Raw genomic sequence first — 50906 nt, 5'->3', positions numbered from 1 at the left:
AACCATTTGAAGATCGGATGGAAGCGATGCTCCGGGTTCTCCTGCAGGTGGCGGAAGATCGTGATGTAACGGGCATAGCCGATCTTTTCCGAGAGATAGGTGGCGTAGTAGATGAACTTGGGCCGGAAGTAGGTGTACTTCTTCTGCTGGGTCAGAAAGCCGAGGTTCACGGCAATGCCTGCTTCGCGCAAGGCGTCGTTGATGAAACCGGCGTGGCGGGCTTCATCACGGGCCATCAGTTGGAAAAGCTGCGTGATATCCTTGTTAGAGCCGCGACGCTTCATTTCCTTATACAGCACGCAGCCCGAAAACTCGGCGGTGCAGGAGGAGATCAGGAAGTCGATGAACTCTTTCTTCAGCTGCGGCTCCATATTGTCCCAATCGACATGGTCCCAGTCTTCGTTTTTCTTGAAGTGGCCCTTGTTGGGGTCAGAGACCATTTGCGCGATCAGCTTGTCCCAATCCTCGCGGACAGAGGAGACATCAATCGCGTCCATCTCGTCGAAATCGGTGGTGTAGAATCGCGGCGTGAGCAGGGTGTCCTGCATCGCGACATCGGTCGCCTTCTCGCTCGTCATATCCTCGTTCGTGCCATGCACGGAAACCGGAGAGCTGTGGCCGTTCATATGCTTGCGGGGTTCGGTCTGGACGTTCATAGCATCACCTCTTCGCTGAAGGAGAACTCGCAAAGCTCCATGAATTCAAAGTCGCCGGTCATCCGTGTCCACATGCGTTCTAGGCCAGAGGCGCGGGTGATGGTGGCGGTGCGATCCTCGGTGACGATTTCGCCATAAGGGGCCATGATCTCGGCCCCGTGCACGAGCACACTGTCGCCGGGATAGACGACGGCCCCGTTGTTGAAGCGCACATGGGCGTGCAGGCTTTCAAACTTGTGGCTTATTTCGACCGTGCAGGGCGCGGTCTCTTTCTCTCGGGTGAATAGTCCCATCTTTCGGTTCCTCTCTGAAGTTACTGCAGCAGGCTGGCGAAGGCTGCTACATTGTCGGCGCCATAGCCCGACAGTTCGATTTGCTTTTCGGTGGCAGTGTCGATGATGGCGATGCGGCCTGTGTCAAAGCGTACGACCTTCACGGGCGCATCACCTTGATATGCCGCAAGCATCCGCGAACGGTCCTGGACGCGCCAGACCACCTCGATGAAGCCAGAGCGATCATCGCGGGACGAGGCCAGCACGCTGCCGTCTGAGCCGATCACCTGCACTTCGCCCGAGGGGAAATGCTCGAATGTGAAGACGGTTTCGGCAACCACCTGGCCAGAAGGCGGAACGCCCACCAAAGGCCGGTCGGTGATGCGCGCGTAAGCCACCAGTGCGAGGGAAAACAGTGCCAGCGCGAACATCGCGCGGATCAGGACGAGCGGGATCATTTCCTTGTCGCGCTCGGCCAGTTTTTGTTCGGGGGTCAAAGCAGTCATGGCAGTCACTCCGCTGCAACGGCCGCCGCATCTGCGGGCGCGTTGCGTGTAACCTGCGGGATAGATACCCGCGTCTCCGCTGCGTCAGCCAAGATCTTGGCGACGTTGGCTGCGTCAGGGATGCAGCGGAGAGCGGGTTCCGTCCTGGTCATCCGCCATGGGCGGACATGCGGCCAGGTCATGGTGTAGGACAGGCGGTCATCGCCCATCAGCTCAAGGGCAATCGTGCCCGTCCCATCGCGACGCAGATCGAGATTGGCATTGCCGATCTGCGTAAACGGCAGGTTGTAGTAAAGGATCAGCGCCGCGCCGATCCGCATCGACACGCGCTTGGACGTGATGATGTAGACGGTGGCGCGCGCCTGCATGAAGGCGATGCCCAGAAGGATCGCGCAGCACAATGCGCCGAGGATGAGATACGGGGTTGCGGTTGACAGCTCATAGCTGCCTTCCGCGCCCCCAAAGACGATCCGCCATCCTGCCAGCAGGACAAAATAACCGGCCACCCAATACAGCGCGAGCGCGTCTCGGGCGAGCGCCCAGGTCTTCGGGCGCCCTTGCCAAAGGATGTCTTCGCCTTCGGGCGGCCTCTCGGGCAGTCCTTTTACAGGCTCGGTGGCAAAATCGTCGTGCATCACGACCTCCTTACGGGGTTAGAGCTGCGGCGCTTGACGGTGCTCGGAGGCGTAAAGGGTGCCGCCGGCCACGTAGCCGCAGATTTTGTCCTCTTCCAGAAGCGTGACCTGGGTCGGGGACTTGGTTGCAGGAATGCCGGCGAACTGGCCGCCGAACAGGGCACGCACTTTCACGCGGTCCCAGCGAATTTTAGCCATCTGGATCGGCACAAGACGTTTGCCGCCGCCATTCTCGGCGTTCAGCTCGATCTCGAGATACCGGACCATCTGCTCGGGCTCATCGACCCACATGTCGCTGATCGTGCCGACGACACTGTCGTCACCGGCTTGCACGGTCAGACCGCGCGGGTCTTTGCCTGCCGAAACGCTGAACGTGTCGAGGCTGGCCATTGGCACGATCTTGGGGTGACCCTTGCCGTCAAGTTCCGGCAGATCGCGGCGCGGTGCCCAGCTGGCTGGGCCAACGCCGTCTGCCATCGGATCGCCTGTCGGCTCAAACGGAGAGCCCGCAGCCTGACTGGTGCGCTCCAACGCCAACTCGCGGTCTTCCGGCTGCATGTCCGGCACGGTCACTTCACCGCGGCCATGGGGCAGCTTGAAGGTTTTCGGCGAAGGCAGCGGGAACGGACCCTGGTTCGGGGCCGCGCCGCCATCATCTTTTTCAAGCGGATAGCCTTCGCGCATGTTTTCGGTTTGCAGGTAGTAGATCAGCAGCGCGAAAAAGACCCAAAAGCCCCAAATCGCAACACTCGCCAAATCGACACGCCCAAAAAATTCAACTCCAACCATGTTCTTTCTCCTGGTTTAGGTCGGGAAATCAGCAAGCCCGAGTTTGCTGATCTTCCGCGGTTGGTGAGACAGCCCCCGGACACGCACCAGCGGTCCAAGAGCGACGAGGGTGACAAACAGCAATCCGATTTCGACGTGATAGACGACGGAATAGCTGGTTGCGGGGTCGGACAGCGCATCGGGCAAAGACCCGTTGGCGGCGGCTGCCTGCATGAGGTCCCGTATCAAGCCGCCAAGCGCGATCGAGATGCCGGCGGCGGTGGCTTGTGCCGCCCCCCAGGCACCCAGCGCCAGACCCCGGCCTGCCAATCCTTGGGCAGGCATGGTCATCGCAGCGGTCAGGGTTGAGACCGAAAAGAGGCCGCCACCGAACCCGATGGCGGTTGCACCCACAAAGAACAGCACGGCGCTGTCCAGAGGGGCGGCAAAAATAACGGCAGAGAACGCGCCGAGGCCAACAAGTAGCCCGCGCGCACACATGCGGTGCGGGTCCAGCCCGCTGGTGAGCCATTTGGCGGCCAGCGCAAAGGCGACGATTGCGCCTGCCGCCCAAGCGGCGGTCAGCAGCGTTGTGGCTGAGACGCTCAGGCCCAGGATTTCGCCGCCGTAAGGCTCTAGCAGGACGTCCTGCATGTTGAAGGCCATGGTGCCGAGGAAGACGACGACCAGAAGGCGACCGGCTTGGCCACCGGACGCAAAATCGCGCCAGGCGTCTTTGAATTGCGGGCGCGGGGCCTCGCGTTCTTCGCGGGTCATGGGCGACATCTTTTCCTGCTTCCACAGGGCGACGACGTTCAGAAGGATGGTGACAACAGCGGTGCCCTGCACCACCTGCACCAGCTTCAACCCGTTGAAATCACGCAGTAATGTGCCGATTATGATCGCGGACAGCGCCATGCCGATCAGGAACATCACATAAAGCAGCGCGACCACACGGGGCCGCGTTTCCTCGTCCGCGCGGTCGGCGGCGAGGGCAAGGCCTGCGGTCTGCGTCATGTGCATGCCAAGCCCGGTCAGCAGGAAGGCAAGCGCGGCGGCGACCTCTCCGGCCCAGCTTGGCCCTTGGACGTAATCACCGCCAAGGATCAGCAGCGAGAAGGGCATGATGGCGAGGCCACCGAATTGCCAAAGCGTGCCGAACCACAGATACGGCACCCGCTTCCACCCGATGGCGGAACGGTAGGTGTCAGAGCGGAAGCCCAGAAGCGCGCGGAAGGGCGCGATCAGGACGGGCAGGGCGATCATGAAGGCGACGATCATCGCGGGAACGGAAAGCTCCACGATCATCACGCGGTTCAGCGTACCCAGCAGCATGACCGAGGCCATCCCGACCGAGATCTGGAACAGCGACAGGCGCAGCAACTGGTTGAGCGGCAGCCCTTCGCTGGCCGCGTCCGAGAAGGGCAGCAATTCGATTCCGAATTTGGTCAGGGGGTGGCGCTCAGACTTGCTCATGTCGCGAACTCCATGGCGGTGGAGATGTAGAAACCCGAGGTGATCCGCTCGACCTCGCGCAGGGTGCCGGTTGCGCCTGCGGTGGTTGCGGCCCGCGCCAATCGGGCGGGCGCATGGGGGATCATCGTGGGCGAGCGGTCCGAGCGGGGGAACAGTTTTCCCAAACCCCAGAACGTCATCAGGAACGGCGTGCGCGGGGCGACGGTGAAGACGACCGAAGATCCAACACGCGGGCTGAGTTTGGCGAGGATATCGCCAATATCATGCGCCTCGTAGTAAATCAGGCTGTCCATCGCGAGGACGTGATCGAAGGTGCCGCGCGTCTCGCAGAGCATATCGCCAGCCGCGAATTCAACCTGATCGGTGTAATCCCGCGGCAGGCGTTTCTGCGCGATCTCCACCAGCGAGGGCGAGATATCGACGGCGGTGACCTGCGCACCGCGTCTGGCCAGCTCAATCGTCATTTGCCCGGCACCGCATCCGGCATCCAGCACCCGCTGACCGGTCAGATCGGCGGGCAGTTGCGACAACATCACTTCGCGCATGCGATCCCGGCCCGCGCGCACGGTTTCGCGGATCTTCGACACGGGCGCGTCGCTGGTCAGACGCTCCCATGTTTTGGTCGCGGTGCGGTCGAAATAGTCTTCGACGCGGGTCAGTGTGTCGTCATACTGGGCCATTAGTCGAAACCAAGCAGTTCAAAAATTTCACGGTCTTCCATCGGGGCGGGGTTCATGCCTTCGGTGCCGTCATAGAGCAGCTGCGCAAGGCGCATGTATTCGGCGCGGCATTCGACGATGTCCTGTTCGTCGTCCATTTCGAACAGCGTCTTTTTCTTCAGACGCGAGCGGCGGATAGCATCGACATCGGGCATATGCGCCAGACGTTTGAAGCCAACGGTGTCGCAGAAGCGATCCACCTCGTCCGTGTCCTTCGAGCGGTTAGCGACGCAACCGGCCAGACGCACGTTGTAGTTTTTCGATTTGGCCTTCACGGCGGCGATGATCCGGTTCATTGCGTAGATGCTGTCGAAGTCGTTGGCGGTGACGATCATGGCGCGGTCCGCGTGTTGCAGCGGGGCGGCAAAGCCACCGCAGACCACATCGCCCAGCACGTCGAAGATCACGACGTCGGTGTCTTCCAGCATGTGGTGCTGTTTCAGCAGTTTAACCGTTTGGCCAACCACGTAGCCGCCACAGCCGGTGCCGGCGGGGGGGCCGCCAGCCTCGACACATTTCACACCGTTGAAGCCTTCGAACATGAAATCCTCGGGGCGCAGCTCCTCGGCATGGAAATCGACGTCTTTGAGGATGTCGATCACCGTGGGCACCAGCGAACCGGTCAAGGTAAACGTGCTGTCATGCTTCGGGTCGCAGCCGATTTGCAGCACGCGCTTGCCCAGCATGGAAAATGCCGCCGACAAGTTGGATGAGGTCGTCGATTTGCCGATCCCGCCCTTGCCATACACGGCAAAGACCTGCGCGCCCTCGATCTTCATCGATGCGTCTTGATGCACCTGCACCGATCCTTCGCCGTCCTCGCCTTTGAGGATGGGGGGATTGTTGCGATCCAGTGGGGCCATGTCGTTTCTCCTCTCGGCCTATTCGGCCGCTATGCCTTCAAGGCGATCTTCCAGCGCGTCGGCTGCATCCTGCAGCGCGGCCAAAGTCGCATCGTCGGGTGTCCAGTAGTCTCGGTCGGAAGCCTCCAGCAGGCGATTGGCCATGCGGGCGGAGGCCTGCGGGTTCAGGTTTGCAAGGCGGTCGCGCATTTCGTCGTCCAGCACGAAGGTCTCGGACAGGCGCTGGTAGACCCAGGGTTCGACCTGTCCGGTCGTGGCGGACCAGCCCATCGTGTTGGTGACCTGTGCCTCGATCTGGCGGACGCCTTCGTGGCCGTGCTTGAGCATGCCTTCGAACCATTTGGGGTTCAGGCTGCGCGAGCGGGTTTCCAGCGCGATCTGGTCCTGCAACGTGCGGACTTTCGCGCCGCCACGGGTCTGATCGCCGATATAAACGGGGGCATCGACGCCACCTTTGGCGCGCTTCACGGCGCGGGAAATGCCGCCGAGCGTGTCGAAGTAATGGTCAACGGTGGTGACGCCCAGCTCGACGGATTCGAGGTTTTGATAGGCGAGGTCGACGTCCTTGAGGGCCGTTTGCAACAGCGCGCCATTGGCCGATGACTTGCCGTTCACACCATAGGCAAAGCTCTTGCGGTTCTGGTAGGCGTCGGCCAACTCATCCTCATCGCCAAAGGCGGAGCTGTCGACCAATGCGTTGACGTTGGAGCCATAGGCACCCTCAGCATTCGAGAAGACGCGCAGGGCGGCGGTCTCCATATCGCATCCCATCTCCTTGGCATATTGCAGGGCATGGGCGCGGATGTAGTTCTGGCCCTCGGGTTCATCGGCCATCGCACATTTATAGGCGGCTTCGGCCAGCATCCGGGTCTGCAAGGGCAGCAGATCGCGGAAAATGCCCGACAGGGTCATGATGACGTCGATGCGGGGGCGGCCCAGCTCTTCGAGCGGGATCAGATCGGCGCCGCACAGACGCCCGAAATTATCGAAACGCGGTTTGGTTCCCATCAGCGCCAGCGCCTGACCAATGGGACCGCCATCGGACTTGATGTTGTCAGAGCCCCACAGCACCAGCGCAACGGTGCGCGGAAACTCCGGGTGTGTTTCAAGCAAGACATCGGCCAGCTTCCAACCCTCTTGCAGGGCAAAGGCAGTGGGCATGCGGAACGGATCGAACGCGTGGATGTTGCGGCCAGCGGGCAGCACATCAGCAGACCGGATCAGATCACCCCCCGGCACGGGTGCGATATAGTGACCGCCCAAGGCGCGCATCAGGCCGCCCATTTCATCGTCTTGCTGAAGCAGGTGGTCGATGCGGACGCGGGTCTCGTCATCGAGATCGGGCATGACGCGCAGATGCTCGGCGCGTTCAGCATCGCTGATCGGTTTGCCGACCACATGCAGGCCATCGGGGATCAGCGCGTCTTCGGTTTCCAGCAGGGTCAGCCACAGGGCATCGGGGTCGCGTTCCTCCAGATCGACGGCTTCGGCCTGCGCACCAATCAGCGCCGCAAGCTCGTCGCGATCTTCGGCATCCGGTAGCAAAGCGCGCCAGCGGGTCAGGCTGTCTTTCAGCTCTGCCAGACCTTTATAAAGGCCGGACGCGGCCAGCGGCGGCGTGATATGCGTGACCGTCACCGCGTTGGAGCGGCGCTTGGCCAAAGTCGCCTCGGACGGGTTGTTGGAGGCGTAAAGATAGACGTTGGGCATGTCGCCGATCAGACGATCAGGCCAATCGCGCGCGCCCATGCCGGATTGCTTGCCGGGCATGAACTCCAACGCGCCGTGCATGCCGAAATGCAAGACCACATCGGCCTGCAATTGGTTCTTGAGGTAAAGATAGAAGGACGCAAAAGCGTGGGTCGGGGCAAAGCCCTTTTCAAAGAGCAACCGCATCGGGTCGCCCTCATAGCCGAAGGTGGGCTGCACGCCGACAAAGACATTGCCAAACTCGGCCCCCAGCACGAAGACGCCGCGCCCGTCGGACTGGATGCGACCGGGGGCAGGGCCCCAGACCTCTTCGATCTCGGACAGCCACGGCGTATCCCGCACGATATCATCGGCGCTGATATGGGCGGCGACATTGGCTTCCTGGCCGAACTGCTTGGCATTGCCCTCAAGCAGGGCGGCGCGCAGATCTTCGACCGTGTCGGGTGCGGTGACCGAATAGCCTTCGTCTTTCATCCGGTGCAGCGTGTTGTGCAGCGATTCAAAGACGCTCAGATAGGCAGCCGTGCCAATCGCACCAGCATTGGGCGGAAAGCCAAAGAGCACGATGGCCACCTTGCGTTCGGCAATCTCAGAGCGGCGCAGCTGCGCCACATTCGCGGTTTTTGCGGCCAGTGCGTCGATACGCTCGTGGCAGGGCGACATCGCCTTATGCTCCAGCGAGCAATCGCATTTGCGGTTGCAGCCATTGCAGCCTTCGGGACCGTGGCGACCGGCAAAAACGGTGGGGTTCGTCGCACCGTCAATCTCGGGCAGGGCGATCAGCATTGTGGTTTCGACCGGGCCAAGACCACCTTGCGAACAGCTCCACTGACCGAGCGTTTGGAACTCCAGCGGGTGGGCGGCGATATAGGGCAGATCGAGGCCTTTGAGCGTCTCGACCGCAGCGTCGCTGTCATTATAGGCAGGCCCGCCGATCAGCGAGAACCCGGTGAGCGACACCATCGCGTCAATCGTCACGCCATGGGCATCGCGGAAATAGGCGTCAATCGCGGGGCGGCCATCCAGCCCCCCGGCAAAAGCGGGGATCACGCGGAGGCCTTGCGCCTCGAACGCGGCGATCACGGCATCATAATGCGCGGTGTCGGAGGCCAGGATATAGCTGCGCAGCATCAGCAGGCCAACGGTCGCCTTATAGGCTTTGGGCGCGGGTAAGTCATTGATATCAGTGATGATATGGTGACCGGGCAGCGCGGGATGGTAAAGGCCCACATCTGGGTAATCAATCGGCTCTTGCGCGATTTGCGTGTTGAAGGACGCCTCGTGGCTGTAGCGCGACACCAGATAGCGCACCATCTGTTCGACATTGTCGTCCGAGCCACCCAGCCAATATTGTATCGTCAGGAACCAGCCGCGCAGGTCTTGCGCCTTGCCGGGCAGGAACTTGAGGATCTTCGGCAGGCGACGCAGCATCTTGGCTTGCTTTTGCCCGCTATCGGCAGACGGCTTGGCCGAGCCGCGCAGCTTTTTCAGCAGCTTCATCGCGCCACTGGCGGGCTGGGACATATCCAGATCGCCCATCTTCGTCAGCTTGACGATTTCAGGGTCAGAAATGATGCCGACCAGCGCGTCGCAATCATCGCGGCGCGCTTGCAGGTCGGGCAGCACGGCTTTGATATGCTCTTCGATAAACAGCAGGTTGCAGACGATGATATTGGCATGCGCAATCGCGGCGCGCGCCTCGATCAGCGCGTCAGGGTTTTCGGCCCATTCGGCAGCGGCATGGACAGAGACGGACAGACCCGGAAAATCCTCGGACAGGGCAGGGGCCACGCGCGCGGCGGGGCCAGCCGCATGGCTGTCCAAAGTGACAATCGCAACGCGATAGCCGGGGATGTCGGAACTATCGCGCATAGTGAGCTTTCGCCTCGTAAAGGGTATCGACAGAGATCTCGTGCACACCGCGTTCGGCAGCATATTTTTCGGTGTTCCGCTTGGCCTTGCCGCGCACGAAGAACGGGATTTTCTTCAGTTCTTTTTCAGCGGGGGCGAGCCAGATGACGTTGTCATCATTGGCGGCGGCGGGTGTCTGTTCGACCACCGGCTCATCCGCATGGATCGCCTTGGGCGCATGGCCGCCGTGATGGCTGGGGCCAGCGGCGTCGTGGAACTCGAAATCCTCGCGGAACATGGCGAGCAGGTGTTCTTCCAGCCCCATGACCAGCGGGTGAATCCATGTGTCGAACAGAACATTCGCGCCCTCGAACCCGACCTGAGGCGAATAGCGCGCGGGGAAGTCCTGCACATGGACGGGGGCGGAGATCACCGCGCAGGGGATGCCCAAACGCTTGCCGATATGCCGCTCCATCTGAGTGCCAAGGATCATTTCGGGGGCGAGCGCTTCGATGGTCTGCTCGACCTCAAGATAGTCGTCGGTAATCAGCGCCTCGACGCCGATTTCCTTGGCCAAGCCGCGGATATCGCGGGCCATTTCGCGGTTGTAGCAGCCGATGCCAACGACCTCGAAGCCCATTTCTTCGCGGGCGACGCGGGTGGCGGCGCGCACATGGGTGCCGTCGCCAAAGATGAACACGCGCTTGCCAGTGAGGTATGTCGAATCGACCGATTTGGACCACCACGGCAGGCGCAGGCGGCTTTCATCCACCTCGGGCGTGATACCTGTTAGCTTGGCAACCTCGGCGATGAAATCGCGGGTCGCGCCGACGCCGATGGGCACGGTTTTGGTGTAGGGCTGGCCGCATTCGCGTTCCAGATACCGCGCGGCGGCTTCGGCCGTTTCGGGGTAGAGAAGCACGTTGAAATGGGCGGCGCCCAGCCGGGTCAGGCCGGTCGGGGTTGCCCCCATGGGCGCCACCACATTCACCTCAATGCCCAGATCGTAAAGCAGGGCGGTGAGCTCTTGAACATCGTCGCGGTGACGGAAACCAAGCCCGGTGGGGCCGAGGATATTGCAACTGATGCGCTGGGTACGCTCGATCGGCTTGGCCAATGCGCGGACAAGCTGAAAGAACGTCTCGTCACAGCCGAAGTTTTCCTTGCGCTGATAGGACGGCAGCTCCAGCGGGATCACGGGGATCGGCAGGCCCATGGTTTCGGCCAGACCGCCGGGATCGTCCTGAATCAACTCGGCGGTGCAGGATGCGCCGACGATGATCGCCTCGGGCTTGAAGCGCTCATAGGCATCGCGGCAGGATTGCTTGAAGAGATCGGCGGTGTCGCTGCCCAGATCGCGCGCCTGAAAGGTCGTGTAGCTGACGGGCGGGCGGTGATCGCGACGCTCAATCATGGTGAAGAGCAGATCGGCATAGGTGTCGCCCTGCGGCGCGTGCAGCACGTAATGCAGACCTTTCATCCCGGTTGCGACGCGCATCGCACCGATGTGCGGGGGCCCTTCATATGTCCAGACGGTGAGCTTCATTCGGCAGCCTCCAAACGGTTGGGCATGCCTTTCAGCAGCTCTTTGCGGCGCAGCGGGCGTGAGAAAAGGCCTGCCAGATCGCCCGCTTGTTCGTAGAAATGCACGGGCGTGAAAACGAGCTCGATGGCCCATTTCGTGGTTAACCCGTGCGCCTCAAGCGGATTGGCAAGGCCAAGACCGCAGACGGTGATATCGGGGCGCGCGTCCAGCGCGCGATCCAGTTGCAGATCAACATCCTGACCTTCGGAAATGACGGGGCCTTTGGCGATCAGGTCCAGATCGGGGCCGACAAGGGTCTGATGCAGGAAGGGCGTGCCGATTTCCACGGCGCTCATCCCGCATTCATTCGTCAGGAACCGCGCGAGCGGGATTTCCAGCTGACTGTCGGGGAAGAAGAAGACCGACTTGCCTTGCAGTTCCGCCGCTTGGGTCGCGATAGCCTTGCGGGCGCGGGCGCGCGGGGCCTCGGTCACGCGGTCGACAACGCTTTCGTCGATGCCGAATTCGGCAGCAATGGCTTTGAGCCACGCGGTTGTGCCGTGCTCCCCGAAGGGGAAGGGGGCTGCGATATGGCGTGCGCCGCGACGCTCGAGGGCGGCGTGCGTGTCACCAAGGAACGGTTGGGTCAGCGCGAAAACGGTGTTCTCGCCAACGCCATGCTCATCGAGCGCGCGTTTGGCAGGCAGGACGCGGACAGGCGTTACGCCGATCTCTTCCAGAAGACCCAGCGCTTGATCTTCGATAACATCGGGTAGGGCGCCGACAACAAGGAGTTGGCGTTCGTCGGATGTCTCCAGAACCGGGACCATGGCTGCCAATGCCGCATCCTCGCCCTGGGTAAACGTCGTCTCGATCCCCGAGCCGGAATAGTTCAGCACCCGGACATCGGGAAAATGCACTTGGCTCAAACGCTCTGCGGCGCGGGACAAGTCCAGTTTGATGACCTCGGACGGGCAGGACCCGACCAAAAACAATTGTTTGATGTCAGGCCGACGTGACAGCAGGCGCGCCACTTCGCGGTCCAGTTCTTCATGTGCATCCGCCAGACCGGCCAAATCCTTTTCTTCAAGAATCGCTGTGCCGAAGCGCGGCTCGGCGAAAATCATGACGCCAGCGGCGCTTTGCAGCAGATGCGCGCAGGTGCGCGAGCCGACGACCAGAAAGAAAGCGTCCTGCATTTTGCGGTGCAGCCAGATGATGCCGGTGAGACCGCAGAAGACTTCGCGCTGGCCGCGTTCTTTCAGAACGGGCACGTCGCGGCAGCCTTTGGATGGGGTCATATCATTCATGCCGGCACCTCTGCCTGAATGCGCGCCATGCGCAGTTTCCACAGGAATTGCCCGGCATTGATCACGTAGGCGGCATAGGCCGCCAGCGCGATGAACATCAGGGTTTGCGGGGGAAAAGCAGCGGCCAGAAGCCCATATATATAAAGGGTATGCAGCGCGATAACGCCAAAGCTGAACACGTCTTCCCAGAAGAAAGCGGGGGCAAAAAGCCACTGTCCGAAGACGACCTTCTCCCAGATCGCGCCGGTCACCATGATGAGATACAGAAACCCGGTTTTCACGACGATAGAGACGGTCGCGGCCATATAGCCTTCGCCTGACCACAGATAGCGGACGACAAGCGCGAGCGAGACGAGAAAGACCAGAAACTGCACGGGGGCAAGAACCCCCTGAACAAGGGTCCAAACCGTGGTGTCGCGGCGGTGGCGTTCAGCCTCTGTGTAGAGCCGCACAGGTGTGCGGCTGCCTGTTGGCGTAACTTGCATGAACCGACTCCCTGACAAGCGGAACAGGGATAGCGTCGTTCTTTTCCGAGAAAGTGTCAACTAAAACTTACACATTAAAGTTGACAGTTGATGAAATCTTGTGCGCAGGCGAGAAGGGCCTTTATGAACGGTAACATAGCCAAGTTTTAAAGGCTTAGCCGAGGTCTCGCAGCAACAGATTGCGCGACCTTTCTTCGCAAACTGTCAATTGCGTTTGACATTATAGTGCGACTCGCAGACACTTCTTTATATGGGTTGCGTACGAGCTCCGTTCTGGCGCCCGCATCTTCCCACCGGATAAAGGATGTTTTTGATGTCTGAGGGGCCGAAAAAGGCCACCCCGCTTCAAGGGTCTGTCGCAAATGACAATGTGGATGCGCTTGCTTCGCAAGTGCTGACTGTTGTTGCGTCCCGGTCGCCGCATAACGCTGCAAAGGTTTACAACCGGCTGGTTCAGCAACTGGTCGAGGGTGTCCGCTCGATGGAGCGGGGCGCACAAGACGCCGCGCTGCAGGAGTTGCGTCGTTACGGATGCACACCCACCGACATCGCCGATATCTATATTCCCGCCGCCGCGCGCGTGCTGGGGGATGAATGGTGCCGCGACGAGGTCAGCTTTGCCGATGTCACGATCGGCACCGCCCGCCTGCAAGGCATGCTCCGCGATCTGGAGCGGGAATGGATGCTGGAGCAGCCAAAGATGCCTGCAAACGGCCCTTCCATCGCGATTGTCTGCGAGGATGATTTCCACACGCTGGGGTCGATGGTGATCGCAGGGCAAATGCGCCGCGTCGGCGCGTCGGTCCGATTGTTGCTGGGTCTGACCATGTCAGAACGCATGGAAATCTTCCGAGAGCACAGTTTCGACATTGTCATGATATCGGCGACGCGCACGGAAAACCTTGAAACCACGCGGAAATTAGTAAAAAATATCCGAACAACATGTGAAAATCGGTTGCCGATTGTCGTTGGCGGCACAGTTATAGAGCACAATATTAACGTGAAGGCCCTGACGGGGGCTGATCATGTTATGAACGATCCGAAGGAAGCGCTGGAACTTTGCGGGCTGAAGACACATCACCAAGGCGGCGGCCTTTCCGAAATACGGAGCTTGACGACACAGAAAGCTCTGATGTCGGATTCGGACCGGTGACGACGCGGGGCACAAAATACTGGAGCAGTGGCGCAATTCCGTTGATCGCGCCCGAACTGCTCGGGGATATCATTGCCACCTCTTCTGACATTGCGATTGTGGTCTCCGATGTAGGTGACGTGCTGTCTGTGCTGATCAATCCGGCACACCGGTCCTTTGGCCGGTTGGAGCATTGGGAAGGCCGCAATGTGCGCGACTTCCTGACCACCGAGAGTGTTCCGAAATTTGACGGTCAGATCGCCAAAGCCCTGACCGAAGACGGCGCGACCAAAGCGGTCGAGCTGAACCACGCGGATTCCACCCATTGGGAATTCCCGGTGCGCTATTCGTTCCACCGGATTGGCCCTGATGGCGCTGTTCTCATGCTGGGTCGCGATTTGCGCCCGGTTGCCGAGATGCAGCAACAACTGGTCAAAGCCCAGATCGCGCTTGAGCGCGATTATGAGGCGCAGCGCGAGTTCGATACCCGCTTCCGCGTTCTGATGAATGCCACGCGCGAGGCGATTTTGTTCGTCTCGATGACCAGCGGCCGGATCACGGATGTGAACAATGCCGCCGCAAAATTGCTTCACACCTCGTCGGAAGATCTGATCGGCTCTGCCTTCGCGCAGGAATTTGAAGGCCGCCGTCGCGGCGAATTTCTGGAAAGCCTGACGAATTCGGCCATGTCGGATTCCAACACGCCGGTCGAGCTGCAGGTGCGCCGCAGCAAGGAACATATCACCGTCACGCCCACTGTTTTCCGCGCTGCGGGCGAACGGTTGTTGTTGTGCCGGATTGAGCCGTCGGATGATGGTCTGGGCGTCACCGATGAGCTGAGCGAGAACCTGTCGGCGCTTTATCAGGAAGGTGTCGATGCGATCATCTTCACGGATCAGGATGGCGTGATCCGCGCTGCGAATGAAAGCTTCCTGAACCTTGCCGATGTCTCGCATCTGAGCGCTGTCAAAGGCAAACCGCTGGCCGATTTCCTCGTGCGCGGCTCTGTCGACATGAAAGTGCTGATCGACAACGCGGCGCGCGCCGGTCAGATGCGGATGTATGCGACCAAGCTGGCCTCAGAATATGGCAGCCAGCTGTCGGTTGAGATTTCGGTGACCTATCTGAGCGATAAGATGCACCCGTCTTTTGTCTTCGTGATCCGCGATGCGAGCCGTGTGGACGCCGTCCGCAAGCCAGGTGCTGCCGTGAATGGCGACAGCGTGCGGTCGGTGATGGAACTGGTGGGCAGTGCGACGCTCAAGGATATCGTGGCTGAAACCACGGATGTTGTTGAGAAAATGTGCATCGAGACCGCGGTCGAACTGACGCGCAACAACCGTGTCGCCGCAGCTGAAATGCTGGGTCTGAGCCGTCAGAGCCTTTACGTGAAGCTTCGCAAATACGGGTTGCTCAGCAAAGACGGTTAAGCGTCGGTCGAAACGAGTCGCGCCTCGAACCAGGGGACAAGGTCGTCAAAGCCAAGCGCGCCGCGTGCTACATCAACGACAAGATCATCTATCAAATCGTCCTCTTTCAGCACCAATTCTGCGCCGCTGTTATCAATGAGAACCATCGTCAAAATCCATGACGTGCGCTTGTTGCCATCCACAAACCCATGATTGCCAATCATACTATGCAGCAAAGCGGAAGCTTTCTGAGCAAGGGTTTCGTGATATCCGGAATAGGGCCGCCCAATAGCGGACTCTACCATACCAAGGTTCGATACGCCTGACCGCCCTCCATACCGCAAGGCTTCCTCGTGGGCATTCAAAGCATCATTCAAGGTGATTTGGTAGTGCTCGTTAACGATCGGCAAGACGTTTCAATGCGGCGCAATGGCGATCAGATGTTCGCTTGATAGACGACAAGGACCGTTCGCTCAATTTGGATACACTCCGCTCGGACCGGACCTCTGTGATGTGACCAGTTTGTGTGTCCTGAACAATCACGCCGCCTTTGACGGTTGTCTCTTTCAGTGCAGTGCTCATCTGAGCCTCCAGATCGGTCGTGCGCCTTACTAACTTAGATATATGGCACGAAATCAAACAATGTGAAGCGTTACATCTAATGTAACAAATATTTCCTAAATCTGCGTGCCCTGCGACATTGTCAGCCTGTCTTTACACTTGCACGACTCATTCTTGTAAAGCAAAGTTGACAGTATGACTGTCACGTCCACCATTCAGCCTCGCCAGCTGCCGGACCCCCGCGCAATGCTGACGTTAATCAAGCCGATCACATGGTTTCCGCCAATGTGGGCGTATCTGTGTGGGGCCGTGTCCTCGGGCGTGTCGCCAGCGGGGCAGTGGCCTGTTGTGATCATCGGTGTGATCCTCGCCGGACCCGTGGTCTGCGGCATGAGCCAAGCGGCGAATGATTGGTGCGACCGCCATGTGGACGCGATCAATGAGCCGGACCGCCCAATCCCGTCGGGCCGTATTCCTGGTCGTTGGGGTCTCTATATCGCGCTGGCGATGACCGTTCTGTCGCTGCTCTTGGGTCTGACATTGGGCCCTTGGGGCTTTGGTGCGACCGTTGTCGGTGTCGCCGCCGCCTGGGCCTATTCTGCCGAGCCGATCCGCATGAAGCGGTCGGGCTGGTGGGGGCCGGGTCTGGTTGGCCTGTGTTACGAGGGTCTGCCGTGGTTCACAGGTGCCGCCGTGCTGGCTGCTGGTGCGCCAGCGATGCCCGTGATTATCGTGGCCGCGCTTTACGCAATCGGCGCGCATGGCATTATGACACTCAATGATTTCAAAGCGTTAGAGGGGGACCGCCAGATGGGCGTGAACTCCCTTCCGGTCACGCTTGGCCCGGAAAAGGCCGCGAAGGTTGCTTGTATCATCATGTTGATCCCGCAAGTGATCGTGATCTGCTGCCTTGCCGTTTGGGACCGCCCGTATCACGGGCTGGCTGTCCTGGCCCTTGTGCTGGCCCAGCTTGCCGCGATGCGCATCATGCTGCGCGATCCGAAGGCGAAAGCGCCTTGGTATAACGGCACGGGCGTCACGCTTTATGTCTCTGGCATGATGGTTACCGCCTTTGCCGTGCGCGGATTGGAGCTGCTATGAAACTCAGCTGGCTCCAGATCGTCCGCCTTGGCCTTGTGCAAATGTCACTGGGCGCGATTGTCGTGCTGATGACCTCGACGTTGAACCGTCTGATGGTCGTCGAACTGGCGCTTCCCGCGATCCTGCCGGGGTTGCTGGTGGCGCTGCATTACGGTGTGCAGATCACGCGCCCTAATTGGGGGTTCCGGTCTGACACGTCCGGCAATCGCACAATGTGGATCATCGGCGGTATGGTCGTGTTGGCGCTGGGGGGTGTTCTGGCGACCTATGGCGTTTTGCTGCTTGAGACGCAGTTTGCCCTTGGTCTAACGGCGTCAATCCTTGCGTATATCCTGATCGGGCTGGGCGTCGGCGCCTCTGGCACCTCGCTTCTGGCGTTCCTTGCCACGGCCACCGCGCCGCATCGCCGGGCGGCGGCCGCAACGATCACTTGGCTGATGATGATCGCCGGGATTGCGATCACCGCAGGCACCGTGGGCGCATTGCTTGATCCTTATACCCCGCAGCTTCTGCTCGAGATCGTCAGCATCGTCGCGGCTCTTGCGGTCGCCCTCACGACCTTGGCCGTCTGGGGGATCGAGCGGCGCATTCAGGCCGAGCCGACCCGCGAAGACACGCTGTTCTGGCATGGCCTCAAAGAGGTCTGGGCCGAACGCAACGCGCGCAACTTCACAATCTTCGTCTTTCTGTCGATGACCGCTTATTTCATGCAAGAGCTGATCCTTGAGCCTTATGCGGGTCTCGTCTTCAACTACACGCCCGGTCAATCCACCTCGATGAGCGGCGCACAAAACGGCGGCACATTCCTCGGAATGGTGCTCGTGGGCATTGCAGCCACGGGGTTTAAGTTCGGCAGCCTGCGCCAATGGGTCATCTTCGGATGCCTGGGTTCGGCTGCTACACTTACCATAATCTCTCTTATTGGGCCTTTGGGCCCGGGTGCCCCCCTGCTTCCCGCAGTGATCGCGTTGGGCTTTTTCAACGGTGTCTTCGCGGTGGCTGCCATCGGGTCGATGATGGATCTGGCCGGCGACGGGCGCGAGGCCCGTGAAGGCACACGGATGGGTCTTTGGGGTGCCGCACAAGCCATCGCCGCAGGCTTTGGCGTTACCGCTGGCGCTGCTGCTGTCGATGTCATGCGCCATGTGGTGCCGACCGACGCCCAGGCCTTCGGCTCTGTCTTTCTGTTCGAGGCGCTGCTTTTCGTCGCCTCAGCGGCGCTGGCCGCACGCATCATGAAATCCCGCCGTTTGGAGACGGCCGCCTTGGTTCCGGGAGAATGACTATGATCTATGACGTTGTCGTCGTTGGTGGAGGCCCCTCGGGCGCAACTGCTGCACAGGATCTCGCGGATGCGGGCCATAAGGTTGCCATGCTCGATCGCGCCGGACGGATCAAGCCGTGCGGCGGTGCCGTCCCACCCCGACTGATCACGGATTTCAATATCCCCGACAGTCAGATCGTGGCAAAGATCAACACCGCGCGGATGATTTCGCCGACCCAACGCCAGGTCGATATCCCGATAGAGAACGGCTATGTCGGCATGGTCGACCGCGAGCATTTTGACGAATATCTGCGCACCCGCGCTGTCGATGCTGGCGCCGACCGCCACACAGGCACTTTCATTCGCATCATGCGTGGCCCCAACGGCACCCATGTCGTTTATCGCGACAAAGCCACGCGTGAAGAGGTGGCGCTCAAGACCAAGCTGATTATCGGGGCGGATGGGGCCCGCTCTGATGTGGCGCGGGCCGAAGTGCCCGGCGGCGACACGATCCCTTATGTGATCGCCTATCACGAGATCATCAAAGCGCCCGAGCCGACCGCCAGCTATAATCCCAAGCGCTGCGACGTGATCTATGACGGCGCGATTTCGCCTGATTTCTACGGCTGGGTCTTTCCTCACGGCACCTCGGCCAGTGTCGGGATGGGCACCGGGTTGGATGGTGTGGACCTTAAGAAGGCCACGGCTGATCTGCGTGCAAACTCTGGTCTGAGCGACTGCGAAACGATCCGCAAGGAAGGCGCGCCGATCCCACTGAAACCGCTGGACAAGTGGGACAACGGCACCGACGTCGTCCTTGCAGGCGATGCCGCCGGCGTCGTCGCCCCTTCCTCGGGCGAAGGCATCTATTATGCGATGGCGGGGGGCCGGGTGGCCGCCACAGCAGCGCAAGCCTGCCTGCGGTCCGGCAAAGCCAAAGACCTGCAGATCGCGCGCAAGCTGTTCATGAAAGAGCACAAGACCGTCTTTAAGGTTCTGGGTGCCATGCAGGACGCCTATTACCGCTCGGACGACAGGCGCGAACGCTTCGTCTCCCTGTGTCATGATGTCGACGTGCAGCGCCTCACGTTTGAAGCGTATATGAACAAGAAACTCGTTAAAGCGCGTCCCATGGCCCACTTGAAAATCGGCATCAAGAACCTCGCCCATCTCACGGGGCTCGTGTCCCCGTTACGCACATGACCGACATGATCCCCACCTGGCTCGACGGTGTTCTGACGCCGGTCGAAAAGCTGGAGGTGCACCGCAAAGGCCTCAAGCACAAAGCGGTGTCGGTCTTTGTGATGAACCGTGGCCGGGTGCTGATCCAGCAACGCGCAATGTGCAAATATCACACGCCGGGTCTGTGGGCGAACACCTGCTGCACGCATCCTCATTGGGGCGAAGACCCCGCCGATTGCGCCATGCGCCGGCTGCGCGAAGAACTGGGGATCACGGGGCTTTACCCCGCGATGCGCGACACGGTCGAATACCGCGCCGATGTGGGCGGCGGGATGATCGAGCATGAGATCGTCGACATTTTCACCGCTGACGCCCCGGATGGCATGCAATTCACCCCCAATCCAGAGGAGGTCATGGCCGTCGATTGGGTCGATCTGCACGCGCTGACGGCTCAGGTGAACCGCCATCCCGACCGCTATACCGCCTGGCTGAAAATTTATCTGAACGAGTATCGCGAGCGGATTTTCATGACCTCGCCGGTGGGCGAGTAGCCCTTCCCCAAGACCACATTCCTTGACCTGATCAGAGATCGGCTGGACAAGCTTGACCTACTGTCGCCATAGTCACCCCAAAGGCGATTTCGATTGGTTTGAAAGGATGATCATGACCCGTATCCCTCTTTGGTTGGCCTTGGCAGGAGCCACCGTCACCCTATCCGCTTGTCAGTCTGTCGCGCCCGAGGAACCCACAATTTTCGAGTATACCTCGCCGGAAATCTCGGGGCTGATGCCTGTGCGCGCATTCCCCAATCCCGATGACGTCTGCCAGCTTCTGGGTGACAGCACAGCGACTGCAGCGCTGGAAGAAGACGGCCGCCGCCTCATCGCCTGTCCCAAACATGAAAAAGGCGCGATGGAGGATCGTCGTAAACAAGGTGCGCGCGTCGTCGCCAACGCCACCCATTGGGTGATCCTCAGCATTTCAGAGCGGCGCGTCAGGTAGCGCACCAAAACTCTTCTGAAGAGTTTTATTCTGCAGGAATACCTTCAGGCCGGTCGAAGACGCCGACCGCTTGCAGCGCTGTTGCAACGATGTCGACGCGCGTCAGCCCGGCATCTTCATACATCGCCGATGGCGACGCGTGGTCAATGAAGCGATCCGGCAACGTCATCGTACGCACAGCCAGCCCGCGGTCCAGACCACCCTGATTGGCCAGATCATGGAGCACCATCGCCCCAAATCCGCCGACCGAGCCTTGCTCGACCGTGATCAGCGCTTTGTGGTGGCGCGCCAGCTGATGAATCAACGGGCGGTCCAACGGTTTGGCAAAACGCGCATCTGCCACTGTGGCCGAGATGCCGCGCGCGGCCAGATCATCGGCGGCGCGCAGGCATTCCTCCAGATGCGCGCCAAAAGACAGGATCGCCACGTCATGGCCTTCGCGTACCAGACGGCCTTTGCCGATCTCGATGGCTTGCGGACGTTCGTCGATCACGGCGCCTGTCCCCTCGCCCCGCGGATAGCGGAACGCGATCGGGCCATCGTCATATTCCGCTGCGGTCACGACCATGCGCGCCAGTTCGGCCTCGTCTGCGGCGGCCATCACCGTCATGTTGGGCAGCGCCACCATATAGCCGATATCGAAGGACCCCGCATGGGTCGCGCCATCGGCGCCAACCAGCCCGGCGCGGTCAATGGCAAAGCGCACGGGCAGCTTTTGCAAGGCCACGTCATGGACCACCTGGTCATAACCGCGTTGCAGGAAAGTCGAATAGATCGCGCAGAATGGGCGCAGACCCGAGGCCGCCATACCGGCTGCAAAAGTCACGCCATGCTGCTCGGCAATACCCACATCGAAAACGCGTTTGGGAAAGCGCATCTGCATCTTGTCCAGCCCGGTGCCGGAGGGCATTGCCGCAGTGACGGCAACGATCTTCGGATCGGCCTCTGCCAGATTGCACAGGGTAGACCCAAAGACCGACGTATAGCTTGGCGCGTTAGACTTCGCTTTGCTCTGCGCGCCCGTGGCAACATCGAATTTCGACACGCCGTGATACTTGTCCGCCGAGCCTTCCGCAGGCGCGTAGCCTTTGCCTTTGACCGTGCAGCAATGGATCAAAACCGGGCCGGTTGCACGCGACCGTGCGGCGCGCAGGACGGGCAAAAGCTGATTCATGTCATGGCCATCAATCGGGCCGATATAGGAAAAGCCCAGCTCTTCAAACAACGTGCCGCCGGTGCCGGGGGTGCCTGTCACAAGCTGACGCGCGCGCCGTGCGCCATCGCGCAGCGGGCCGGGCAGCGCGGATTCGAATCCTTCCGCCAGATCGTTGAGCGCGGCAAAAGGCGTGTTGCCCGCATAAAGCCCCGACAAATAGGACGACATTGCGCCGACAGGCGGGGCAATGCTCATCTCGTTATCGTTGAGGATCACGAACAGGCGTTTGCCCTCGGAACCTGCGTTGTTCATCGCTTCATAGGCCATGCCCGCGCTGATCGAGCCGTCACCGATCACCGCAATCGCATCGCCCGTTGGCTGGCCCAAATCGCGGCCCATGGTGAAGCCCAAAGCAGCAGAAATTGAGGTAGAGCTATGCGCCGCCCCGAACGGATCATACGGGCTTTCCGAGCGTTTGGTGAAACCCGAAAGCCCCCCCTCCTGGCGCAAGGTACGGATACGGTCGCGGCGCGCAGTGAGGATCTTATGCGGATAGCATTGATGGCCGACATCCCAGACGACCTTGTCAAAGGGCGTGTTGAAGACCGCATGCAGCGCGACGCTGAGCTCGACCACGCCCAGCGATGATCCCAGATGCCCGCCGGTTTCCGACACGGCCGAGATCACCTCGGCGCGCAGCTCGTCCGCAACAAGGCCCAGACTTCGATCATCCATCGCCCGCAGATCATCGGGCGTGTGAACGCGGTCAAGGGTCGGGGTGTTGGGTCGCTTGGTCATGGCAGCCTCCCGGGCGTGGGTGTGTGGGCGCTTGAATAAAAAAGCACCGCGAAGGGCGAACCCCCCGCGGCGCAGTTTCCTGTAGCCAACAGGAAGGGAACCGGGGTGTGGAGACCCCGAGGATCAGCCCCTCGCCAAAAGGGGCTGAACCGGTTTTGAGGACGGAGCTTTCCAAGATGGAAAGCGCCGCACTCAAATGTCGTAGCTCGTGCGTTCAGCGGGAAGCTGAATGTCGAACGAGGCAGGCGTCGGATCCAGCGCTTCTTTGGATTCCGGCGGCAGCAAAGCCCCGATCCCAATGAAGATCCAGATGAACGCGATGAGGCCGGCAAACACGGCCATGCCGTAAAATGCGCCTTTCATCATCAGGCCAAGGATGGCCGTCCGCTGGCGGTTGGCCCGTGAGCCTCCCAGAAGATCGTATTCCATATCAGAGTCAGACATTCGTAATCTCCTTAATCGAGCGGTGCGTAGCCGTGCTCCTGCGCCCAGACGAACCAGTTGTCGACAACTGTGCCTGTGATCAGGATACCGATACCGCCTGTCAGCGTGGTCAGAACCGCGAACCACCAGGCCCAGCGGTGGATACCTTCCATCGTGGCGTTAAAGCCCATCGTCCAGCGCCAGAACAAAGCGGCGCGTTCGGATGCCGTACCGCGGTCGACGATCTGTTCGATCTCGCGGTCACCGCCGAAGCGGGTCACGGCCAGGATCGTTGCCCCGTGCATGGCAAACAGCAGGGCTGAGCCATAAAGGAACACGATCGAAAGCGCGTGGAACGGGTTATAGAAAAGGTTGCCGTAGGTGATGGAGAAGAGGTTCGTCCAATCCAGATGCGGGAAGATGCCGTAAGGCACAGCCTCAGACCACGACCCCATCAGGATCGGACGGAAGAGACCCAGCACAAGGAACAACCAGATGGCAGAGGCAAAGGCCCAGGCCACATGCTTGCCCATCCCCAGTTGATCGGCCCGCTGATAGGTGCGGATCCACCAGGAACACACCGAAATCAGCAGGAAGAACGAGGCGATCAGGAACCAGCCCCCCTCTTGCAGCGGCGGGATCGACAGGCCGTATTCCGGACCAGGCGGCTCTAGCGCGAGGTAGAAGAGGTCACGCGCCATGATGGCGAGGTTCCAGTCCGACTGTGCCAGCATGTTGAAGCCGACAATATTGAACCACAAGATCCCCGTGACGATCGACACAAGACCGTAGGGGCCCAGATAGATCGGACCCAGCTGGGCGTTCCCGAAGATACCGACGAATGTCGAGAACCCGGGGCGGCCCACGCGGCCTTCGGCAAGGTTGTTTTCATTGTCCATGCCGTATTCGGGCGGACCCTGAACCTGCACTTGGGTGAAAATGTTCTGATATTCAGCCATTGCTCAACCCTCCTTAAAGGTCAGCCCAGAAGGGCAGTTCGAGATACCAATCCCACCAGATGATCCACTCTTCGAACCAGATGGTGCCAGAGATCACGATACAGATCGCGCTCCAGAAACCTGCGCTCAGCGCCAGGAACAGACCCAGACGGTGGATGCCCAACGGGCCAACCGAATAGCCGATCAGATCGCGGAAATAGGTGTCCTCGTGATCGGGCGTCTTCATCTCGGTGCCTTTGGCCGGGTTCACCGCCGACAACACCAGAGAGCCGTGCAGCGCAAGCGCCAGACAGTTGGTGAAGAAGAAGGTGATCGCGATCATATGCGCGGGATTGTAGTGGAAGTTGCCGTAGGCGTAGCCGACATTGTTGACCCAATCGAGGTGGCTCCAGATGCCATAAGGGAAGGCGTGGCCCCAAGCCCCCATCAGCACCGGACGAATGACAACAAGCGTCGTATACGCAAAGATCGCAACGCCAAAGGCGAAGGGCACGTGATAGCCCATACCCAGCTTCTTGCAGATCTCGACCTCGCGCAGCATCCAACCGATGAACGCACCATGGGCGCAAATCGTGATCAGCTGCCAAAGCCCACCCTCAAGCAAGGGCGCGGCGGCAAGGCCATATTCTAGGGGCGGCGGATCAATAGAGATCAGCCAGGGGTTCCATGTCGGGCCGACCGCTGCACCATAAAAGATGAGGATCGTTCCCAAGGCGGCGAAAAAGAATGTCATGACGCCGAAGAAGCCCACGTAAAACGGGCCTACCCAGAAGTCGAACAGATCGCCACCGATCAGCGTCCCTCCGCGGACGCGATATTTTCTCTCGAAGCTGAGCAGTGCCATCTTCAGTCTCCATGTCTGACGCTTGCGCGAAAAGCGCCAGCCGTCTGCTTAATGTTCGGTTTGTTGCGGGCGGAAAGAGAACCGCCCGCAACGAGAGCTTCTCTGGTTATTCCGCAGCTTCGACGCGGCCATACTTCTCCGCGGCGATCTCGAACCAGTTGTAGCTAGGGTTGCTGAGCAGAACGAGGTGAATCATTGCTGCCAGCAAGAAGAGGAAAACGCCTTGCGCGACGAAAACGCGACGCGGGTCGAAGACCAGCCAGATCTTATAGAACTTGCTCATGTTTCAACCCTTCCTCAGAACCAAGGACGCCAAAGCAGCACAAGGATATGAGCCACGACTGCGATGCCCGTGAAGACAGTCAGCCCGCTCATATACACCGAGTGCAGCTCTTGCGCTTGCTCGTCAGTGAGGCCTGTAAAAGACAGACCAGTGTTATCAGCCATAGTATTCCTCCGGAACGGTATGCTGAGCCGCGTCCCCCGCGGCCGGGTTCCCGCAGAACAGTTGCCCTGCGGTCGTCCGCTCATCCGGGGGGGATGAGCGAATATCGTGTGCCACCCTCATCAGGCGGCAAAGATCATGGGCGTGATGATCCGAGCCTGAGACCAGGCGCGGGCAATCGGCCCTTTTTCGGGAAGCTGCATCTGGCGGCCAAACGCCAACGCCCAGGTCAGGAATGACAGGGGCAATGCGGCCAAGAAAATGATGACGAAATAGGCATAGAACTCCCGTTTCGGCGGCGCGTGTTTGACGCGGGTCACCGGGGCGTCTGTTGTGAAATCAGTCATGCCAATTCTCCTCTCTGAGAATCCGTGCCTTCGTCAAAACCGGCTGGCTTCAACTTGCGCACAGTGTCGATCTGCACCCGCTCCGCGCCGTCTTTAAGCGCCTCCTCCTCGGCTTTGTCGCGAAGCGTTTTCGCGGCCGAAATGCGGGTCAGAATGGGGTGTGTCGCCACGATCCGGTCCAGAAGACGCTGTGCGTCCTCGTCCCATGGGAAATCGCGGCGCAAATTGGTCGGGGTCGCTTCAGCGGCATCCATCTCGGACGCGAGCGGAAGGATATGGAACAGCGCATCAAAGAGACCGTTGCACACTTCCTGCACCAGATAGGTCGCGCCCGCATAGCCCATCATCGGCGTGCCGGTGGCCCTGCGGATCGCAGCACCAGGGAAGCTGGCGGGAATGAAGGCGGGGCTTGGTCCATGACCGGCTTTCAGCTCGGCCAGATACATCTTTTCGTTGATCGAGCCCATGACGATCAGCGGGCGCTTCTGCCCCATCATCGCGCGGACTTCTTCGTTGTTGGTCTTCTTGCCAGCGGTGCGCGCAACGGCAAACGCGCAAGGCAGACCCATATCCGTTTCAAGGAAATTGCGGATACCGCGGGCGTAGGTCTCATTGGCGACAATCGCGAAAGACGCGGTCGCAAAGAAATCCTGCGTGACCGAGCGCCACAAATCCCAAACGGGTTTGATCGTCGAATGCTTCTCGCGCTCGATGAACGGTTCCGGGTCCAGCCCCAGCATCTCGCCCAGCGTGCGCAGAAATTTCGTGGTGCTTTCAATGCCAATCGGCGCTTGCAGATAAGGCTTGCCCAGCACTTCGCAGAGGCCACGCCCGAACTCGCGATACATGCAGATATTCACATCCGCATTCACCAGATTGCGCATCTCGGCCACGTGCGAGCCGAGCGGCATCACCATGTTCACCTCGGCCCCGATCCCTTCGACCAGACGCCGGATTTCGGCCAGATCGGAGGGCATGTTGAACGTGCCATACATCGGGCCGAGGATATTAACACGAGGGCGCGCGTCCTCCTCACGCTTTGCCTCGCGTGGCATTCGACCCTTGGTCATGCCAAATTCCGTAAAGATCCACGTCATCGCGCGGTCCGCACTTTCCCACTGATCCTCGTCAATGGTGCGCGGCAGGAAGCGCTGAATATTGGTGCCCATGGGGGTCACACCGCCACCGATCATCTCGGCAATCGAGCCAGTGACAACAACCGCTGGCAGAACCGGATCAAGCGTCTCCCAAGCACGCTTCATCGCGCCCTCGGTCCCGTCGCGGCCCAGTTCTTCTTCGCCCAGACCGGTCACCACAATGGGCAACTCGTGCGGCGGTAGGCCGTCGGTGTAATGTAGAACCGATGTCACCGGCAGGTTCTCGCAGCCCACCGGACCGTCGATCACACATTGCAGGCCCTTAACGGCGGTAAAGGCGTAAACCGCCCCCCAATAGCCTCCGGCGCGGTCATGATCCTGGATCAGCATGACGCACCTCCGTTCAACACGTGACCCACGCCCCGGACCTGATCCGGGGCCTCGCCGAACACAGCTTCACAGAGGTCCCGGATCGGGGTCCGGGACGCGGTGCGCTTTATGATGAGGCCGAAATGCATCCTATATCATCTCCGCCGCTTTACGCGCCCGCTCTTGCTTCGCCAGCTTCTTTTCCTGAACCGCGCGGAAGTCCTCGCGCACATTCGGGGTGCCTTCCCAGACGCCGGCGGTATCGCCAGCACCCACGCCCTCAAAGAAGGCGCGCATGTGGTCCATGCGGCTTTTGTTGCCGATGGCGGCGTTCACAACTTCGGCCAGCGATCCAGCCCCCGCAGGCCCCATCAAAGGACGCGCGGAAATCAGGTTAGTGAAATAGAGGCCCGGAATACCCAGCTCTTTCGCCTTCTGCACAACGGGGGTCGTGCCGATGGCCAGATCGGGCTTCACAGCCTCCATCGCGGCGCAATCATCTTCAAGCGAGGCGCGGAATTTCACCTTCACGCCCTTCGCTTCCAGCCACGCGGCGTCATCCGCAGACCACGGTGTTTTCGCGCAAGCGGTTCCGACATAAGGCACATCCGCGCCGCTTTCGATCAGCAGACGCGCGACCAGCAATTCGCTGCCCTCGTAGCCCGAGAGCGTGATCGTCCCCTTGATCGGCGCACCTGAAAGCGCACCATCAATCGCGGGCAGGAACATATTCTGGGCCGCAGCGATCTTCTCAGCAGAGACACCATAAGCATCGCCAATATTGGCCAACCAAGACATTGTCCCGTCGCGCCCAACCGGGGCCGAGCCCACAACCTTGCGACCCGCCGCCTCAAACTCACGCACAGCCGCCGTGTAGAACGGGTGGATCGCCGCGACGACCTGACTGTCCAGCGCGGCATAGAGCTCACGCCATTCCCGGCAGGGCACAACCGGACCCGCGGCCAAGCCAAGCGGAGCCAGCATCTGACCGATAATCATCGGGTCCGCCGGGAACATCTCCCCCAGCAGCGACACGGTCGGGCGATCCGATTTACCGCCAACAGGTGCTGCCACCGGCCCCGCCTCGATCTCGGCGCGCGCATAATTCAGCATCGCACCGGCAAGCACATCTTTCGCTTCCGCATGGGTAGGCACGCCGAAGCCCGGCACATCGATACCAACGACCCTGACACCGTTGATTTCAGAAGGCAGGAGCTTCAGCGGCACACCCGACGCGGTAGGGACGCACAAGTTCGTCACCACCACGGCGTCATAGCGATCGGGGTCAGCCAGTTCGTGGACCGCATCGCGGATATCCTCGAACAAGCGGCCCGTCACGAGCGATTCCGAGTTGAACGGAACGTAGCCAACCGACCGGCGCGCTCCGTAGAAATGAGTTACAAAGGTGAGCCCGTACACACAGCAGGCCGAACCGGACATGACCGTCGCCACACGGCGCATCCGCATACCAACGCGCATCGACCCGAAAGCGGGGCACATGCTTTGCGGCTTGTCATGGGGGCCTTGCGGATAATCCTTGGCGTATTGATCCAACACTTCAGATTTGCCAGCGGCGCGCGCGGCTTCCTCCATCTTGTCGGCGCCAGCGTGACAACCCATCCCGTCCACAGGGGCAGCAGGCGTGGGCGCATCAGCCACGTCGGAACGTGCCTCGCCCATCATCACCTCAGCCTCGGCGGCGGTATCGTATGTCACTTCATCAGACATCAAACGTCCTCGTAGACAACTTCAAGGCTCTCTTTGAGAACCGCATTCTTGCCGCGCATGTCCTGATCGGTGGCGGGTTCCAGAACCACATCCCCACCGGTTTCGGACGCATCGAACAGACCCAGAAGGCCGTCTTGATCCAACGGCGTGGGGCGCATGGGCGGGGCTTCGGCGACGTTGTCGCCAAGAGATGCAAACAGGTCGCCCCATCGCGATTCAGCCGTGCCGACAATCTGGTAGTTGGCAGATTTCTTGCGCAGGTCGTCGTCCTGCGGGATCGACGCCAAAATCGGAATATCAACCGCGTTCGCGAACGCTGCCGCTTCCCCCGTGCCGTCATCCTTGTTGATGACCAGACCGGCCACGCCGACATTGCCGCCCAGCTTGCGGAAATATTCCACCGCCGAGCACACGTTGTTCGCCACATACAGCGACTGCAAATCGTTCGACGCGACCAGAATTACTTTCTGAGCCATATCCCGCGCGATGGGCAGACCGAAGCCGCCGCAGACAACATCTCCGAGGAAATCCAGGAGCACATAGTCAAAGTCCCAATCGTGGAACCCGAGTTTTTCCAGTAATTCAAAGCCATGGATGATCCCCCGGCCGCCGCAGCCACGCCCGACCTCGGGGCCGCCCAGCTCCATCGCGAAGACGCCGCCGCGCTTGAAGCACACATCGCCGATCTTCACTTCTTCGCCCGCCAGCTTTTTCTTGGTCGAGGTCTCGATGATCGTGGGGCAGGCTTTGCCGCCGAACAACAGGCTGGTCGTATCCGACTTGGGATCGCAGCCGATCAGTAGAACGCGCTTACCCTGCTCGGCCATCATGTGGCTGAGATTGGCCAGCGTGAAGGATTTGCCGATGCCGCCCTTGCCGTAGATCGCGATGATCTGCGTCTTGGAGGTCGGCTCTTCCATGGGCACTTCCAGCGTGGCCTCTTCATTGGCCTCGTCACGCAAGCGCTGGTCAAAGTCTTTCAGATTCGGGACATCGAGGGTCATGCGACACCTTTCCAATCGAGGATCATTTTCAGGCAGGCGGGATCGGTGAAGGCTTGCTCGTAAGCTGCCGTCGCATCCGCTGCTTTGTTCGTGTGGGTAATCAGACCGCTGAGGCTCAGCGCACCGCTTTCGACAAGCGTTCGCGTGGCCAGCAGATCATCGGGTTGCCATTCCGCGGCGATGCGCAAACGCGCTTCCTTCATGAACGCGGGCGGGAACGCGAAGCTGAGCGGCGCGGTGTAGAACCCGGCGAGCACAATCTCTCCGCCCTTGGTGATGCGACCGATCAGGCTGTTCAGCAGATCGCCGTTGCCAGAGGCATCATAGATAGATGTGTAATCGCGGCGCTCGTCCTCGTCGGGATGGATGCACGCATAGCCTTCCGCCCCGGTACGACGATCCGCGTCGATATCCCAAACCATCGGTGCAGGTGCACCAGCGGCAATCGTCAGACGGGCCAGCAACCGGCCCAGCACACCGTGACCCACGATCAGGTCCGGCGTCTGCTTGTTCAGCCCGGCCATCGCATGGCGCGCGGTAGCGGCCAACGCCAGCAAGGCGCCTTCGGCACCCAAAGCGGCATCGATCTTCGTGACGCGATCCGCAGCTGTCACCAGCCGACGGGTCGCCCCTCCAAACAGACCAAACGCGTCTTCATAACAGTTCGCGCCCGGCACGAAGACATGGTCGCCTACATTATAATGTGTGTCCGCCCCGGCCTCGACGACTTCGCCGACGGCTTCATAGCCCGGCACCAGCGGATAGCCCATGCCGGGAAACGGCGGCATCTCTCCGGTCCAGAAAAGCTTTTCCGTACCGGTCGAAATCCCCGAGTGGGAAATCTCCACCACCAGATCATCCGCGCCCGGCGCTTTCAGCGCGAGCGTGTCGAGGCCAAGATCTTTCGGACCCTTCAAGATGACGGATGTGGTGTGCACCGGATTGCTCCCCCATTGGCGGTGGCGCGCCCCAACTGAGTCGGGAAAAGACTCAGTGAGACGTATTGTCATAGGTGTCAGTTTAACCTGACACTTTTGTGTGTCAATGTAATTAGACAGTAAATGCTGTAAATTTGGTCAAGCAGCTTTCGTTGCCACAACGGCGCTGGTCACGAAGGGGCGCGGCGCTTTCGGGGTATCGATCTTGGAGAACCCTGCCTTTGCGCAGATATCCGCAATTTCTGCTGCTGATCGCGCCCGCCCGGTGCGCATCGCCAGCGTATAGAATGCAAAATAGACATCGCCCGCACGGCTTCCCAGCATCGGCTCACTGATTACCAGCCGCCCACCATCCGGCAGAGTGTCAAAACATTTAGACACCAGATCCGCGACCGTGTCGTCCGCGTGATCATAAAGAACGCGAATCAAGGAAATCGTGTCAGCCCCGCCCGGCAGCACATCCTCCCGGAAAGAGCCCGGCGTGATCGTGCTGCGCGCGGCCATGCCAGCCGCCTCAAACCGCGCACGCGCTTCCGGCACGACGGCGGGCAAATCGAATAGCGTCACGGGCAGCTTCGGGTAGGCGGCGCCAACCTCGGCCAGAAAGGCCCCGGTGCCGCCGCCGATGTCCAGAAGATGCGCGCTGTCTTTGAACGACACCATGCGCAGCGTGTCCTCGGCCACCAGTTGCTGGCTTTGCGCCATCAGATCGGAGTAGGTCTGCGCGGTATCCGGATCCTCCGCCGCGCCTGCGCCGAAGACATACGGCCAGAAGCCCGCCAACTCCGTCTCTGTCTCGCCGCGCATAAAGGCAGCGGGGTTTTCCAGATCGCGGTAAAGCACCCGGTGATGCTTGATCATCTGCGCCAGTCCCGGCACCCCGATCAACGCCGCCCCCTTCTGGGTCAAAAAATGGGTGCCACGCTTATTTGCAAGCAGATGAAGCGCAGCACCCGCCCTCAACAGAACACCCATTCTGTTTTCGGGAACTCGGGCGCGGGCGGCCAGTTCGGCAGTGCTGAGCGGGCGCTGCAACAACGCGTCCAGCACACCCAATTCGACCAAGGCCATCAAGGTTTGTGAATGCACGAAGCCCGCGACCAGATCAAACATCGCCTCGCCGTCCCGGCGGGCTTTGCCGCGTGTCAGCGGAAACCATGCGGCCCATTTCTGAAACCCGCGCGAGGCCACCAGCCGATTGCGCCACCCTGTCAGCGACGCTTTGGGTTTCGGCAAGGCAGGCGGTTGGGCGATATCCGCCATCGTCTCAGGCGCGGTTTACGGCAGGCGCGACCGGCGTCAAACGCTCGGATTGCGCGCGCACCATCTGGGCCAGAGCGGCCTCGCCGGGGCAAGACGGGATCGACGCAATCGCGCCGCCCAGAATATCCTTGAGGTGACGTACAGCACCCTGCACACCGAACTCGCTGACCGCATTGGGCCGGTCATGCAGATCGTCTTGGCCCGCAGGCTTGCCCAAGGTCTCACTATCGTAAAGCGCGTCACGCAGATCGTCGGCCACTTGAAACGCCTCGCCAATACGGGCACCCAGTTCTTCCCACGGCTCCGCTTCCTGACCCGCTGCAAGCGCACCCATCTGCGTTGCCGCAATAAAGAGCGCCCCGGTCTTGGCGCGGTGATAGGCGCGCAGATCGACCTCTGTCTCGCTCTCCCAACCCTGGCCCGCACAAATGCCGTTGGGCATGCCCGTGCGGTGGGCCAGCGTCTGGATAAGTTGAACCGCGCGCATGGGGTCCGCCCCGGCAGCCTTCGCCAGAACCTCGAACGCCAGCACAATCAGGCTGTCCCCCGTCAGTAGCGCAATCGGCTCATCCCATTCGCGATGCACCGTCGGCTTGCCGCGCCGGATATCTGCATCGTCAAAGCAAGGCATGTCATCATGGACCAGCGAGGCGCAGTGGATCAGCTCCAACGCGGCGGCGGCGGCATTGCTCAGTTCAGGGCGATCATCGCCACAGGCCAAAGCGACAGACATTAATATAGTGGGCCGGATACGCGCACCACCAGGGGTGACCGCATAGTTCAGCGCCTTCGAGAGTTTCGGAGGCGCAACACCCCCCTGCCCCTGCCCGATGGCTTGGGAAATGGCGGTTTCGATTCGCTGTGACAGAGGCATGGCCGATCCTGCGATAAGGATGTGTCATTAATTTACGACACTAAATGTGTAAACTATACTGGACACATCGCTTCTCAGAGTCAACAATCACCACATGGATAGCCCCAGAGAGTCGCGAGACTCGGTTCTTGTTATTGGCGCCGGTATTGCCGGTCTCGCCACAGCCTTGCGGTTGGCCCATGCGGGGCTTGCCGTCACCGTGTTGGAACGCGCCGCCGAGGTGGGTGGCAAGATGCGCACCTTGCCGTCCAAGGCTGGCTCTGTGGACGCGGGCCCGACCGTCCTCACAATGCGCCCGGTCTTCGAAGAGCTGTTCGACAGCGTCTGTGAGAGCCTGTCCTCCCACCTCGATCTGATCCCCGAGGCGATCCTTGCCCGCCACTGGTGGCATGACGGCTCAACGCTTGATCTGCACGCCGACCCCGCCGCGTCCGAAGCCGCGATTGAAGATTTCGCAGGCCCACGCGCCGCCGCTGACTTCCGCAGGTTTTCTGCCAGAACCAAAGCGCTTTACGAGGCGTTCGACGCCCCCATGATGCAATCGGCAACCCCCTCGCAGTTTGACCTCACGATGCGCGTGCTGCGCCAGCCGTCCCTGATCGCGGCGATGCAACCGCATCTCACGCTTGCCCAGTCTCTCAAACGCGCGTTCAAAGACGCACGCCTCGCCCAGCTTTTCGGGCGGTATGCCACCTATGTCGGCGGCTCCCCCTTCGCGGCCCCTGCCCTGCTGGGCCTGATTGCCCATTCCGAGGCGCGCGGCGTCTGGCGCGTCAAAGGCGGCATGCACCGGCTGGCCCAAACGCTCCGCCAGCTGGCAGAAGCGCGCGGCGCAACCTTCGTGACAAACGCCGATGTCAGCCGGATCGAGATGCAAAACGGGCGCATCGCCGCCGCGCATACCAGCGCCGGCGCGCGCTACGCCGCCAACAGCATCGTTTTCAACGGCGACCCGCGCGCGCTGCAAACCGGCCTTCTGGGTGACGCCGCAAAACCTGCCGTGCCTGTAAAGGCCACCGAACCCCGCAGCCTGTCGGCTTACGTCTATGCCTTCGCGGCCACGCCCGAGGGCGCCGATCTGCACCATCACAACATCTTTTTCGCACGCAACCCACGCGCCGAATTTGACCCGATCGCCGCCGGGCAAATGCCCGACGACCCGACCCTCTACATCTGCGCCCAGGACCGCGGCACCGGCTCTACCCCGCCGCCCCTTGAGCGCTTCGAGATCATCATGAACGGCCCTCCCCGTTCCCGCACAGATAGCCAGGAGAAACCCCAATGTCAGACCCGAGTATTCGAGACACTCGCCCAATTCGGATTGACCTTCAGCCCGGAGCCGCCGCCCAAAGCGCTGACGACGCCCGAAGAGTTCAACAGCTTGTTTCCGGCGAGCCAAGGCTCCCTCTACGGGCGCAGCCCGCATGGGCTGACGGCATCGCTCGCAAGACCGACAGCGCGCTCGAAGATCACCGGGCTGTATCTGGCGGGCGGCGGTGCGCATCCGGGAGCGGGGATCCCCATGGCGACCCTCTCCGCGCGGCACGCGGCCGAGGCGATCTTGCAGGACCGAACTTCAACCTCGATGTCGCCGAAAACGGCTACGCGTGGTGGTATGTCGACGGCATCTGCGAAGATGGCTCCCGCGCGATCTCGATCATCGGCTTCATAGGCTCGGTCTTTTCGCCCTGGTATCGCTGGTCGGGGCGCAAATCGCCCGACAACCACTGCTGCATCAACGTGGCGACCTACGGCAAAGGCGGTCGCTTCACGATGACCGACCGGGGCCGCGACGCGTTGCAGCAAACGAATGACACCTTCACCGTCGGCCCGTCGTCCATGCGTTGGGAGGGCGGCAATCTGGTGATCGACATCAACGAGGTCTCAAGCCCGCCCCTGATCTCGCGCGTCCGGGGCCGGGTGATCGTCACACCTTCCGCCGTCACGCAGGTGGAGCTACCGCTTACCGAAGACGGCAGCCATGTCTGGCGGCCCTTCGCGCCCTCCTCACATATTCGCGTTGAGCTGGACCGCGAAGGCTGGGAATGGGAAGGCCACGGCTATTTTGACGCCAATTTCGGCACCCGCGCACTTGAGCAGGATTTCGACTACTGGACCTGGGGCCGCTACCCGGTCGAAGACGGCTCTGTCTGTTTTTACGATGCGACCCGCCGCGACGGCACCGATCTGGCCATCGGCGTGCATTTCGACCATGACGGCAATGCCCGCGTGATGAACGCACCGCCCAAGGTGGGCTTTCGCCGCTCCCTCTGGGGTGTGAAACGCGAAACCCGGGCGGATGCGGGGTACAAACCGCATCAGGTCAAAAACATGCTCGATGCGCCGTTCTATTCTCGCTCGGCCGTAAAAATCCAATATGCCGGTGAAGAAACCGTCGGCGTGCACGAAGCGCTTGATCTCAACCGTTTCCGTGGTCCGTGGCTGATGCCCATGCTGGCCGTCCGTGTGCCCCGGCGCAAAGGCTGGCGCTTTTGAAAACGAAGGGATGCCTTCGGCGCGGATATTTAGATCAGAGTGAAAGCCGTTAACCTTAACGCGGCGCTCAGACTTCTTTTGTCTCTAAATACCTAAAATCCGTCAGGCGGTCTGGGTGACTTCCTCTGGATTCATTTTCCAGACAGCCGCATTCAGCGCCCCAGCCACCGTGACCCACAACAGATAAGGCGCCATCAGCCATGCTGCCAAAGTGTTGAGGGTCGAGAAGGCAACAAGCGTTCCCAGCACTGACACCCATAGACAGACCAGCACAACCATGCCCGCCTTGATGCGTTTCAGCCCGAAAAACACGGGCGTCCAGAGCGCGTTCAACCCGATCTGCAAGGCCCAGAATGCCATACCCATTGCATTGCCATCCATCACCGCGACCAGCGTCGCGGCATAGGCGCTCATCACATAGAGCGTGGTCCAGGCCACCGGGAACATCCAGTCTTTTGGGGTCCAGACCGGTTTCTTCAACTCGCGATACCACTTGTCCGGCGGGAACATCGAACCCGTTGCAGCAGCCGCGCAACACGCTGCCAGAAACACGATGAAAATGGACCAGTCCATAGGGCATTCCAATACTTGGCTTTTACCAAAGATAGGGCTTTTTCTTAAGGTTCCAACATCCGCCGCTGCGCGTCCTGCGCTTTGAGCGTTGCGAAGATGCCCACCAGATCGCCGGCCCGTCCGTCGCCCCAAGCCCCTTGGGGTGCATCACGGCGCGCCGCTGCATCGACCAGAAAGCTGACCTCGGGCAAGGGGGCGGCATGGATTACCGCCGAGCGCGGCAACACCATCGTGACGCCCGTGCTCAACGCCGCTTGTGCCACCCAGCCCAGCTTTTGCACCTTTGAGGTATGCGCCCGGGTCGAGATGCTGTCGCAGCCCGCGCGCCGCACTTCGCGCCCGATCCCGGCATAGATATAGGACGCTGCATAAATCCCCATCCGGCTGCCGCGCGGCAATGCGCCAATCCCTGCTTCGGCGCGCATATAAAGCCGATCCGCGGCGTTCAGCAGCTTGCGGATCACCCCGCGCAAGGCATCGGTGGGCAGCGGGTCGCGCATCAAGAACTCCAGATCGACACCTGCCTCTTCCAGCCAATCAAGCGGCAAATAGACCCGCCCGGCCCGCGCATCCTCGCCGACATCGCGGGCGATATTGGTCAGCTGCATCGCCACACCCAGATCACAGGCCCGCGCCAGCGCGTCCGGATCGCGCACCCGCATCAAAACGCACATCATCGCTCCCACAGCCGAGGCAACGCGCGCAGAATAGGAGTAAACGCCCGACAAAGTCTGATACCGCCGCTCCACCGCATCCCATGCAAGGCCCTCCAACAAGGCCTCCGGCAATTCGCGGGGCATCTCGAAATCCTCGATGATCGCGGCAAACGCCCGATCTGCAGGCGCATTCCGGGGCGCACCTGCATAGCATTTCTCAAGCCGCTCGTTCAGCGACAGAACCGCGCCGCCCTTGTCTTGATGCAGGTCCACCGCATCATCCGCCAACCGGCAGAACGCGTAAAGCGCAAGCGCCGGATCCCGCACTCTCGATGGTAGCAACCGCGACGCCGCATGAAACGACAGCGACCCATGCCGGATCGCGCGTTCGCAATGCTCAAGATCGTTCGGATCAATCATTCTGCCGCCACTTTCATCGCGGTTTCTGCAGGCACGGTCTCGACATCCGGCACCAGCTTGGCCAGCACCTCGGCGCTCGACACGACACCGGGCACCCCAGCGCCGGGATGCGTGCCAGCACCAACCAAGAACAGCCCCTTGGCCTCTTCGCTGATGTTATGAGGCCGGAACCACGCGCTTTGCAAAATCCGCGGTTCAAGCGAGAAGCCCGAGCCGTTGGGCGACAGATACCGATCGCGGAAATCCTCTGGCGTAAACACGACCTCGGTCGACAGATGATCGCGGAAACCTGGGATCGTCTTGTCGATCTCCACCGCGACCTTATCCTTATAAATCTCTGCCTCAGCGGCCCAATCCACCGGATTGTCATGCCCCAGATGCGGCACCGGCGAGAGGACATAGAACGTATCGTCCCCGTCTGGCGCGACACTTGGATCGGTCACAGAGGGCCGGTGGATATACAGGCTCATATCGTCCGACAGCTTGCCCTTGATGAAGATGTCCTTCAGCAACCCCTCGTAACGCGGCGCATTCGTGATCGTGTGATGGCCCACATCGGCCCATTTGCCGCGTGTGCCTTTGGTCCCGAAATACCAAACGAACAGCCCCATCGACCACCGCTTGCGCTTCAGTTTCGCATCGGTCCAGCGTTTGCGCCCGTGATTGCGCAGCAGCCGGGTATAAGTATGCCCCGCATCAGCATTGCTCACCACAAGCGGCGCAATCACCTGCTCGCCATCCACCAGGCGCACGCCTTGCACAACCCCCTTGCTAACGACAATCTCGTCCACCTCGACACCCAGCCGAATGGTGCCGCCCTGCGCACGCACGACCTTTGCCATCGCATTGGCAATCGCCTGCACACCACCCATGGCGTAATGCACGCCGAACTCTTTTTCGAGATGCGCCACCAGCGCATACATCGAAGTCACCTTGCGCGGATCGCCCCCAATGAAAAGCGGGTGAAACGACATCGCCATGCGCAGCCGCGCGTCTTTGAAACGGCTCTTGGCCAGCCCCAAAATCGACTTGTCGGCCCGCAGCAATGCAAATTCGGGCAACACTTTCACGGTTTCCCAGATCTTGTGCATCGGCTTGGCCACCATGCCTTCGAAACCCAGAACATAGCGCTTGCGCCCATCCTCCAGAAACTTGCGGTAGCCCTTCACGTCACCGGGCGACAGGCGGGCCACCTCGGCCTCCATCGCGTCGGTGTCCTGCCGCGCGGCGAAAGTTGATCCATCGGGCCAGCGGACCTCGTAGAACGGGTCCATGGGCCGCAGATCAATGTCGCGATGAAAGTCCCGCCCACAGGCGCGCCACAGATCCTCATAGACCTGCGGCACAGTAATGATCGTTGGCCCCAGATCAAAGCGATGCCCGTCCTGGCTGATCGATGAGCCGCGCCCGCCGACCAGATCCAGCCGCTCAAGCACCGTCACGCGATAGCCCTTCGCCCCCAGCCGCATGGCCGAAGACAGCCCGCCAAGCCCCGCGCCAATGATTATGGCATGGGGGCGTTCAGATGCTGGGTTCAAAGAGGTCATGGCGATAGCCTTTGGCAAAGTGTCCACTTTTATTTACATATGACCCTAAGCCACACAGACAACAGGGCAAAGAGCTCTTTTCTATTTCGTAAAATAATGTAAGCTAAAGTTGACACTCTTTGTGGAGAAAGAGGTATTTATGACGCAAACCGTAAGCCTGAGCTTCTTCCGATTCGCCTCGCCATTGGATCGGATCTGGGCATTTACCATGATGGGCGCAGCCCGATTCGCGCTTCCAAAGGTCCCCGACCTACAATTCTGGAAGCTCTGCGGCTCGGGCACGGGCGAAGGCTTTACGCCGATCCCGAACACATCCGTTTACGCGATCCTGTGCACATGGCCCGACCATGACACGGCCAAAGAACGGCTGGAAACTGCGCGCATCTTCCAGCGCTACCGCAACCGCGCGGCTGAAAGCTGGTCGGTCTACCTCACCCCCACATCCGCGCGCGGAGAATGGGCAGGTGTTGCCCCTTTTCGCCCATCACCTGACGTCGACACCGGCCCTTTGGCCGCGTTGACCCGTGCGACCGTAAAACCTTCGGTCGCCGCCAAATTCTGGCGTCAGGTGCCTGATATCTCCGCCATGATCGGCGCGAATGACAACGTTGCCTTCAAGATCGGCATCGGAGAGGTCCCCTTGCTCCACCAAGTGACCTTTTCGATCTGGCCCAACGCCGCCGCGATGGCTGATTTCGCCCGCAAAGACGGCCCCCATGCACGCGCCATCAAAGCCGTCCGCGACGGCAACTGGTTCCGCGAAGAACTTTACGCCCGCTTTCGTGTCATCGATCAAAGCGGCAGCTGGGGCGGCAAAAGCCCCTTCCTGAGACTGGATACAATATGAAACAGCCCTTCCCCTTCAGCGCCATCGTCGGCCAGGACGATATGAAACTGGCCATGGTTTTGACCGCCGTGGACCCGTCCATCGGCGGTGTTCTGGTCTTTGGTGATCGCGGCACCGGTAAATCCACCGCCGTTCGCGCGCTGGCCGCGCTGCTGCCCCCGATCAAAGCGGTTGAGGGCTGTCCAACGAACTCTGAAAAGGTCGCAGATTGCCCGGAATGGGCTGAAATAGGGTCGAAAAAGCTGGTCACCAAGCCGACCCCTGTGATCGACCTGCCCCTTGGCGCCACCGAAGACCGCGTCGTCGGTGCACTCGACATCGAAAAGGCGCTGACCCGTGGGGAGAAAGCGTTTGAGCCGGGTCTGCTCGCCCGTGCCAATCGCGGCTATCTCTACATTGACGAGGTGAACCTGCTCGAAGATCACATCGTCGATCTGCTGCTCGACGTCGCCCAATCCGGCGAAAACGTGATCGAACGCGAAGGTCTGTCGATCCGCCACGCCGCGCGCTTCGTTCTGGTCGGCTCTGGCAACCCCGAGGAGGGCGAATTGCGCCCCCAGCTTCTGGACCGGTTCGGCCTCTCCGTTGACGTGACAACCCCCACCGATATCGACGACCGGATCGAAGTGATCCGCCGCCGCGACGCCTATGACAGCGATCACACCGCCTTCATGCTGCGCTGGCAGGCCGAGGATGCGATCATCCGCGATGACATCCTCAAAGCGCGTAAGCTCTTGAAAAAGATGAAAACTCCTGACGCGACCCTGCGCGATTGTGCCGAACTATGCGTCGCCCTCGGCTCCGACGGATTGCGCGGCGAACTCACCTTGCTCAAAACCGCCCGCGCGCTGGCCGCCTACCAAGGCGACAAGACCGTCACGCGCGCCCATGTCAAAACCATCGCCCCCGCATCCCTGCGCCACCGCCTGCGCCGCGATCCGCTGGACGAGGCCGGTTCCGGCACCCGCGTCACCCGCATTGTCGAGGAAGTCCTTGCATGAGCGACAGCCAAGATACCTGGCTGCGCGCCGCCACCGCGCTGAACCTTCTGGCTGTCGATCCCGTCGGCCTTGGGGGCCTCTGGCTGCGCGCCCGCTCCGGCCCCGTCCGTGACCGCCTGATCGAAGGTCTCAGCGCCCTCCCCCTGCCCTTGCGCAAGATCCATCCCACCATCGCGAATGAACAGCTTTTCGGCGGTGTTGACGTCTCTGCCACCCTTGCCGCTGGCAAGGTTGTCGAAACGAAAGGCCTCATCGGCCAGCCCTCTGCGCTGATCCTCACGATGGCCGAACGGGCCGAGGCTAACCTCGCCGGTAAACTCGCCATCGCACTCGATGATAACACCTGCCACAACCTGATCCTGCTGGATGAAGGCGACGGGGACGAGGAACAGGCCCCCCCTGCCCTGCGCGACCGTCTCGCCCTGCATCTGGATGCGACCGACATCGCGTGGCAAGACACCACCGACCCGACCTTGCCTCAAGCTGATATCGACGCCGCGCGCGCAAGGTTAGAGACGATTCAGGCCGATGATACGGTATCAAAGTACCTCACAATCTTCGCCAAAGACCTCGGCATCGACAGCCTCCGCGCGCCGCTTCTGGCCGTCCGCACCGCCCGCGTGCATTGCGCCCTGTTCGGCGATGGCGAGATTGACGAAGACGACCTGCGCGCGGCCGTGCAACTGGTTTACGCCCAACGCGCCACGCGGATGCCCGAACCCGAACCTGAAAGCCAAGACGACACGCCGCCCCCACCGCCCGACACGAACGAAGGCGACCAAGGCGATGAAAGCGAAACGCCTGACGATTTCCAGATCCCCGAAGAAGTGCTTATGGAAGCCGTCAAAGCCACCCTGCCCGCTGATCTGCTTGCCCATCTGGCCAAGCAAGAAAGCAAAGCCAAAACGCCCGCTGGCGCTGGCTCTGGCGACAAGAAAAAAGGCAACCGGCGCGGCCGCCCCCTGCCCTCGCGCCCAGGTCAGATCGACGGCACGTCCAAGGTTGATCTGGTCGCGACCCTCCGCGCCGCCGCCCCATGGCAGCCAATCCGCCGGAAATGTTCCCCGCGGGGAACAAATCTGCACATCCGCGCCGAAGATATCCGCCTCAAACGGTTCGAGGAAAAGTCAGACCGCCTGCTGATCTTTGCCGTCGACGCCTCCGGCTCCGCCGCGTTTTCGCGGCTGAACGAGGCCAAAGGCGCGATCGAGCTGCTGCTGGCCGAAGCCTACGCCCGCCGCGATCACGTCGCCCTTGTGGCGTTCCGAGGCGACAGTGCCGAAATCCTGCTCCCGCCCACCCGGTCGCTCGTGCAAACCAAACGCCGTCTCGCCGCCCTGCCCGGCGGTGGCGGAACCCCCCTTGCCGCTGGCCTGAAATCCGCGCTCGATCTCGCGCTGCAAGCCCGCAAGCGCGGCATGACACCCACAGTCGCCATCCTCACCGACGGCCGCGCGAATATCGCGCTTGATGGCACCGCCAACCGTGCCACCGCCGGAGAGGACGCCGACAAGATGGCCAAGTCCCTGCGGAGCAATGCGGTCGAATGCCTTGTCATCGACATGTCCAACCGTCCACAACAGGCCCTAAAACAGCTGTCAGAGACGCTTTTGGCCCCATATGTCCCGCTGCCCCGCGCCGATGCCAAGCGGCTCTCTAAAGCCGTTTCTACTGTTCTGAGCGATTAAATGGACTGGGACGCCGCAAAAGAGAAATGGCCTCATGCGGCCACCTCGCGCTTTGTCGAATGCCGCCCCCATGTCTGGCATATCCAAGAGATGGGCAAAGGCCCCACGCTTCTGCTGCTCCACGGTGCGGGCGGTGCGACCCATTCCTGGCGCGATCTGATGCCGATCTTGGCGCAGGATTTTCATTGCGTTGCGATTGACCTGCCCGGCCACGGCTTCACCAATATCGGGCGCAAGCAACGCTGCGGGATCGAGCCCATGTCCGAAGACGTTATGGCGCTGGCCAAGCAGGAAGGCTGGGAGATTGACGCCATCCTCGGCCATTCCGCGGGCGCTGCCTTGGGCTTTCGGATGATGCAAATGGGATGTTCCCCGCGGGGAACAATTGTCGGGCTGAACGCCGCCCTCGGAAACTTCCCCGGCCTCGCGGGCGTGATCTTCCCGATGATGGCAAAGATGCTGACCTTCAATCCGCTGACGGCCAACATCGTTTCATCTGCCACGACACCGCAAAGCATCAAACGGCTGATCGAAGGCACCGGCAGCACGCTCGATGACGCCGGGCTTGCCCTTTATCATCAGCTCGTGTCGACCCGCAGCCATGTGGATGGGACGCTGACGATGATGTCGCAATGGCGGTTGGACGGCGTGTTGACGCGGCTGAAAGAAACCGCTCAGAACGCGCTTTTGATTGTCGGTGAGAACGACAAGGCCGTGCCGCCGATCACGTCGGAAAGTGCGGCGGCACGGTTGCCGAATGCCAAAGTCATGCGGATCGAAAAGCTGGGCCATCTGGCCCATGAGGAAGCGCCTGCAATGGTCGCGCCGATTATTCGCCGCTTCCTTCTGCCTTGATCGCCTCGAAAAAAGCCTTCGTCGCACGCTCCAACGCGGTGCGATCCAGCGCGGAAAAATCCTGAGCCATCCTGATCTCGAACCGGCCATCGGCGGCGGTGCATTTCGCCTCCGCCACGCCTGTGCCAATCCGAAAAGTTGTCTTCGCGGATTTGGGCGACGCTGTCTCGGATTTCGACTTCAAGAATTGCGTGATGATTTCCAGCTCTTCAGCCTCCGTCCGGTCCGGTTGCGCCGTCAAAGCGGCGCGAAGGGCGCGGGTGCCTTCGGGGTTGTCCTCAAGCCGTTTGTAAAGCGCCAGACCCGTCGCGCGGGACAGGACACGGACATTCTTCAAATCCCCGTTGAGGCGTCGGAGCAGCCGCGCGAACTGCTTAATATATGTGCGACGCTGCCGATTGCTGACAGGGTAAAGCTCGTTCACAGCCGCTTCGATATCCTGCACGCCTAGGGGCGCTGTCGCCAGATAGGCCCAGGCCAGCGCGGCCATCTCACCAAAGGTGATGTCCTTGCGAACGATGTTTTCGTCGATCATCCGACGATAGAGCTTCGTCAAATGTTCCCCGCGGGGAACAATCACGGCGGGGATCTTGGCATAGTCCTCACCACAGGAGTCCTGCAGGAACCTGAAAGCCTGCAAACGCCGAAAGCCTTGGATCAACTCGTAGCCGTCATCGGCCTCCTCAACCTGAATGGGGTTGGAAAGACCGATCTCTTGAATGGACATCACAAGGTCAAGCGCGTCGCGTTCATCAGCGGGCGCACGATCCCGGATCAGTTTCGAGGTTTTAATCTCGGAAAGTGGCACTAAAGCAGTGATTAGACCCTGTTTCTTGAGGGCTACGAACTCATGGGCAAGGCGGTCATTCTCGGCCCGGATGGCGGCTTCTGCGCTCAGCCGCTGCTCCATCGCGTCGGCGTTCTCGGCGATGGCAGACGCCATAGGGCCTCGGCGTTCCGAGCCGATGGACTTTGTTTCAAGCTCTGGTGTGTCCGCCTCAAAGTCGATGTCGAATACGCGGCGTTTCTTGCTCATGTCCGATCCTCCAGATTATCCCAGGCGGCCAGCAGATTGCCCTTGAATTCATCATAGGCACGATCAAACGATCCGCGCGCCCGCCGCCAGGTTTCCCGCGTCATATCGCGGTAGTCGATTTCGTAGATCGAGCTGAGAAAGCGGCCAGATTGTTCAACCGCGCGCGTCATCTCGATGGGGTGTTCGGCAACTCTGTCGCCAAAAACCTTAACGAAAGCATCCTGCATCGCGCGGTGCAGTTCATTGTTGGGCTCAAACCGTGTGAGCAGAAAACGCAGATCGGCAAAGGCCTTGGGCAGGTTCATCGTCCCCGCAGGGACGACGTTTGAGAAGCGGCTCAGGTCTTCCAGCGCCTCTGACAGCTGGCCGATAAATGAGGTTGTGCTGTCATATTCCCAATAGCCGGGACCCGACGGAATATAGAGGACATCCGCCGCAAAAACGGCGTTCATCGACTGATAACCAATGGCAGGCGGGCAGTCGAAAATGATCATGTCATAGGCGTCGTCCGGCAACTGATCGAGATAGCGCGAGACGGCTGCGAAGAAGGACCATTCGGGGTTAAGGTGGCGATATTGCGCGGAGGCGAATTCGACGAAGGCGGCGTTCGCACAACTGGGCACGAGGTCAATTGTCGGCCAGCTGGTCGGCTTGATGAAATCGGTGACGCGCAGATCGGCAAGCCCCATATCAGTGATCGCCGTGGGCAGGCGCCGCTGGGGCAGGGTGGCCCCACTTTCGGCACCTTGGACGGTGGCGTTCATCCGCTCGGTCTCGTTGATCAGATCGCGGGCCATGATGCCCCAAACGGTGAACTCCTCGGCGACGTCGGACAGGCCCATGGAATGGCTGAGCGTGGCCTGCGGATCGAAATCGACGCAGAGCACACGGTAGCCATCAAGGGCGGCGGCATGGGCGAAATGCAGCGCGACAGTCGACTTGCCGGCACCGCCTTTAAAATTGGCAATCGCTGCGCGGATGGCGCGTTTTCCGGACGGGCGGGGCGGCTGGAGGGATTGGCGATTAATTTTTAAGCGTCGGCGCAGCTCGTTGATTTCCTCCAGCGTGTACCAGCGTTGACGGCCATCTTCTTCGACCAGACCCTGGGGAAGGGAAGGATCCGCCGCGAGGCGCCCGCGCATGGTGGACTGATTCACGCGGAAGATCAGCTCTGCCACCTCCCAGCTGGAGAACCGGCGAAGCGTCTTCTCCATCTCAGGCGAATAGGTCTGCTGCCGGATATAGCCCTGCATCTTGAGAGAGCGGGCCTGCAGCGCGCTGAGATCGGTATGGGTAAACATCGTGCCTGTCTTCTTCAAATTGTTCCCCGCGGGGAACATTTCCCAAGGGACGTTAATTTCTGCTCAAAATGAATTTACGCGGAATTTGCGAAAAACGCAAAAGCGAATAAGCTGATTTGAGCGAACCGCCACCATTGCGGCTTTACCTGCGGTGCAGGCGGGGCAGGGGCATCGGTTAACGATTCGGAATGATTGGGAAATTCGAGAGCAGCACACAAAATCTAGGGGGACAGGATCTTGCCTCCTACCGCGGATTGGGGGACAAAACAGGCCTAATAGGGGTCACCTAGAATGTCCCCCAATACCATTGATACCTGTTTTTTCGATTTGATTGAGTACAGGATGAGGCATGCGCACGATCACCGCTTGACAGAATCGGCTTTTCGGACGCAAATCAGTCTCAATGAAAAAATAACGCTGAGTTCCATCGGCGCTGCGGTTTGTAAACCGCTTTGAGGCATCACCTTTCTTTGGTGACATCACGAGGGCAGGCCATGCTTGCAACGAAACCCGTTGGGCGCAATGCGTCTGCGCGGAAATATGATATTCTGACGGCGCTTGGGGCTTACGCTTTGGCGCGCGGCAAACATGAACAGCGGCTGGTGTTGCGGTTCCTGACGCTGATCACGGCGCGCTATAATTGGGCGCGCGATGAGCTGGCCGTGGGGCAACGCGAGATTGCAGCGCTTTGGTCGGTGGATGAACGCACGGTCAAACGAGATATGGCCAAACTGCGCGGGCTTGGGTGGCTTGTGGTCAAACGCCAAGGCGCGCGCGGGCGGGTGACGCAATACGGAATCGCGTTGGAGACGGTGCTGGGGGCGACGCGGTCGCAATGGGGTGCTGTCGGCCCGGATTTCGAACTGCGGATGCAAGGCGCGCCTGAGCCGTCGCGTGTTGTCGCCCTTCCGGTGAAAGGCACGGTCAGTGCCCCCGATCTGAGCGACGGAAGCGAATGGGCGCTGGCGCAGGCGATTCTCTATCAGGAAGACCAAAGCAGTTTTGGCGCGTGGCTGAGCGCGCTGAGCCGCGTGGAGCGGGCAGGGGGGCGGCTGACGCTGAAAGCGCCGTCGCGCTTTCATGCTGCCTATGTGAGCACTCATCTTATGGGCCGGGTCGAGGCGGCGTGTCAGGCCGTCGATGATGGCGTGTCAGAGGTGGTTTTGATCGTCTAAGCCGGCCCAGTGCGGCAGCGGGTCATAGCCCAGCTGCAACAAGACGTGCGGCACGTCGACGAAAACCCAGTTCTCCACCAGCAGATCGCCTTCGCGCCGCCACCAGTCGCAGACCCGCATGAACACGCGCTCGTTCGAGGGGCCTTGCCCGAGGAAAGGTTTGACGTTGACGCCTGTGAGCGACGGCCAACCGCCGGAACAGGTGTAGTTGCCTTCGCCGTATCGCGTGAAATGGCGGGTCATACCATTGTTTTTGGTGCCGCCGGACCAGCCGTCAAACTGCCCTTCAAACGGGACCTGGAATGACGCAAATTCCTCGATGCCAACGAAAGAGCCGAAAGCGCCGGGGCCATACCACATCATGTTTTCGTGCCAATAGGGCCGCCATGCTTCGTCATGGGTGGCCAGCTTGCCAAGCATATCGGTGACGATCTGGTAGCTGCGCTGGCCTTCCGCCGGGTCGGGCGCAGTTGTGAGCACGCCGTCTTGGCTGGCCGGGCCTGGGATGAAGCCTGTATAGCCGCGCGAGAGGCCAGGGCCGGTGTCGATGGGCCATTGCCCGCAAGAGATCATCAGTTGGGGGATATCGAGGAAGATGTAGCTTTCGACAGCCTGGCCGTTTTCCATCCGGTGAAACTCGCCAAAGCGCAGGAAAGACAAGGTGTTTGTCGCGCTCAACCCGATCCAATCCTGCGCGAAGCGCCCGACATAATAGCCGGTTGCGCTGATCCAGAATTGATCCTCGAAACTGCCAGCCATGACGATGTCATCGCGGCGATAGAGGCCTACAAAGGAGGTTTGAAGGGGCTGCATGACGGTGCGGAGATAGGCTTCAGCGCCTGCGATCTCGTTGAACGGGTGCACCACGTTGATCTGAGCTTCGGGGGCAAAAAAATCGGTGATTGCAGAGGTGAAGGCGCCGGGATGGCGCAAGGCATCGGCATAGGCAAGATAAGGGCTGCGATCCTGAGAGGACATGGCATTTCCTTTTGGATGAGTGAGAAAAGTCAGACGGTGGCAGATGCCATGCCAGGCCCTGCACGCATTCTGGCGAAGGGAATACGACCGGGGCGTCTGGACCGGATCCCGCTTAGCCGCAGGATCGCGTCGAGGTCCGGGGTCAGGCCGCTGGTCTGATGTCTCACATCCATGGGCGCAGTTTAGGCAAGCAAAACGGTGCCGCAAGATATATCGCACCGCCGGGGCGTGCTTGGATTCACGCCACAAAAAAAGGCCGCCCTGCTTGCAGCAGCGCGGCCTTAAATTCTTTCGAAGAAAGACTTAGTTGGTTGCGGTCGAGTCTTCCTCGGTTTCCGCTTCCTCGTTCATCGTCTCTTCGGCTTCGCCTTCCATTTCAGGGGCGGGTGCGAGAGAGGCGAGGTAGGCATACAGGTTGGCTGCATCCTCTTCCGAGCGGACCTTGAAGGCCATCTTGCCGCGTGCACGACGATCATCGAGCGTTTCGCGCAGCCAGCCGGTGGGGTCCTGAACGTAGCCGACGAATTTCTCTTCGTCCCAGACCATCTCTTGCTCTTCGCCCAGAGTGACCAGAGCGTCGCTGTAACGGAAGTCTTCAACCGAGCCCAGCTGGCGACCGGAGACAGCATACAGGTTGGGGCCGGTACGAGCGTTGCGGCCTGCAAGCGTCTCACCGTTATCGTCTACGACGACGTGGCAAGCGACACACTGACGGTTGAACGCCTCTTCACCGGCGGCGGCGTCACCAGACGCGTGACCTTCGGCGAAAACGGGGGTGGCTGCCATTGCGGCAATCGCGGCTCCGTAAAACAGTTTCATTAGTTCGCTTCTCCTCTTAGGACTTCTTCACATTACCAAGTGAGTGCGTATTTCGCACGGGTCAAGGGCTGACATTCACGTGATGCACAGTTTCTCAACATCACCGCGCGAATATGGTTCCAAATAGCGGTAAAACGCCTTTCCTGAAGGGAATAATCGCGAATTTTCCCCATAATTTCAGCGACATTCTGCCGACACTCTGTGATTACGCAACGGCATGTGCGAGCGCGCATTGCACCCAAAGTTGCTTCAACGCGCCGACCAGATGGTCGATATCTTCATTGGTGTGCAGCGGCGATGGCGTGAAGCGCAAACGTTCGGTGCCTCTGGGCACGGTGGGGTAGTTGATCGGCTGCACATAGATGCCAAAATCGTTCATCAGAATGTCGCTGAGTTGGCGGCATTTGACCGGGTCCTTGATCATCACCGGAACGATATGGCTGTCGTTTTCCAGATGGGGAATGCCCTCGCGGTCCAGGGCGGCACGCAGGCGGGCGACCTGGCGACGCTGCTGGGCGCGCTCCATCTCCGACTGTTTGAGATGCGCGATGGAGGCTTTTGCGGCTGCGGCCACAGCCGGGGGCAGGGCGGTCGTGAAGATGAAGCCCGACGCAAAGCTGCGAATGAAGTCACACAGCGCGGCAGAGCCGGTGATGTAGCCACCGACGCAGCCATAGGCTTTGCCCAGCGTGCCCTCGATCAGGTCGATGCGATGGGCGAGGCCTTCACGTTCAGAGATACCGCCACCGCGGGGGCCATAAAGGCCAACGGCGTGGACCTCGTCGAGGTAGCTCATCGCGCCGTGTTTCTCGCAGACCTCGACGATTTCCTTGATGGGGGCGATGTCGCCATCCATGGAATAGACCGACTCGAACGCGACGATTTTGGGGCGGTCGCCACAGGCGGCGAGCTTGCGGTCGAGGTCCTCGACATCGTTGTGTTTCCAAATCACCTTGTCGGCGCGCGAATGGCGGATGCCTTCGATCATGGAGGCGTGGTTTTCGCTATCGCTGAGGATCACCGCATTGGGGATGCGGCTGCCCAAAGTGGAGAGCGCGGCCCAGTTCGATACGTAACCGGAGGTGAAGAGAAGCGCTGCTTCCTTGCCGTGCAGGTCGGCCAGTTCAGCTTCCAGCGCCAGATGGTGGATGTTCGTGCCCGAGATGTTGCGCGTGCCGCCAGCGCCGGTGCCGCAGGCCTCGACCGTGCGGGTCATTGCTTCGATCACGGCGGGGTGGTGGCCCATGCCGAGATAGTCGTTGGAACACCAGACAGTCACATCGCGTTTCTCGCCATCATTGTGATTGGCGGCTTTGGGAAACTTGCCACATTGGCGCTCAAGCTCGGCGAAGTAACGGTAGTTACCTTCCTCTTTCAGAGTGTCGAGCTGGTCTTGGAAGATGGCGTCGAAGTTCATGTGGCTGTCTTTCTTGGTGGCTTATTCAGGTTTGGGCGCGGGAAGCATCCAGCGCCAGAGTTTCGCATCCGGCAGCGGCAGGACCATCAAAAGATGCTCCAGCAGGGCCAGACCCAGAAGGGAGGTAAGCAGGGCAAGCGCGACCTGATCGGTCGGGGCGGTCGCAGACATTGCGCCTTGCAGGAAAATCGCGGTCGTGAAGCCAAGCGCCATGATCGAGAAGGGCAGAAGCCCGTTGACGGTATCATAGCGGAAGTAGCTGGGCAGATGCGCCAGCGGTTTGGGCAGAAATTCGGTGTTGATGCGCGGCACGCCGTAGAAAAGGTTCAGCTTGGCCGAGATGCGCGCAAGAAACAGCACCGTAAAGGTCATGGCGGCGATAGTGTTTTCGGCGCCAGCGGTGGCGATCCAGAGGACAACGAGCGCGATCAGCAGGGCAATTTCGTGATAGGCGACGGTGCCGAAGGCGCGGCTGAACCGACTGTGGCCCAGAAGGGCAGCCGGGCAGGGCGCCTTGATCGGGCCAGTGATGATACCGGTGAGAAAGGCCAGTTCGATCCAGCCCCAGATCGCCAAGGCGGCGATGAAGCCAAGATAGACATTGGCGATCGTCACGGCCTCAAGGGAGGCAACGGTCGCCGCGATGCCAAGCGCCAGAAAGGGCAGCCCCCAAAGCGTCGCATTCGCATGGGCAGAGGCGTCGGCCCGATCCGCGCGTTTCACGACCATAAGGATCGCGCCCGTGGAGAACCACCACAGGAACAGGGCGCCGATTGCGGCGATCCAGGGGGAGGCCATCACTGGCCTGCCCCTTTATGCATGGGCTGGCTCAATAGGCCGGCTCAAGGCGCGTCGTGGCGGGCACGACATGCTTGTTGGCCGGGATCGTGTAAAGCGCGATGAACGCCCGCGTGGCTTGCGCCATGCCGATGCCGCGCTTGATAAGACCACCCAGACCGCCTTCGGCCTTGCCTTCCGCCACTTTGACCGATGCGCGCTGCATCCGCTCCAGATTTGGCTGCCAGCGGGGATGCTCGATATCCAGCGTGATCGGGAAGATCTGCTCCGACAGTTTGGAAGTCTTGGTGAAGACCTCATGCGCATACCAGTCGGGATCAACACCAAGCGCGTCGTGGAAGGCTGGGCGCTGGTGATCGCGCACATACATCGTCGAGTAGACCGCCGTGAGGAAGAACTTGATCCAGAGCACATTGCGCCCCTGGGTCAGCTTCGGGTCGGTCTTCATCAGCAACGCGAAGGCCTCGCCATGGCTGAACTCGTCGTTGCACCATTCCTCGAACCATTTGAAGATCGGATGGAAGCGATGCTCCGGGTTCTCCTGCAGGTGGCGGAAGATCGTGATGTAACGGGCATAGCCGATCTTTTCCGAGAGATAGGTGGCGTAGTAGATGAACTTGGGCCGGA

Annotated in this window: 50 protein-coding genes; 14 read left to right on the top strand and 36 right to left on the bottom strand. The window is 60.7% G+C overall.

The genetic code is table 11. The annotated features are described in order from the left end of the window. From acsF (KUW67_RS17700) to bchF, 12 genes are all read right to left on the bottom strand, one after another. Nucleotides 1–626, bottom strand: a 626-nt coding sequence (acsF, locus tag KUW67_RS17700) for a magnesium-protoporphyrin IX monomethyl ester (oxidative) cyclase (protein ID WP_370635036.1), incomplete at its 3' end; no start/stop codon positions are given. A gap of 26 nt (nucleotides 627–652) precedes the next feature. Beyond that, complete coding sequence (locus KUW67_RS17695) at nucleotides 653–949, bottom strand: hypothetical protein (RefSeq protein WP_224826667.1); 297 nt, start codon at nucleotides 947–949, stop codon at nucleotides 653–655. Between the two features lie 20 nt (nucleotides 950–969). Then, nucleotides 970–1434 (bottom strand): photosynthetic complex assembly protein PuhC, encoded by a 465-nt coding sequence (puhC, locus tag KUW67_RS17690; RefSeq protein WP_224826666.1) that lies wholly within the window; start codon nucleotides 1432–1434, stop codon nucleotides 970–972. Between the two features lie 5 nt (nucleotides 1435–1439). Continuing rightward, nucleotides 1440–2072, bottom strand: a complete 633-nt coding sequence (gene puhB / locus KUW67_RS17685; RefSeq protein WP_224826665.1) for a photosynthetic complex putative assembly protein PuhB — start codon at nucleotides 2070–2072, stop codon at nucleotides 1440–1442. Between the two features lie 15 nt (nucleotides 2073–2087). Further along, nucleotides 2088–2858, bottom strand: coding sequence for a photosynthetic reaction center subunit H (gene puhA / locus KUW67_RS17680; protein ID WP_224826664.1), 771 nt, complete (start codon nucleotides 2856–2858; stop codon nucleotides 2088–2090). 15 nt (nucleotides 2859–2873) lie between these two features. After that, nucleotides 2874–4313: a PucC family protein gene (locus KUW67_RS17675; RefSeq protein ID WP_224826663.1), complete on the bottom strand. Its 1440-nt coding sequence runs from the start codon at nucleotides 4311–4313 to the stop codon at nucleotides 2874–2876. Next, a complete protein-coding gene (gene bchM, locus KUW67_RS17670; RefSeq protein ID WP_224826662.1) occupies nucleotides 4310–4993 on the bottom strand; it encodes a magnesium protoporphyrin IX methyltransferase in 684 nt (227 codons plus the stop codon). Before bchM ends, KUW67_RS17675 begins: the two co-directional genes overlap by 4 nt. Next, nucleotides 4993–5895: a ferredoxin:protochlorophyllide reductase (ATP-dependent) iron-sulfur ATP-binding protein gene (gene bchL, locus KUW67_RS17665; RefSeq protein ID WP_224826661.1), complete on the bottom strand. Its 903-nt coding sequence runs from the start codon at nucleotides 5893–5895 to the stop codon at nucleotides 4993–4995. The genes bchM and bchL overlap by 1 nt, the downstream gene beginning before the upstream one ends. An 18-nt stretch (nucleotides 5896–5913) precedes the next feature. Then, nucleotides 5914–9477, bottom strand: a complete 3564-nt coding sequence (locus tag KUW67_RS17660) for a magnesium chelatase subunit H (protein WP_224826660.1) — start codon at nucleotides 9475–9477, stop codon at nucleotides 5914–5916. Then, entirely contained in the window at nucleotides 9467–11002 is a 1536-nt protein-coding gene (gene bchB, locus KUW67_RS17655) for a ferredoxin:protochlorophyllide reductase (ATP-dependent) subunit B (RefSeq protein ID WP_224826659.1), read from the bottom strand. The genes KUW67_RS17660 and bchB overlap by 11 nt, the downstream gene beginning before the upstream one ends. Next, nucleotides 10999–12291, bottom strand: a complete 1293-nt coding sequence (locus KUW67_RS17650) for a ferredoxin:protochlorophyllide reductase (ATP-dependent) subunit N (protein WP_224826658.1) — start codon at nucleotides 12289–12291, stop codon at nucleotides 10999–11001. The genes bchB and KUW67_RS17650 overlap by 4 nt, the downstream gene beginning before the upstream one ends. Continuing rightward, entirely contained in the window at nucleotides 12288–12776 is a 489-nt protein-coding gene (gene bchF / locus KUW67_RS17645; RefSeq protein ID WP_224826657.1) for a 2-vinyl bacteriochlorophyllide hydratase, read from the bottom strand. Before bchF ends, KUW67_RS17650 begins: the two co-directional genes overlap by 4 nt. Nucleotides 12777–13089: 313 nt before the next feature. Between bchF and KUW67_RS17640 the strand changes: the two genes are divergently transcribed. Continuing rightward, nucleotides 13090–13929: a B12-binding domain-containing protein gene (locus tag KUW67_RS17640; protein ID WP_224826656.1), complete on the top strand. Its 840-nt coding sequence runs from the start codon at nucleotides 13090–13092 to the stop codon at nucleotides 13927–13929. After that, nucleotides 13926–15338: a transcriptional regulator PpsR gene (gene ppsR, locus KUW67_RS17635; protein WP_224826655.1), complete on the top strand. Its 1413-nt coding sequence runs from the start codon at nucleotides 13926–13928 to the stop codon at nucleotides 15336–15338. The genes KUW67_RS17640 and ppsR overlap by 4 nt, the downstream gene beginning before the upstream one ends. Here the strand turns inward: ppsR and KUW67_RS17630 are convergent. Beyond that, nucleotides 15335–15727 carry a type II toxin-antitoxin system death-on-curing family toxin gene (locus tag KUW67_RS17630; protein ID WP_224826654.1) on the bottom strand — a complete coding sequence of 131 codons (393 nt, stop codon included), beginning with the start codon at nucleotides 15725–15727 and terminating at the stop codon, nucleotides 15335–15337. The two genes, ppsR and KUW67_RS17630, sit on opposite strands and share 4 nt — an antisense overlap. 346 nt (nucleotides 15728–16073) lie before the next feature. On the opposite strand from KUW67_RS17630, the gene chlG reads away from it, so the two are divergent. The 5 genes from chlG (at nucleotide 16074) to KUW67_RS17605 (ending at nucleotide 20427) form a co-directional block, all read left to right on the top strand. After that, complete coding sequence (chlG, locus tag KUW67_RS17625) at nucleotides 16074–16979, top strand: chlorophyll synthase ChlG (RefSeq protein ID WP_224826653.1); 906 nt, start codon at nucleotides 16074–16076, stop codon at nucleotides 16977–16979. After that, the gene (locus KUW67_RS17620; protein ID WP_224826652.1) at nucleotides 16976–18262 is read left to right on the top strand and encodes a BCD family MFS transporter; all 1287 of its coding nucleotides are present in this window, start codon (nucleotides 16976–16978) and stop codon (nucleotides 18260–18262) included. Before chlG ends, KUW67_RS17620 begins: the two co-directional genes overlap by 4 nt. A 2-nt stretch (nucleotides 18263–18264) precedes the next feature. Then, the gene (locus KUW67_RS17615; protein WP_224826651.1) at nucleotides 18265–19446 is read left to right on the top strand and encodes a geranylgeranyl diphosphate reductase; all 1182 of its coding nucleotides are present in this window, start codon (nucleotides 18265–18267) and stop codon (nucleotides 19444–19446) included. Continuing rightward, nucleotides 19443–19976, top strand: coding sequence for an isopentenyl-diphosphate Delta-isomerase (idi, locus tag KUW67_RS17610; protein ID WP_224826650.1), 534 nt, complete (start codon nucleotides 19443–19445; stop codon nucleotides 19974–19976). The genes KUW67_RS17615 and idi overlap by 4 nt, the downstream gene beginning before the upstream one ends. 112 nt (nucleotides 19977–20088) lie before the next feature. Next, nucleotides 20089–20427 (top strand): hypothetical protein, encoded by a 339-nt coding sequence (locus KUW67_RS17605; RefSeq protein ID WP_224826649.1) that lies wholly within the window; start codon nucleotides 20089–20091, stop codon nucleotides 20425–20427. Between the two features lie 25 nt (nucleotides 20428–20452). Here the strand turns inward: KUW67_RS17605 and dxs are convergent, their stop codons facing one another. The 13 genes from dxs to KUW67_RS17540 form a co-directional block, all read right to left on the bottom strand. Beyond that, a complete protein-coding gene (gene dxs / locus KUW67_RS17600) occupies nucleotides 20453–22381 on the bottom strand; it encodes a 1-deoxy-D-xylulose-5-phosphate synthase (RefSeq protein WP_224826648.1) in 1929 nt (642 codons plus the stop codon). Between the two features lie 192 nt (nucleotides 22382–22573). Continuing rightward, nucleotides 22574–22825, bottom strand: a complete 252-nt coding sequence (gene pufX / locus KUW67_RS17595; RefSeq protein ID WP_224826647.1) for an RC-LH1 core complex protein PufX — start codon at nucleotides 22823–22825, stop codon at nucleotides 22574–22576. Nucleotides 22826–22836: 11 nt separating this feature from the next. Beyond that, nucleotides 22837–23763: a photosynthetic reaction center subunit M gene (gene pufM, locus KUW67_RS17590; protein WP_224826646.1), complete on the bottom strand. Its 927-nt coding sequence runs from the start codon at nucleotides 23761–23763 to the stop codon at nucleotides 22837–22839. 13 nt (nucleotides 23764–23776) lie between these two features. After that, a complete protein-coding gene (pufL, locus tag KUW67_RS17585; protein WP_224826645.1) occupies nucleotides 23777–24607 on the bottom strand; it encodes a photosynthetic reaction center subunit L in 831 nt (276 codons plus the stop codon). Nucleotides 24608–24713: 106 nt separating this feature from the next. Continuing rightward, the gene (pufA, locus tag KUW67_RS17580) at nucleotides 24714–24890 is read right to left on the bottom strand and encodes a light-harvesting antenna LH1, alpha subunit (RefSeq protein WP_224826644.1); all 177 of its coding nucleotides are present in this window, start codon (nucleotides 24888–24890) and stop codon (nucleotides 24714–24716) included. Between the two features lie 14 nt (nucleotides 24891–24904). After that, nucleotides 24905–25054 (bottom strand): light-harvesting antenna LH1, beta subunit, encoded by a 150-nt coding sequence (pufB, locus tag KUW67_RS17575; protein ID WP_224826643.1) that lies wholly within the window; start codon nucleotides 25052–25054, stop codon nucleotides 24905–24907. Nucleotides 25055–25174: 120 nt separating this feature from the next. Then, nucleotides 25175–25399 (bottom strand): cytochrome PufQ, encoded by a 225-nt coding sequence (gene pufQ / locus KUW67_RS17570; protein ID WP_224826642.1) that lies wholly within the window; start codon nucleotides 25397–25399, stop codon nucleotides 25175–25177. Further along, nucleotides 25396–26886 carry a chlorophyllide a reductase subunit Z gene (gene bchZ, locus KUW67_RS17565; protein WP_224826641.1) on the bottom strand — a complete coding sequence of 497 codons (1491 nt, stop codon included), beginning with the start codon at nucleotides 26884–26886 and terminating at the stop codon, nucleotides 25396–25398. The genes pufQ and bchZ overlap by 4 nt, the downstream gene beginning before the upstream one ends. 129 nt (nucleotides 26887–27015) lie before the next feature. Beyond that, a complete protein-coding gene (gene bchY, locus KUW67_RS17560; RefSeq protein WP_224826640.1) occupies nucleotides 27016–28593 on the bottom strand; it encodes a chlorophyllide a reductase subunit Y in 1578 nt (525 codons plus the stop codon). Then, a complete protein-coding gene (locus tag KUW67_RS17555; RefSeq protein ID WP_224826639.1) occupies nucleotides 28593–29597 on the bottom strand; it encodes a chlorophyllide a reductase iron protein subunit X in 1005 nt (334 codons plus the stop codon). Before KUW67_RS17555 ends, bchY begins: the two co-directional genes overlap by 1 nt. Beyond that, complete coding sequence (gene bchC / locus KUW67_RS17550) at nucleotides 29594–30535, bottom strand: chlorophyll synthesis pathway protein BchC (protein WP_224826638.1); 942 nt, start codon at nucleotides 30533–30535, stop codon at nucleotides 29594–29596. The genes KUW67_RS17555 and bchC overlap by 4 nt, the downstream gene beginning before the upstream one ends. Nucleotides 30536–30673: 138 nt before the next feature. Then, nucleotides 30674–31798: an acetylserotonin O-methyltransferase gene (locus tag KUW67_RS17545; RefSeq protein ID WP_224826637.1), complete on the bottom strand. Its 1125-nt coding sequence runs from the start codon at nucleotides 31796–31798 to the stop codon at nucleotides 30674–30676. Nucleotides 31799–31802: 4 nt separating this feature from the next. Beyond that, complete coding sequence (locus tag KUW67_RS17540; RefSeq protein WP_224826636.1) at nucleotides 31803–32672, bottom strand: polyprenyl synthetase family protein; 870 nt, start codon at nucleotides 32670–32672, stop codon at nucleotides 31803–31805. Nucleotides 32673–32766: 94 nt separating this feature from the next. Here KUW67_RS17540 and crtD point away from each other — a divergent pair, with 94 nt between their 5' ends. After that, nucleotides 32767–34344, top strand: a complete 1578-nt coding sequence (gene crtD / locus KUW67_RS17535; RefSeq protein ID WP_224826635.1) for a 1-hydroxycarotenoid 3,4-desaturase CrtD — start codon at nucleotides 32767–32769, stop codon at nucleotides 34342–34344. Further along, nucleotides 34299–35168 (top strand): carotenoid 1,2-hydratase, encoded by an 870-nt coding sequence (crtC, locus tag KUW67_RS17530; RefSeq protein ID WP_370635034.1) that lies wholly within the window; start codon nucleotides 34299–34301, stop codon nucleotides 35166–35168. Before crtD ends, crtC begins: the two co-directional genes overlap by 46 nt. Nucleotides 35169–35270: 102 nt before the next feature. On the opposite strand, the gene KUW67_RS17525 is transcribed toward crtC, so the two are convergent. From KUW67_RS17525 to KUW67_RS17515, 3 genes are read right to left on the bottom strand one after another with little or no spacing between them, the layout of a single operon-like run. Continuing rightward, nucleotides 35271–35741, bottom strand: a complete 471-nt coding sequence (locus KUW67_RS17525) for a TspO/MBR family protein (RefSeq protein WP_224826634.1) — start codon at nucleotides 35739–35741, stop codon at nucleotides 35271–35273. Nucleotides 35742–35785: 44 nt separating this feature from the next. Beyond that, entirely contained in the window at nucleotides 35786–36817 is a 1032-nt protein-coding gene (crtB, locus tag KUW67_RS17520; protein ID WP_224826633.1) for a 15-cis-phytoene synthase, read from the bottom strand. Beyond that, nucleotides 36814–38364: a phytoene desaturase gene (locus KUW67_RS17515; RefSeq protein ID WP_224826632.1), complete on the bottom strand. Its 1551-nt coding sequence runs from the start codon at nucleotides 38362–38364 to the stop codon at nucleotides 36814–36816. Before KUW67_RS17515 ends, crtB begins: the two co-directional genes overlap by 4 nt. A 139-nt stretch (nucleotides 38365–38503) precedes the next feature. Between KUW67_RS17515 and crtA the strand changes: the two genes are divergently transcribed. Genes crtA through bchO form a run of 4 tightly spaced genes read left to right on the top strand, consistent with a single transcriptional unit; the run spans nucleotide 38504 to nucleotide 42755 of the window. Further along, nucleotides 38504–39211, top strand: coding sequence for a spheroidene monooxygenase (gene crtA, locus KUW67_RS17510; RefSeq protein WP_224826631.1), 708 nt, complete (start codon nucleotides 38504–38506; stop codon nucleotides 39209–39211). Beyond that, entirely contained in the window at nucleotides 39208–40212 is a 1005-nt protein-coding gene (bchI, locus tag KUW67_RS17505; RefSeq protein ID WP_224826630.1) for a magnesium chelatase ATPase subunit I, read from the top strand. The genes crtA and bchI overlap by 4 nt, the downstream gene beginning before the upstream one ends. Further along, entirely contained in the window at nucleotides 40209–41900 is a 1692-nt protein-coding gene (locus tag KUW67_RS17500) for a magnesium chelatase subunit D (protein ID WP_224826629.1), read from the top strand. Before bchI ends, KUW67_RS17500 begins: the two co-directional genes overlap by 4 nt. Continuing rightward, complete coding sequence (bchO, locus tag KUW67_RS17495) at nucleotides 41901–42755, top strand: alpha/beta fold hydrolase BchO (RefSeq protein ID WP_224826628.1); 855 nt, start codon at nucleotides 41901–41903, stop codon at nucleotides 42753–42755. Here the strand turns inward: bchO and KUW67_RS17490 are convergent. Both KUW67_RS17490 and KUW67_RS17485 read right to left on the bottom strand, forming a co-directional pair. Continuing rightward, nucleotides 42730–43791: a ParB/RepB/Spo0J family partition protein gene (locus KUW67_RS17490; protein WP_224826627.1), complete on the bottom strand. Its 1062-nt coding sequence runs from the start codon at nucleotides 43789–43791 to the stop codon at nucleotides 42730–42732. The two genes, bchO and KUW67_RS17490, sit on opposite strands and share 26 nt — an antisense overlap. Continuing rightward, the gene (locus KUW67_RS17485; protein WP_224826626.1) at nucleotides 43788–45092 is read right to left on the bottom strand and encodes an AAA family ATPase; all 1305 of its coding nucleotides are present in this window, start codon (nucleotides 45090–45092) and stop codon (nucleotides 43788–43790) included. Before KUW67_RS17485 ends, KUW67_RS17490 begins: the two co-directional genes overlap by 4 nt. Nucleotides 45093–45586: 494 nt before the next feature. Here KUW67_RS17485 and KUW67_RS17480 point away from each other — a divergent pair, with 494 nt between their 5' ends. Beyond that, nucleotides 45587–46267: a hypothetical protein gene (locus KUW67_RS17480; protein WP_224826625.1), complete on the top strand. Its 681-nt coding sequence runs from the start codon at nucleotides 45587–45589 to the stop codon at nucleotides 46265–46267. Here KUW67_RS17480 and KUW67_RS17475 read toward each other — a convergent pair. The 5 genes from KUW67_RS17475 to acsF (KUW67_RS17455) all read right to left on the bottom strand — a co-directional run. Further along, the gene (locus KUW67_RS17475; protein WP_224826624.1) at nucleotides 46244–47245 is read right to left on the bottom strand and encodes a hypothetical protein; all 1002 of its coding nucleotides are present in this window, start codon (nucleotides 47243–47245) and stop codon (nucleotides 46244–46246) included. The two genes, KUW67_RS17480 and KUW67_RS17475, sit on opposite strands and share 24 nt — an antisense overlap. Before the next feature lie 303 nt (nucleotides 47246–47548). Then, nucleotides 47549–48064 (bottom strand): cytochrome c family protein, encoded by a 516-nt coding sequence (locus tag KUW67_RS17470; RefSeq protein ID WP_224826623.1) that lies wholly within the window; start codon nucleotides 48062–48064, stop codon nucleotides 47549–47551. A 205-nt stretch (nucleotides 48065–48269) separates the two neighbouring features. Further along, on the bottom strand, nucleotides 48270–49481 hold the full coding sequence (gene hemA, locus KUW67_RS17465; RefSeq protein ID WP_224826622.1) for a 5-aminolevulinate synthase: 1212 nt from the start codon (nucleotides 49479–49481) through the stop codon (nucleotides 48270–48272). Nucleotides 49482–49502: 21 nt separating this feature from the next. Then, a complete protein-coding gene (gene puhE, locus KUW67_RS17460; RefSeq protein WP_224826668.1) occupies nucleotides 49503–50279 on the bottom strand; it encodes a putative photosynthetic complex assembly protein PuhE in 777 nt (258 codons plus the stop codon). Nucleotides 50280–50310: 31 nt separating this feature from the next. After that, nucleotides 50311–50906 (bottom strand): magnesium-protoporphyrin IX monomethyl ester (oxidative) cyclase (acsF, locus tag KUW67_RS17455; RefSeq protein ID WP_224826621.1); only part of this gene is annotated, 596 nt, incomplete at its 5' end.

Origin of the sequence: Cognatishimia sp. MH4019, from assembly GCF_020177595.1 — a bacterium.
Lineage (GTDB): Bacteria > Pseudomonadota > Alphaproteobacteria > Rhodobacterales > Rhodobacteraceae > JAHTBL01.
The sequence above is the reverse complement of the archived record's forward strand: the minus strand, read 5'-3'. Positions and strand labels throughout refer to the sequence as shown.

Coding starts and splice junctions, on each gene's coding strand:
- pufB (WP_224826643.1), bottom strand. CDS start 25,054: ATGGCTGATAACACTGGTCTGTCTTTTACAGGCCTCACTGACGAGCAA.
- dxs (WP_224826648.1), bottom strand. CDS start 22,381: ATGACCAAGCGACCCAACACCCCGACCCTTGACCGCGTTCACACGCCC.
- crtD (WP_224826635.1), top strand. CDS start 32,767: ATGGATAGCCCCAGAGAGTCGCGAGACTCGGTTCTTGTTATTGGCGCC.
- bchO (WP_224826628.1), top strand. CDS start 41,901: ATGGACTGGGACGCCGCAAAAGAGAAATGGCCTCATGCGGCCACCTCG.
- KUW67_RS17475 (WP_224826624.1), bottom strand. CDS start 47,245: ATGTCCTCTCAGGATCGCAGCCCTTATCTTGCCTATGCCGATGCCTTG.
- puhE (WP_224826668.1), bottom strand. CDS start 50,279: ATGGCCTCCCCCTGGATCGCCGCAATCGGCGCCCTGTTCCTGTGGTGG.
- KUW67_RS17640 (WP_224826656.1), top strand. CDS start 13,090: ATGTCTGAGGGGCCGAAAAAGGCCACCCCGCTTCAAGGGTCTGTCGCA.
- bchZ (WP_224826641.1), bottom strand. CDS start 26,886: ATGCTGATCCAGGATCATGACCGCGCCGGAGGCTATTGGGGGGCGGTT.
- KUW67_RS17480 (WP_224826625.1), top strand. CDS start 45,587: ATGCTTGCAACGAAACCCGTTGGGCGCAATGCGTCTGCGCGGAAATAT.
- crtA (WP_224826631.1), top strand. CDS start 38,504: ATGACGCAAACCGTAAGCCTGAGCTTCTTCCGATTCGCCTCGCCATTG.
- puhA (WP_224826664.1), bottom strand. CDS start 2,858: ATGGTTGGAGTTGAATTTTTTGGGCGTGTCGATTTGGCGAGTGTTGCG.
- KUW67_RS17545 (WP_224826637.1), bottom strand. CDS start 31,798: ATGGCGGATATCGCCCAACCGCCTGCCTTGCCGAAACCCAAAGCGTCG.
- idi (WP_224826650.1), top strand. CDS start 19,443: ATGACCGACATGATCCCCACCTGGCTCGACGGTGTTCTGACGCCGGTC.
- bchL (WP_224826661.1), bottom strand. CDS start 5,895: ATGGCCCCACTGGATCGCAACAATCCCCCCATCCTCAAAGGCGAGGAC.
- hemA (WP_224826622.1), bottom strand. CDS start 49,481: ATGAACTTCGACGCCATCTTCCAAGACCAGCTCGACACTCTGAAAGAG.
- chlG (WP_224826653.1), top strand. CDS start 16,074: ATGACTGTCACGTCCACCATTCAGCCTCGCCAGCTGCCGGACCCCCGC.
- KUW67_RS17615 (WP_224826651.1), top strand. CDS start 18,265: ATGATCTATGACGTTGTCGTCGTTGGTGGAGGCCCCTCGGGCGCAACT.
- KUW67_RS17650 (WP_224826658.1), bottom strand. CDS start 12,291: ATGAATGATATGACCCCATCCAAAGGCTGCCGCGACGTGCCCGTTCTG.
- bchM (WP_224826662.1), bottom strand. CDS start 4,993: ATGGCCCAGTATGACGACACACTGACCCGCGTCGAAGACTATTTCGAC.
- KUW67_RS17555 (WP_224826639.1), bottom strand. CDS start 29,597: ATGACCCTCGATGTCCCGAATCTGAAAGACTTTGACCAGCGCTTGCGT.
- KUW67_RS17675 (WP_224826663.1), bottom strand. CDS start 4,313: ATGAGCAAGTCTGAGCGCCACCCCCTGACCAAATTCGGAATCGAATTG.
- KUW67_RS17485 (WP_224826626.1), bottom strand. CDS start 45,092: ATGTTTACCCATACCGATCTCAGCGCGCTGCAGGCCCGCTCTCTCAAG.
- puhC (WP_224826666.1), bottom strand. CDS start 1,434: ATGACTGCTTTGACCCCCGAACAAAAACTGGCCGAGCGCGACAAGGAA.
- KUW67_RS17605 (WP_224826649.1), top strand. CDS start 20,089: ATGACCCGTATCCCTCTTTGGTTGGCCTTGGCAGGAGCCACCGTCACC.
- KUW67_RS17470 (WP_224826623.1), bottom strand. CDS start 48,064: ATGAAACTGTTTTACGGAGCCGCGATTGCCGCAATGGCAGCCACCCCC.
- pufL (WP_224826645.1), bottom strand. CDS start 24,607: ATGGCACTGCTCAGCTTCGAGAGAAAATATCGCGTCCGCGGAGGGACG.
- KUW67_RS17525 (WP_224826634.1), bottom strand. CDS start 35,741: ATGGACTGGTCCATTTTCATCGTGTTTCTGGCAGCGTGTTGCGCGGCT.
- KUW67_RS17620 (WP_224826652.1), top strand. CDS start 16,976: ATGAAACTCAGCTGGCTCCAGATCGTCCGCCTTGGCCTTGTGCAAATG.
- bchI (WP_224826630.1), top strand. CDS start 39,208: ATGAAACAGCCCTTCCCCTTCAGCGCCATCGTCGGCCAGGACGATATG.
- pufQ (WP_224826642.1), bottom strand. CDS start 25,399: ATGACTGATTTCACAACAGACGCCCCGGTGACCCGCGTCAAACACGCG.
- pufA (WP_224826644.1), bottom strand. CDS start 24,890: ATGAGCAAGTTCTATAAGATCTGGCTGGTCTTCGACCCGCGTCGCGTT.
- bchY (WP_224826640.1), bottom strand. CDS start 28,593: ATGTCTGATGAAGTGACATACGATACCGCCGCCGAGGCTGAGGTGATG.
- bchF (WP_224826657.1), bottom strand. CDS start 12,776: ATGCAAGTTACGCCAACAGGCAGCCGCACACCTGTGCGGCTCTACACA.
- KUW67_RS17515 (WP_224826632.1), bottom strand. CDS start 38,364: ATGACCTCTTTGAACCCAGCATCTGAACGCCCCCATGCCATAATCATT.
- crtB (WP_224826633.1), bottom strand. CDS start 36,817: ATGATTGATCCGAACGATCTTGAGCATTGCGAACGCGCGATCCGGCAT.
- KUW67_RS17540 (WP_224826636.1), bottom strand. CDS start 32,672: ATGCCTCTGTCACAGCGAATCGAAACCGCCATTTCCCAAGCCATCGGG.
- pufX (WP_224826647.1), bottom strand. CDS start 22,825: ATGTCTGACTCTGATATGGAATACGATCTTCTGGGAGGCTCACGGGCC.
- KUW67_RS17500 (WP_224826629.1), top strand. CDS start 40,209: ATGAGCGACAGCCAAGATACCTGGCTGCGCGCCGCCACCGCGCTGAAC.
- KUW67_RS17660 (WP_224826660.1), bottom strand. CDS start 9,477: ATGCGCGATAGTTCCGACATCCCCGGCTATCGCGTTGCGATTGTCACT.
- bchB (WP_224826659.1), bottom strand. CDS start 11,002: ATGAAGCTCACCGTCTGGACATATGAAGGGCCCCCGCACATCGGTGCG.
- pufM (WP_224826646.1), bottom strand. CDS start 23,763: ATGGCTGAATATCAGAACATTTTCACCCAAGTGCAGGTTCAGGGTCCG.
- KUW67_RS17490 (WP_224826627.1), bottom strand. CDS start 43,791: ATGAGCAAGAAACGCCGCGTATTCGACATCGACTTTGAGGCGGACACA.
- KUW67_RS17695 (WP_224826667.1), bottom strand. CDS start 949: ATGGGACTATTCACCCGAGAGAAAGAGACCGCGCCCTGCACGGTCGAA.